The following is a 56,264-nucleotide window of genomic DNA, read 5'->3' on the forward strand; positions in this document are numbered from 1 at the left end:
GTCCGCGGACCGCGGAGGTCAGCGTCTTCGCCCCGGGCTTGCGGATGCCGCGCATCGACATGCACATGTGCTCGCACTCGATGACGACGATGACGCCGCGCGGCTCCAGGATCTCCATCAGGGACTCGGCGACCTGGGTGGTCAGCCGCTCCTGCACCTGCGGCCGGCGGGCGTAGACGTCGACCAGCCGGGCCAGCTTCGACAGGCCGGTGATCTTGCCGCTGGTGGCCGGGATGTACCCGACGTGCGCCACCCCGCGGAAGGGGACCAGATGGTGTTCACACGTGCTGAACACCTCGATGTCCTTGACGAGCACCATCTCGTCGTGGCCCAGGTCGAACGTGGTCGTCAGGACGTCCTCGGCCTGCTGGTACAGGCCCGCGAATATCTCCTTGTACGCCCGCGCCACCCGCCCCGGTGTCTCCTTCAGGCCCTCGCGGTCCGGGTCCTCGCCCACCGCCAGCAGCAGCTCCCGGACAGCGGCCTCGGCACGTTTCTCGTCGAACTCGCCGATCGGCCCCTGGGGGTCCAGCGTCACCGGGTCGGTCATGTGTGCCTCGTTCCTTGAGCTGTCGCTGCGGGGGCATCCGCGCAGGTGTACGGAAAAGCCGCGCCCCCAACAGGCTAGAACCTGGGGGGCGCGGCATCCATTCCGGGCCTGGTGGGAGCCCCGTGACGGGGGACACACCGGGTCGGTGACTAGCTCTCGGGACGGTCCTCCGGGAGGGTCTCCGTGCTCGGGACGGCGTCCGTGACCGAGCCGGCGGCCGCGCTCGCGCCGTTGGTGAGGGCGAGCTCCTTCGGGGAGAGGACCGGCGGACGGGTGGACGGGGTGCGCCGGGCGGAGCCGGTCCACGCGGGGCGGGCCGGGCGCTTGACGATCGGGGCGAAGATCTCGGCGATCTCCTCCTTGCCCAGGGTCTCCTTCTCCAGGAGGCGGAGAACCAGGGTGTCCAGCACGTCGCGATTCTCGACGAGGATCTCCCACGCGTCGTTGTGGGCGGTCTCGATGAGCTTCTTGACCTCTTCGTCCACCAGGGCGGCGACCTCTTCCGAGTAGTCGCGCTGGTGGCCCATCTCGCGGCCCACGAACGGTTCGGTGTTGTCGCCGCCGAACTTGATCGCGCCGAGACGCTCGGTCATGCCGTACTGCGTGACCATCGCGCGGGCCGTCGCCGTGGCCTTCTCGATGTCGTTCGCGGCGCCGGTGGTCGGGTCGTGGAAGACCAGCTCCTCGGCCGCGCGCCCGCCCAGCATGTACGCGAGCTGGTCGAGCATCTCGTTGCGCGTCGTGGAGTACTTGTCCTCCTCCGGGAGCACCATCGTGTAACCGAGGGCACGGCCGCGGGAGAGGATCGTGATCTTGTGGACCGGGTCCGACTGGGGGGAAGCCGCCGCGACCAGGGCGTGTCCGCCCTCGTGGTACGCGGTGATCTTCTTCTCCTTCTCGGACATGATCCGGGTCCGCTTCTGCGGGCCCGCCACGACGCGGTCGATGGCCTCGTCCAGCGTGGCGTTGTCGATGAGCTTCTGGTTGCTGCGCGCCGTCAGGAGCGCGGCCTCGTTCAGCACGTTCGACAGGTCGGCACCGGTGAAGCCGGGCGTGCGGCGGGCGACGGCGCCGAGGTCGACGTCCGGGGCGACCGGCTTGCCCTTCTGGTGGACCTTGAGGATCTCCAGCCGGCCCTGCATGTCCGGCCGGTCGACCGCGATCTGCCGGTCGAAGCGGCCCGGGCGCAGCAGCGCCGGGTCGAGGATGTCCGGGCGGTTCGTGGCGGCGATCAGGATGACCCCGCCCTTCACGTCGAAGCCGTCCATCTCCACGAGCAGCTGGTTGAGCGTCTGCTCGCGCTCGTCGTGACCGCCGCCCATGCCGGCGCCGCGGTGGCGGCCGACGGCGTCGATCTCGTCGACGAAGACGATCGCCGGGGCGTTCGCCTTGGCCTGCTCGAAGAGGTCGCGGACCCGGGAGGCGCCGACACCGACGAACATCTCGACGAAGTCGGAACCGGAGATCGAGTAGAACGGGACGCCCGCCTCGCCCGCGACGGCGCGTGCGAGCAGGGTCTTGCCCGTACCGGGAGGCCCGTAGAGCAGGACGCCCTTGGGGATCTTGGCGCCGACGGCCTGGAACTTGGCCGGCTCCTGGAGGAACTCCTTGATCTCCTGGAGCTCCTCGACCGCCTCGTCCGAGCCCGCCACGTCGGCGAACGTCGTCTTCGGGGTGTCCTTGGTGATCAGCTTGGCCTTGGACTTGCCGAACTGCATGACCTTGGAGCCGCCACCCTGCATCTGATTCATCAGGAACAGGAAGACGACCACGATGAGGACGAACGGCAGCAGCGAGAAGAGGATCGAGACGAACGGGGACTGCTTCGACGGCGAGACGGTGTACCCGTCCTTGATGTCGCCGCTCTCGTACTTCTTCTGGAGCATGTCGGCGAGCTGGACGCCCTGGTTGCCGATGTAGCTCGCCTGGAACTTGCTGCCGGACTCGCCGGACAGCTTCTGACCGTCCTTCAGTTCGATCTTGATGATGTGATCGTCACCGGTGGTGAGCTTGGCCTGGTCCACCTGGTTCTTGCTGATCGCCTGGATCACCTGTCCGGTGTCCACCGTCTTGTAGCCGCCGCCCGAGCCGACGACATTCATCAACACGACCACGGCGAGGACGGCCAGCACGATCCACATGACCGGCCCACGGAAGTATCGCTTCACGTCCATCCATACGAGGCGAAGACGCCCCGTCCCTCCTGCCCGTAGGTAAATGCTGCTGTGAGTAAAGACTGTTCTTCGGACGGTACCCCAGCATGGTCACCGGCGTCCGCCTCGGACGTCCGGCAATCGCGCCTCGAAGGCTCAACGGCGGGCGGCCCGTGAGGGTTCCCGGCGGGCCCTGCGGCGGGTCCGCGCGCCCTCAGCCTCCGTATACGTGCGGGGCGAGGGTCCCGACGAAGGGGAGGTTGCGGTACTTCTCGGCGTAGTCGAGGCCGTAGCCGACGACGAACTCGTTGGGAATGTCGAAGCCGACCCACTTGCAGTCGAGCGCGACCTTGGCCGCGTCCGGCTTGCGGAGCAGGGTGCAGATCTCCAGCGAGGCGGGCTCGCGCGAGCCCAGGTTCGACATCAGCCAGGACAGCGTCAGGCCGGAGTCGATGATGTCCTCGACGATCAGGACGTGCTTGCCCTTGATGTCGGTGTCCAGGTCCTTGAGGATCCGGACGACACCGGAGGACTGGGTGCCCGCGCCGTACGAGGAGACGGCCATCCAGTCCATGGTGACGGGGGTGGACAGCGCACGCGCCAGGTCCGCCATGACCATGACGGCGCCCTTGAGGACCCCGACGAGGAGCAGGTCCTTGCCGGCGTACTCCGCGTCGATCTTCGCGGCCAGCTCCACGAGCTTCGCGTCGATCTCTTCCTTGGTGAGGAGCACCGACTGGAGGTCGGTGCCCATGTCCTTCTCGTTCACCCGCGTCTCTTTCTGTGCCTGCCGGGTCCGGGGGTGGAGTCCCGGGCCTGCGCGGCGGTCGCCCTGCATGTCAGCCGCTCGTGCGTCAGCTCTGCCGGATGACCAGTCTGCCACCCTGCCGCAGGGCTTCGACGCGGCCGGGGAGGTTGATGGCCTGCTGGCCGCGCCAGCCGGTGACCAGGCGGTCCACTTCCTCGATGTGCCGGGCGAAGAGCGAACCGGCCGGAGAGCCCGCCTCTATGGCGGCCCGGCGCAGCACCCGGCGGCGTACGGCGGGGGGCAGCGCGTACAGCTTGGCGCACTCGAGGCGGCCGGCGTCGTCGCGTACGTCACGGTCGGCGGCGGCGGCCCAGGTGTCGAGGGCGTCCGCGTCGTCGCGGGAGAGCTGGGCCGTACGGGCGAGGGCTTCGACCACGCCCTTGCCGAGGGCCTTCTCCAGGGCGGGCAGGCCCTCGTGGCGCAGCCGGGAGCGGGTGTAGGCGGGGTCGATGTTGTGGGGGTCGTCCCAGACGGGCAGGGACTGGGCGAGGCAGGCGGTGCGGGCGGTCTGCCGGTCGAGCTGGAGGAAGGGGCGGCGGTAGCGGCCGGCCGGGCCGGAGGAGGCGGCCATGCCGGACAGGGAGCGGATGCCGGAGCCGCGGGCGAGGCCCAGCAGGACGGTCTCGGCCTGGTCGTCGCGGGTGTGGCCGAGGAGGACGGCGGCGGCGCCGTGGCGTTCGGCGGCGGCGTCGAGCGCGGCGTAGCGGGCGTCGCGGGCGGCGGCCTCGGGTCCGCCCTCGCGGCCGACGTGGACGGCGACGGCCTCGACGGGGCCGAGGTCCATGGCGGCGAGCCGGGCGGCGACCTCGGCGGCGCGGAGGTCGGAGCCGTCCTGGAGGCCGTGGTCGACGGTGATGCCGCCGGCCCGGACCGGGAGTTTGCGGGCCTCGAAGGCGAGGGCGGAGGCGAGCGCCATGGAGTCGGCGCCGCCGGAGCAGGCCACCAGCACCAGCGGGGTGTCGGGGCGGTCGGGGAGCGTGCCGAGGCGGCCGCCCGTGCCGGCCCGGGCGAGCTCGGGGTGCGGGGCGCGTCCGGCGCGTTCGTTCTGTTCGGCGTGTTCGGCGATGACGTCGTGGAGTACGCGGCGGACCGCCAGGCGTATCGCCGCGACCGCAGGATGGGGACCCATGTCCGGTGCCCTTCGTGAGGTTCTTCAGGGGTGTCTCGGAGTGCCGGGACGGGAAGGAGTGCCGTCACTCAGAGTGCGTCGATGGTGACAGAGCAATGCCGTTCATCGAGCATTGCACGCCTTCCCATGCCCCTGCGGTCCCTCGGATGGGTGATTACCGGCGCGTTTCCTTCGTACCGGGGACCTTGATCACGACTCTGCCTTACGGTGCACCCTCGCGATCCAGTCTGCGGGACGGGCGATCTCCGCCTTGGTGGGGAGGGTGTTGGGCGAGGTCCACACCCGGTTGAAGCCGTCCATGCCGACCTCGTCCACGACGGCGCGCACGAAGCGTTCGCCGTCCCGGTACTGGCGCAGCTTGGCGTCGAGGCCGAGCAGCTTGCGCAGGGCCTGGTCGAGGCGGCTCGCGCCGCGGGCGCGGCGCTGCTGGAACTTCTCGCGGATCTCGGCGACGGAGGAGACGACCTCGGGGCCGACGCCGTCCATCACGTAGTCGGCGTGTCCCTCCAGGAGCGACATCACGGCGGTGAGGCGGCCGAGGATCTCGCGCTGGGCGGGGGTCTGGACGAGCTCGACCAGGCTCCGGCCGCCGTCCTCGCCCTCCTCGCCCTCGGGCCGGCCGCCGGAGAGGGACTGGACGGCCTCGCGCAGCCGCTCCAGGAAGGTCATCGGGTCGACGTCGGTCTCGTCCAGGAATGACTGGATCTCGCCCTGGAGGTGGTCGCGGAGCCAGGGCACCGCGGTGAACTGGGTGCGGTGGGTCTCCTCGTGGAGGGCGACCCATAGCCGGAAGTCGTGCGGGTCGGCCTCCAGCTCGCGTTCCACGTGGACGATGTTCGGCGCGACGAGCAGGAGGCGGCCGCCGCCGTCGGCGGAGGCGGGGAGGTCGCGGGTGGCGGGGGCGAAGGTCTCGTACTGGCCGAGGACGCGGGAGGCGAGGAAGGACAGCAGCATGCCGACCTCGACGCCGGTGACCTTGGAGCCGACCGCGCCGAGCACGGCGCCGCCCGCGCCGCCGGAGCGCCGTTCCTCCATCTTCTCCAGGAGGGGCCGCAGCAGTTCGCGGAAGCCGGCGACGTTGGCCTTGATCCAGCCGGGGCGGTCCACGACGAGGACGGGGGTGTCCTCGGGCTCGGTTCCCTCGGGGATCATCCGGGTGAAGGCGCGGACGTGCTCCTCCGCCGCCTTCGCGTGCCTGCGCAGCTCCGCGACGACCTCGCGGGCCTCCTCGCGGCTGATCTCGGGGCCCGGCCGCACAAGCCGGGTCGCGGTCGCGACCGCGAGGTTCCAGTCGACCATCCCTGCACCACCGATGCTCGTCATGCGTCAACCGTACGTGCTCGCCCCTTGATGCGGTGCGGTGTTGACGGGCTCATCGCTTCCCGGCGCCCAGCGCGGTGGCGAGTTTGTCGAGGGCCTTCTGGGCTTCGGTGGGGGCGGTGGTGCCGGAGGCGAGGAAGGCGAAGGCGAGGAGCCGCCCCCGGGTGTCCACGACGGTGCCGGCGAGGCTGTTGACGCCGGTGAGGGTGCCGGTCTTGGCGCGGATGAAGCCGGTGCCGCCGGCCTCGCTGGTGTAGCGGCTGCTGAGCGTGCCGCTGAAACCGGCGACGGGGAGGCCGGTGAGGACGGGCCGCAGTTCGGGGTGGGCGGGGTCGGCGGCCCGGGCGAGGAGGCCGGCGAGCAGGGCCGCGGTCACCTTGTCCTCGCGGTCGAGACCGCTGCCGTCGGCGATGTTCACGCCCTTGAGGGGCAGGTCGAGCTTCTTCAGACCGGCGGTGACGGCCCGCCGGCCGCCCTTGAAGTCGGCGGGCTGCCCGGCGGCGATGGCGGTCTGCCGGGCCAGGGCCTCGGCGATGTCGTTGTCGCTGTTGGTGAGGGCGCGTTCGACCAGGCCGGAGAGGGGGGCGGAGAGATGGGTGGCGACGGTGCGGGACTTCTTGGCGGGGCGGCCGGGGGCGGGTGCGCCCTTGGCGGTGACGCCGGCGTCCTTCAGATATCCGGCGAAGGCGCGGGCGGCGTCGCCCGCCGGGTCCTCGGTGCGCGCGGCGGGGCCCTTGGCGGAGTCGTCCTGGCGGCCCTCGTTCAGCATCAGGGCGCTCATGGGCGCGAGGTTCTCGTTGGGGCCGATCGGGTGGTGCGCGGGCCCCGAATAGGCGGACGCGTCGTAGCGAAGCCGTACGGAGGGGGTCTCGCCTGTCTTGAGGGCGCGGGCGGTCTCGGTGGCCAGGGCGCGCAGGGCGGCCTTGTCGAGGGTGGGGTCGCCGCCGCCCACGAGGGTGACAGTGCGCCGGTCCTCGGAGGCGCTCACGGTGGTGGGGATGCGGTGGGCGGGGCCGAGGGCTCCGAGGGCGGCGACGGTGGTGGCGATCTTGACGGTGGAGGCGGGCGTCATGGGGGCGTCGGCGCCCTTGCCGTAAAGCCGTCTGCCGGTGGCGGTGTCGATGACGACGGCGGCGCGGCGGGTGCCCAGCGCGTCGTTCTTCAGCAGGGGTTCCAGGACGGCGCCCAGGTCGCGGGCGGCGCCGGCCGGGGCGTCCTTCGGGCCGGCTCCGGGGGCGGACAGGGCGGCGAGGACGGCGGGGGCGCTGGGGGCGGGAGCGGGACCCTCGGGGTCGCCGCCGTCGTGATGTGCGCCACCTGTGCGTCCGGCGGCGGTCGCCCGGTCCCGCTCGGCCTTACGCTGACCCGAGTCCCAGGGTCCGGCGGCGAGGACGGCGCCGGCCGCGAGGGCCAGTCCGACGACGGCGGACACGGCCGTGAACTGCCAGTCGTTCACTCCGCCGCGTACGCCCAGGCGGGCCGCGATACCTCCGCCGGTTGTGCCGGGCGGTTCCGTCGACGGTCTTTCCACCGGCTCGGCCACCGTTGACCAGCCCCTTTCGCGAGCACACATCTGCGTGAGGGACACTTAACCACCAGTCGTATGTGTTGATCATGGAGGAGCCACCCGTGGAGTTCGACGTCGTTATCGAGATCCCGAAGGGTTCGCGCAACAAGTACGAGGTGGATCACGAGACCGGCCGGATTCGTCTGGACCGTCGGCTCTTCACCTCGACCAGCTACCCGGCGGACTACGGTTTCATCGAGGACACCCTCGGTGAGGACGGCGACCCGCTGGACGCGCTGGTGATCCTGGACGAGCCGACGTTCCCGGGCTGCCTCATCAAGTGCCGCGCGATCGGCATGTTCCGGATGACCGACGAGGCCGGCGGCGACGACAAGCTGCTGTGCGTCCCGGCCTCCGACCCCCGGGTGGAGCACCTGCAGGACATCCAGCACGTGTCGGAGTTCGACCGCCTGGAGATCCAGCACTTCTTCGAGGTCTACAAGGACCTGGAGCCGGGCAAGTCCGTCGAGGGCGCCGACTGGGTCGGCCGCGCAGAGGCCGAGGCCGAGATCGTCGCCTCCCGCAAGCGCCTTGAGGCGCAGGGCGGCGCGCACTGACGTTCCGCTTGTGTGAGCGGCTTCGATACGGGCGGTACACCCAGGTGGGTGTGCCGCCCGTTTCGTGTGCCCTCCCTTGGGCGTGGCCATACTGGGCAGGAGTGCGGCCGAGGACGCGCAGCCGAGGAGGAACGAGGTCGAGTGGTGGCGGAACCGGGCGGTTTCGATGACGAGAAACCCCAGTCCGACGAGGCGCACAGCGCGTTCTCCTGGCCTGCCGGGACCGAACCGGCGGCACCGCCCGAGGAGGACCACCCGACTTCGGAGTTCGCCCTTCCGGAGGGGGTGACGCCCGAGTCCCCGGCCCCGGGTTCCGGTTCCGCTACGGGTTCCGCTTCCGGGTCCGAGACGACCGGTTCGGCGTTCGCCACGCCGAGCACGTACAGCTTCCGGGACTCCCCGCCCGCGTTCACCCCGGCGTACGGGGTGCCGATGGTCCGGCTGACCAAGGAGGCGCCCTGGCAGGACCGGATGCGCACGATGCTGCGGATGCCGGTCGCCGAGCGCCCGGCGCCCGAGCCGGTCCAGCGGCACGACGAGGACGCGGGGCCCCCGGTTCCGCGCGTGCTCGACCTGACGCTGCGTATCGGGGAACTGCTGCTCGCGGGCGGCGAGGGCGCCGAGGACGTCGAGGCGGCGATGTTCGCGGTGATGCGGAGCTACGGGCTCGACCGCTGCGAGCCGACCGTGACGTTCACCCTGCTGTCGATCTCGCACCAGCCGTCGCTGGTGGACGACCCGGTGACGGCGAGCCGTACGGTACGCCGCCGGGGCACCGACTACACGCGGCTCGCGGCGGTCTTCCGGCTGATCGACGACATCACCACGGCCGACGACGAGGTGTCGCTGGAGGAGGCGTACCGGCGGCTCGCGGAGATCCGGCGCAACCGGCACCCGTATCCCGGCTGGGTGCTCACGCTGGCCGCGGGCGGGCTGGCCGGGGCGGCGTCCGTGCTGGTCGGCGGTGGTCCGCTGGTGTTCGTGATCGCGGCGCTCGGGGCGATGCTCGGTGACCGGCTGGCCTGGCTGTGCGCGGGGCGCGGGCTGCCGGAGTTCTACCAGTTCGTGGTGGCGGCGATGCCGCCCGCCGCGATGGGCGTGGCGCTGACGCTGACGCACTGGTCGGACGTGCGGCCGTCGGCGGTGATCACCGGTGGACTGTTCGCGCTGCTGCCGGGGCGGGCGCTGGTGGCGGGCGTGCAGGACGGGCTGACCGGGTACTACATCACCGCCTCGGCGCGGCTCCTGGAGGTCATGTACTTCTTCATCGCGATCGTGACCGGGGTGCTGCTGGCCCTGTACGGGGGGCTTCAGCTGGGGGCGGAGCTGGACCCGGAGGCGCGGTTCATCACGCACGACCGGCCGGTGATCCAGATCTTCGCGTCGATGCTGCTGACCCTGGCCTTCGCGATCCTGCTCCAGCAGGAGCGGGCGACGGTGCTCGCGGTGACCCTGAACGGCGGTGTGGCCTGGATCGTCTACGGGGCGATGGCCCGGACGGGCAACCTGTCGGCGGTGGCCGCGACGGCCGCGGCGGCCGGGCTCGTCGGGCTGTTCGGGCAGTTGTTCTCGCGGTACCGCTACACCTCGTCGCTGCCGTACATCACGGCGGCGATCGGGCCGCTGCTGCCCGGTTCGGCGACGTACTTCGGTCTGCTGGGTGTCGCGCAGAACGAGCTGGACCGGGGCCTCGCCTCACTGTCCACGGCGGTGGCGACGGCCCTGGCCATCGCCATCGGGGTGAACCTGGGGAGCGAGATCTCCCGGCTGTTCATGCGGGTGCCGGGCGCGGTCGGCGGCGCGAACCGCCGCGCGGCCAAGCGGACGCGCGGCTTCTGACCTCAGGACCGTACGGCGCTCAGCGCTTGGCGTGGCGCCCGCGGCGGCCGGCGGACGGGTCCTGCGGGGGCACCTCGCCGGTGCCCCCGGCGGGGCCCTCCTTCTTGGCCTTGCTGCGGGCGCGCAGGAACTCGATGGCGATCGGGATCACCGAGATCAGCACGATCAGGACGAGCATCGCCTCGATGTTCTTGTGGACGAATTCGACGTTGCCGAGGGCGGCGCCGAGCAGGGTCACGCCGACGCCCCAGAGGACGCCGCCGATCACGTTGAACACGATGAACGAGCGGTAGTTCATCCGGCTGACGCCCGCGATGATCGGGGTGAACGTCCGCACGATCGGCACGAAGCGGGCCAGGATCAGCGACTTCGGGCCGTGCTTCTCGAAGAACTCGTGGGCCTTCTCGACGTTCTCCTGCTTGAAGAGGCGGGAGTCCGGCCGGCTGAAGAGCGAGGGGCCGACCTTGCGGCCGAAGAGATAGCCCACCTGGTCGCCGATGATCGCGGCCAGCGCGACCAGGACGCAGACCAGCCAGAGCGGGGTGTGCAGCTTGTCGCTCGTGACCAGCAGGCCCGTGGTGAACAGCAGGGAGTCACCGGGCAGGAAGAAGCCGATGAGCAGCCCGGACTCGGCGAAGACGATGACCAGGACGCCGGCCAGGCCGAACTGTCCGATGAGATGGTCCGGGTCCAGCCAGCTCGGTCCGAGCGCAAGCGTATTCAAGGGTCCGGGCTCCAGGATGAGGTCGATGGACGGCTGCGTGGCCGCCCCAAGCTATCAACGCCCCGGGACGGCCCCGGGTTCCACCCGCCTCCGTGACCGTTTACGCCCGGCGGCGCGCGTTCGCCCCGATCGCGTCGCGCAGGTGCTCGGCGAGGCCCGGGCGCATGGACTCGTAGAACGCCTTGAACTGGGGATCGGCGACGTACATCTCGCCGAGGCCCCGGTGGATCTCGTAGGTGCATTCGTAGTACCAGGTGCGGATGTGGAGCCGGTGCTCCTCGGCGAGGTCCATGGCGCGCTCGCCGTCGGCCGGCTCGCCGGCCTCCATCAGCGCGTCGTAGCGCTCGCCCCAGGAGGCGACCTCGGCGTTGATCCGCTGCCAGTCCTCCTTGGTGTAGCCGGCGGTGCGGCGCTGCGACTCCGCGTAGGTGTCGGTACCGCCCCAGCGGCGCTCGGCCTCCTCGGCGTACTGGCCGGGGTCCTTGTCGCCGAAGACCTCGAACTTCTCCTCGGGAGTGAGGTTGATGCCCATCCTGTGTGCCTCCATCGCTGTCTCTACGGCGGCGGCCATCCGCTGGAGCTCCGCGATCCGGTGCGACAGCAGCGCGTGCTGGCGGCGCAGGTGCTCCTGCGGGTCCGCGTCCGGGTCGTCGAGCAAGTCCGCGATCTCGTCCAGCGGGAAGCCGAGCTCCCGGTAGAAGAGGATCTGCTGCAGCCGGTCCAGATCGGCGTCGTCGTAGCGCCGGTGGCCCGCGTGGCTGCGCCCGCCCGGTGAGAGCAGGCCGATGGTGTCGTAGTGGTGCAGGGTGCGCACCGTGACCCCGGCGTAGCCGGCGACCTGTCCCACGGAGTGCTCCATGGCTCCCCGCTCCTTCCTGTGTGGGTACGGGTACGAGCCTCCGCCCTCACGCCGCGTGAGGTGCAAGTCCCGCCGGGCATCCGCCCTTTTTGAAGGGTTTTACGGCTTTCGCGTCGCTATGGTGTGCCGATGCCGACCGATTCCGCCGTCGCCGCCGAGCCCGCCCCCGCCCGCCGGCTGCTCACGCTCATCGTGCCCGCCCTGGCCGTGGGCGTGGTCTCGGCCCTGGTCCTGCTCGGGATCAGCCTGCTCGCGGAGCGGCTCCAGGACGTGCTGTGGGAGACGCTGCCCGACGCGCTGTCCGTGGGCCGGTACTCCTCGCTGTGGATGATCGTGATGCTCACGGTCAGCGGCCTGGTGGCCGGCCTGGTCATCCGCGCCGCGCCCGGCCACGCCGGCCCGGACCCGGCGACCACGGGCCTCGTCGAATCGCCGCTGCCGCCCCTGGTGGTGCCCGGCATCCTCGTGGCCGCCGTCATCACCCTGGCGGGCGGGGTCAGCCTGGGCCCGGAGAACCCGATCATCGCGGCCAACATCGCCCTGGCCGCCTGGGCCGGCCGCCGGATCGCCCCGGAGGCACCCGGCGAGCTGTGGCTCGCGCTCGCCGCCGCCGGCACCATCGGCGCCCTCTTCGGCACCCCGGTCGCCGCCGCCCTGATCCTCACCGAGACGCTGGCCGCCGCGCCGGGGCCCGGTGCGCTCTGGGACAAGCTGTTCGGGCCGCTCGCGGCCGGGGCCGCCGGATCGCTCACCATGACGCTGGCCGCCCACCCCAGCTTCGACCTGTCGCTGCCCCGCTACACGCACACCGGCTGGGGGGACCTGCTCGCCGCCCTCGTGATCGCCTCCGCCGGGGCGGTGCTCGGCCTCGCGGCGGTGTACGCGTTCCCGCTGGTCCACCGCTTCTTCCGGGCCCTGCCGCATCCGGTGCTCGCCCTGACCCTGGGCGGCCTCGCGCTCGGGCTGCTCGGGGCGCTCGGCGGGCACCTGACCCTGTTCAAGGGGCTGGACGAGGTGAAGACGATCGCCGCCGATCCGGACGGCTGGTCGGCCGCCGAGTTCGGGAAGATGGCCGTGGTGAAGACGGCGGCCCTGGTGATCGCCGCGACCTGCGGCTTCCGGGGCGGCCGGATCTTCCCGGCGGTGTTCTCGGGCGTCGCGCTCGGCCTGTGCGCCCATGCCCTCGTGGACGGGGTGCCGGTGGCGCTGGCGGTGACGTGCGGGGTGCTGGGCGTCCTGCTGGCCGTCACCCGGCAGGGCTGGCTGAGCCTGTTCACTGCGGCGGTCCTGGCCTCGGACACGGCCCTGCTGCCGGTGCTGTGCGTGGCGTCGCTGCCCGCCTGGCTGCTGGTCACCGGCCGCCCGCTGATGCAGCTGCGCGAGGACGGTGCGCCGCTGCGCTGAGCGGCGGCGGCGCACCGGGCGCGTCCACACCGGACGGGCCGCACCGGGCCGGGGGCCCGCGCACCGGACGGACCAGCATTGGGTGTCACCCGCGCAAGCGGTCCGTATCGTCAGATTTGTCCGGTCTCGCGGGCGCGAGCCGAGAAGGGCAGGTCCGTGATGCCGCTCCACCGGGGCTCCGCGCACGACGGCGAACCGTCGGCCAAGCAGCGCAAGCTGGCGCTCAACCCGTTCTACGGAGTCGCCGACCCGGTCGCCGGAATGGAGGCGGCGCCGCCCCGGCACCGGATGCCGGACGGACCGCTGCCGCCCCACACCGCGTACGGGCTCGTCCACGACGAGCTGATGCTGGACGGCAACTCGCGGCTCAACCTCGCCACCTTCGTCACCACCTGGATGGAGCCCCAGGCCGGGGTGCTGATGGGCGAGTGCCGCGACAAGAACATGATCGACAAGGACGAGTACCCGCGCACCGCCGAGCTGGAGCGGCGCTGTGTGGCGATGCTCGCCGACCTCTGGCACGCGCCCGACCCCTCGGCGACCGTCGGCTGTTCCACGACCGGGTCCAGCGAGGCGTGCATGCTCGCCGCGATGGCGCTCAAACGCCGCTGGACGGCCAAGAACGCCGACCGCTACCCGGCGAGCGCCAAGCCCAACCTCGTGATGGGGGTGAACGTGCAGGTGTGCTGGGAGAAGTTCTGCACGTTCTGGGAGGTCGAACCGCGCCTCGTCCCCATGGAGGGCGACCGCTTCCACCTCGACCCGCGGGCCGCCGTGGAACTGTGCGACGAGAACACCATCGGCGTCGTCGGCATCCTCGGCTCCACCTTCGACGGCAGCTACGAGCCCATCGCCGAGCTGTGCGCGGCCCTGGACGACCTCCAGGAGCGCACCGGTCTCGACATCCCCGTCCACGTCGACGGGGCCTCCGGCGCCATGGTCGCGCCGTTCCTCGACCCGGACCTGGTGTGGGACTTCCGGCTCCCCCGGGTCTCCTCGATCAACACCTCCGGCCACAAGTACGGCCTGGTCTACCCCGGCGTCGGCTGGGCGCTGTGGCGCTCGCCCGCCGAACTGCCCGAGGAGCTGGTCTTCCGGGTGAACTACCTGGGCGGCGACATGCCCACCTTCGCGCTGAACTTCTCCCGGCCCGGCGCCCAGGTCGTCGCGCAGTACTACACCTTCCTGAGGCTGGGCCGGGAGGGCTACCGGGCCGTGCAGCAGGCGGCCCGGGACGTGGCGACCGGGCTGGCGGAGAAGATCGAGGAGCTGGGCGACTTCCGGCTGCTCACCCGGGGCGACCAGCTCCCCGTCTTCGCGCTCACCACCAAGCCGGAGGTGACGGCGTACGACGTCTTCGACGTGTCACGGCGACTGCGCGAGCGCGGCTGGCTGGTTCCCGCGTACACCTTCCCCGCCAACCGGGAGGACCTGTCCGTGCTCCGGATCGTGTGCCGCAACGGCTTCTCCTCGGACCTGGCGGAACTGCTCCTGGAGGACCTGCGCCTCCTGATGCCCGAACTCCGCGCCCAGCCGCGCCCGCTGACCCGGGACCAGAACGCGGCGACCTCCTTCCACCACTGAGCCGGCGGCCCCTCGGCGCCTCACCGGCCGAGCGCGGCGAACCGCCGTACCGCCAGCGGGAAGAACACCGCGAGCAGCGCCAGCGGCCACACCACCGCGAGCAGTCCGGCGTGGCCGGCGGCCCAGGAACCTCCGGCGGCGCCCGGGTTGCCGAACAGGTCGCGCACCGCCGTCGCGGTGGCCGACATCGGGTTCCACTCGACGGCGGCGCCCAGCGGGCCCGGCATGGTCTCCGGCGCCGCGAACACATTGGAGAGGAAGCCGACCGGCCAGACCAGGATCTGCACCGCCTGCACCTTCTCCGGGCGCCCGGCCACCAGCGCCAGCAGGATGCCGAGCCACAGCATCGCGAACCGCAGCAGCAGGAGCAGCCCCACGGCCCCCAGCGCGGCGGCCGTCCCCTCGTGCCACCGCCAGCCGACCGCGTAACCCGCCGCCCCCATCACCAGCAGCGCGGCGGCCGACTGGAGCATGTCCGCGACGGCCCGGCCGACCAGCACCGCACCGGACGCCATCGGCATCGAGCGGAACCGGTCCACGACGCCCTTCTCCAGGTCACGGGTGACCGCGAGCATGGTCGACTCCAGGCCGAAGGCCATGGTCAGCGCCAGCATGCCGGGCACCAGATATTCGGCGGTCTCCCCCTCGACCCCGCGGCCGCCGCCGACCAGATAGGTGAACATCAGCAGCAGCATCACCGGGAACGCCAGGCCCACCACCACCTGCGCCGGCTGCCGGGCCCAGCGGGCCAGCTCGCGCCGGGTCATCGTCCAGGAGTCGGACACCGCCCACATCGCCGCGCTCACGCCGCCACCGCCCTTTCGTCGCCGCTGCCCGTCAGGGCCAGGAAGACCTCGTCCAGCGTCGGCCGACGCAGCGCGATGTCCTCCGCCTCGATGCCCGCGTCGGCGAGCGCCCGCACCGCCCCGGTGAGCACCGCCATCCGGTCCGCCGCCGGTGCTCCGACGGTGCGCCGGTCCGGATCGGTGACCGTGCCGCCGTCGAGCAGGGCGGCCGCGCGGGCCAGCTGGGCCGCGTCGCGCACGACGATGTCGATGCGGTCGCCGCCGACCCGGGCCTTCAGCTCGTCGGGCGTGCCCTCGGCGGCGACCCGGCCGCCGTCGATCAGCGAGACGCGGTCCGCGAGCCGGTCGGCCTCCTCCAGATACTGCGTGGTCAGCAGGACGGTCGTGCCGCCGCCGACCAGTGAGCGGACCGCGGCCCACACCTCGGCCCGGCCGCGCGGGTCGAGCCCCGTCGTCGGCTCGTCCAGGAAGAGCACCTCGGGGTCCGTGATCAGCGAGGCCGCCAGATCCAGCCGCCGCCGCATACCACCGCTGTAGTCGCGCACCGGCTTGCGGCCCGTGTCCGACAGGCCGAACCGGTCGAGCAGGGCGTCCGCCCGGGCAGCCGCCCGGCGTGCCCCCAGGTGGTACAGCCGGCCGAACATCTCCAGGTTCTGCCGCCCGGCCAGTTCCTCGTCCAGGGCCGGGTGCTGGCCGAGGAGCCCGATCCGGCGCCGCACCTCGGCCGGGCGCCGCCGTACGTCGTGCCCCGCGACCTCGGCCCGGCCCTCGTCGTACCGCAGCAGGGTCGACAGGATGCGGACCGCCGTGGACTTCCCGGCCCCGTTGGGACCGAGCACGGCGTGCACGGTCGAGCGGCCGACCGTCAGATCCAGTCCGTCCAGGGCATAGGTCCCTCCGTAGCACTTGCGCATTCCCTCGACCACGATCGCGTCCCGCAACGCAGCACACCCCCTAGTAGTCAAACTTGACTAGCGCAACAAAGGTAAGCGGGTCCGCGTCATTCGTCAAACTTGATTAGTGAGCGTCCCCCGGGTCCTGGACCCCGGTCGCGTACGGGTTCTCCTCACCCTCCGCGAGGACGGCGACGAACGGGTCGCCCTCGCCCGCGAAGACGTAGGCGCCGGCCTCGATCCGGGCGATCAGGCCGCGCGTCCACTCCGCGCCCGCGTCCGCCGAGTGCACCCAGAAGTTCATGACCTCGCCGATGTGGCCCAGCTGCTCCGGACCGTCCTCGGGGAGGTAGTGCTCGGTGACGGCGGCGCGCCAGGACGCGAGGTTGTTCAGGCGCTCGCGGAGCAGGGCCACCGCCTCGGCGCGTTCCAGGTCGACGATGAAGCCGATGCCCGCCGAGAGGACGTCCATCCGCTGGTCGTACGAGGTGAGCGAGGCGCGCAGCAGGGCGAAGTACTCCTCGGTGCCGCGCCCCGTGATCTCGTACTCGATGCGCGGCGGTCCGCCCGCGGTGCTCGGGGCCACCTCGTGGGCGAGGAGCAGGTCCTGCTTCGCGAGCTGCTTCAGCGCGTGGTAGACGGAGCCGGGCTTGGCGTTGGACCACTCGTGGGCGCCCCAGTACTCCAGGTCGTTGCGGACCTGGTAGCCGTGGGCCCGGCCGTGCTGGCGCACGGCGCCGAGGACCAGCAGCCGGATCGCGGACATGCCCTCCACCTCTCTGGTCAACCGGTCGACCAGCCTAGCGGGCGGTGTCCGGCCGGATCAGAAGGCGAGGTCAGAAGGGGAAGACGCTGCGGCCGTGCTGGACGGAGATCCACTTCTGGGTGGTGAACGCGTCCACCGCCGCGTCCCCGTTCATCCGGCCCAGACCGGAGTCCTTCTCGCCGCCGAACGCGATGCCCGGGTCGTCGTGCACGGTGGAGTCGTTGACGTGGAACATCCCGCTGCGGATGCGCTGGGCGAAGCGGACGCCCCGGCCGGTGCGCGCGGTGTGCACGGCGCCGCTGAGGCCGTACGGACTGTCGTTGACGATCCGGACCGCCTCGTCCTCATGGTCGAAGGGCACCAGCAGCGCGACCGGGCCGAAGATCTCCTGGTGCAGCAGCGGGGAGCCCTCGGGCAGCCCGGTGAGCACGGTCGGCTCGACCAGATTGCCGCGCACCCGTCCGCGCACCGGCGCCTCGGCGCCCTCGGCGAGCGCCTGGTCGACCAGGGCTGCCAGCGAGTCGGCGTGGAAGGTGTTGATGACGGGGCCGATGTGGGTGTCGGGCTCGCGCGGGTCGCCGGTCCTGAGGGCGGCGACGCGGGCGCAGAACTTCTCGGTGAACTCGTCGGCCACCGCGCGGTCCATCAGGATGCGGTTGGCGGCCATGCAGACCTGGCCGGAGTAGATGAACCGGCTGAAGACGGCGGCGTCGACCGCGTAGTCGATGTCGGCGTCGTCGAGCACCACCAGGGCGCTGTTGCCGCTGAGTTCGAGGACGGTCCGCTTGAAGAGGGCTCCCGCGGTGGCGGCGACATGGCGGCCGACCCGGTCCGATCCCGCGAAGGAGATCACCTGGGGCACGGGGTGCTCGATGAACGCGTCGCCTATCTCGGCTATGTCGGTGACGACCACGTTGAGCAGCCCGGCCGGCAGCCCGGCCTCCTCGAAGATCCTCGCGACGAGCCCGCCGCCGACCACGGGCGAGTTCTGGTTGGCCTTCACGACGACCGCGTTGCCGAGGGCGAGGGCCGGTGCGACCGACTTCATCGTCACCAGGAGCGGGAAGTTGAAGGGACTGATGACACCGACGACCCCGACCGGCAGCCGGTAGAGGAGGTTCTCCCGGCCGTCCGCGGCGGAGGGCAGGATGCGGCCCTCCGGCGAGAGCGCCTGCCGGGCGGCCTCGCGCAGGAACTCCTGGGTGAGGCTCAGCTCGTACGCGGCCTTGGTGCGGGTGCCGCCCAGCTCGTCGATGATCGCTTCGGTGATCTCGTCGGCCAGCTCCTCGGTGACGCGCAGCGCGCGCTCCAGGACCTCCCGGCGGCGGTACGGACTGGCCGCCGCCCATTCGCCCTGCGCGCGCTCGGCGGCGCGGTAGGCGCTGTCCACCTCGGCGGCGGTGGCGATGGTGATCGCGGCGAGCTTCTCGCCGTTGTACGGATTGAAATCGATGATGTCCCAGGAGCCGGTCCCCGTCCGCCATTCACCGTCGATGTACTGGCCGGCCAGCTCTTGGAAGAAGGACATGCGATCCCTTAACTCAGGTGCAGACTCCTGTAGGAGTGTCATCGTACTGAAAATTCAGGAGAGTTGGAGAAGTCCTCGGAGCAGGTCACGACTCTCCTCCGGGTCCGGGCTCTCCTCGTGGAGACGCGTCATCGCCTTTTCGTACTGGGCGACTTCCTCGTCCTTGTCCAGATAGAGCGCACTGGTCAGCTGCTCCAAATACACGATGTCCGACAGATCGGATTCCGGGAATCGCAGCATGGTGAACGATCCGCTCTCACCGGAGTGCCCGCCGAAACTGAACGGCATCACCTGGAGGGTGATGTTCGACTGTTCCGACATATCGATCAGATGCCGCAATTGCGCCCGCATCACTTCGCGGCCGCCGTACGGGCGACGCAGCGCCGCCTCGTCCAGTACGGCGTGGAAGTGGGGCGCCCGTTCGGAGACGAGGACCTTCTGCCGTTCGAGGCGCAGGGCGACGCGGCGCTCGATCTCGGCGGGGGGCGCGCCGCGCATGCCCCGGGAGACGACCGCGTGGGCGTAGTCCTCGGTCTGGAGCAGCCCGTGCACGAACTGGACCTCGTAGATACGGATGAGCGAGGCCGCACCCTCCAGACCGACGTACGTCTGGAACCAGCCGGGCAGTACGTCCCCGTAACTGTGCCACCAGCCCGCCACGTTGGCTTCACGGGCCAGGGCGAGAAGGGAGTCGCGCTCCGCCTCGTCCGTGACGCCGTAGAGCGTGAGCAGATCCTCGACGTCCCTGGCCTTGAAGCTCACCCGTCCCAACTCCATGCGGCTGATCTTCGATTCGGAGGCCCGGATCGAGTAGCCGGCCGCCTCGCGCGTGATGCCTCGCGAGTCACGCAGTCTCCTGAGCTGAGAGCCCAGGAGGATGCGCCGCACCACGGACCCACTCGACTCGCCTGCCGCCACTGGTCCCAACCCTCCCCATCGCTTCCTGGCACCGAGGCTCCCCCTGAACCCCAAGAGCCGGATTCTGCCATCAAAACGCTTCGCCCCGTACTCATTCGATTACGGAAATGGGAAGAGCTTGGGAAGACGCCGAAACCGTGGCGGGGAAGAAATGAGCAAGAACCGGACGGCGTCGGACAGGTCCGGCGCGTGCACGTGCATCTGCCCTTGCATCTGCTGTGCGCATTCGGAACCATGGAGCCCGCGCACCTGCGTTCTCGTTCGTGTTGTGCCGCTGTCGCCGGTACGGAGTACCGGTCCAGCCGCGATTCCCGGGAGTGCCTCGCATGGGGACGAATGGATCGACGATGCTCGAGCCGTTACGGCAGGGGCTTCCTCCCATCGACCCCTCGGCCGTCTCCGGGTCGGCCACCTGCACCCTGCCACCGCACTACGAAGCAGTCGGCGGAGCACGGCAGTTCACCCGCGCCACGCTGGGAGGATGGGGCCTGAGCGAGCGCTTCGACGACGTCGCGCTCGTCGTCTCCGAACTGGTCACCAACGCCCTGCGGCACGCCCTGCCGGCCGACACCCCGCGTGAGCCCCAGGAGCCGCCCGTACGGCTGCACCTGATGCGCTGGACCTCGCGGCTGGTGTGCGCGGTGCGCGACCCGAGCCAGGCGAGCCCGGTCGCCTCCGAGGCGGCGGACTCCGCCGAGTCGGGGCGGGGGCTGTTCCTGGTGGAATCCTTCAGCGACTGCTGGGGCTGGCACCCCTCCCCCGCACTGACCGCCGAGAGCGCGCCGGGCGCGGCTCCCCGGGGCAAGGTCGTCTGGGCACTGTTCAGACTGACCGACCCGGTGTGACGGGGGCCGTGCGACCGGCCGGCGCATCGCGCGACACACCGCCCGAGGGCCGGACACCGCTGATTCCCCGCGGAGTCCGGCCCTCCGTGGTGTACGGGAGCGCCCTGCCCGGCCGTCAGCCCACCAGGTGGTCGAACTCGCCGTCCTTCACACCGAGGAGCAGCGCCTCTATCTCGGCGGGTGTGTAGACCAGCGCCGGCCCGTCGGGGTGGCGCGAATTACGCATCGCCACATCTCCGTCGGGCAGTTTCGCGAACTCCACGCAGGAACCCTGGGAGTTGCTGTGTCTGCTCTTCTGCCAGACGACTCCGCGAAGCTCTGTGGCCGCCATGCCGTTGTACACGTGGTGCACAGGACGCTCCCCGAGTTGCAAGGTGCAAGTGTCAACTGTCCCGGATCATAGCTGTGTTCAATTTCTGGTGCATGAGCGGATGCACGGGCGGATGCACGTGCACGCGGGGTGTCGCCGTGATTACAGCCCTCGCCGACAGAGACGTATGAACGGCCTCTCCGGCTCCCGATTCCGGGAGTTGACTTCTCGGCGCCTCGCGCGACCCACTGGTAGCTTGGATGGCCATTCGTCTTCCAGGGGGAATTCCACATGCACAAAATCGCACGTACCGGCGCAGTCCTCGCCGCCGGTCTGCTGGCCGCGCTCGCGCTCACCGGTTGCGGAAGCGACGGGGACAAGGGCGACTCGGGCAAGGATTCCGGGCCCAGCGCGAGCCCCACGGCGGGCGGGAGCGACGCGTCCTCCGGGACGGACGGCGGCTCCGCCGGGGACGCGAAGGCGCTGGAGGGCGCCTGGGCGGGCCAGACCGACGGCGAGCCGGTGGTGCTGTCCGTAGCCGCCGCGAAGGCGTTCGTCGTCGCCGACGACCATGTCTGCTCGGGAACCGTCTCGGGCGAGGGCAAGCCGGCCCTGGAGCTGAAGTGCGCCGACGGCGACACCGCCCGGATCACGGGGGAGGTCGAGTCCAACGACGGCAAGACCGTCGTCATCGCGTGGGGCAGCGGGAAGAAGGACACGCTGGAGAAGACCGACGCGGACGCGCTGGAGAACATCCCCGACCTACCCGGCATGTCGGACCTGCCGACGCCGTGACGTCGTGACATCGCGGGGTCACGAGGTCAGGCCCCGCGAGAAGTCCTCCAGCACGTCGAGGACCAGGGCCACGTTGTTGCGGACGAGTCCGGCCCCGGCGGAGGGCGGCGCACCGCCCTCCGCCGCCTCCTCCTCGCGCACCCGGCACTCCGCCTCCCAGCGCTCCAGCGCCTCCCGCACCGGCGTCCAGTCCGGCACCCGCCGCTCCCGCACCGCCTTGGCGCCCCGGTCCGTGGCCCGGCGCAGCGCGTCGGCCAGCGCGGCGGCTCCCGGCACGGGCTCGGCCGCGCGGCGCGGGATGTGGGCCTCCAGGAGCATCGCGACCCGGCCGAGCTGGGCCAGGGAGTGCTGGGTGGCGTCGGCGGCGGCGTGCGAGAGGCCCCGGTGGCGCACCGGTTCGTGCCGGGCCGTCGCCACCGCCTCCTGCCAGGCGACCCGGGCCTCGCGGGTGGCGAGGAGGGCGCGCCGCACATCGCCCTGGCCGCGTTCGGCCGGGTCCGCGTACTGGTCGACGACCGCGGCCGCGTACCGGCCGTCCGCCTTCAGCCAGTCGCCGAGCCGGGTCCGCAGGCGCGGGGTCTCCCAGGCCGGGTAGACGGCGTACGAGATCATCGCGAGCAGTCCGCCGGCCAGGGTGAGGAGCACCCGCTCGAACACCGTCTGGGACAGGTCGTCGCCGGCCATGCCGAGCAGGAAGACGACATACGCGCCGACGCACGCCTGGGCGACCGCGTAGCCGGTCCGCATCAGCAGGTACATCAGCAGGGCGCAGACCACGGCGAGGGCGGCGAGCGGTCCGGTGCCCGGGTGCGCGGCCTCCACGATCGCGGAGGCGAGGAAGACGCCGACGAGCGTTCCGCCGAACCGGGCGACCGCGCGCGAGTACGTCTGGGAGAACTCCGGGCGCATCACCATCACCGCCGCCAGGGGCGCCCAGTAGCCGTGCCCGAGCGGCAGCAGGCGGCCCAGGAGGTATCCGACCGCGGCGACCGCGGAGAGCCGGATCGCGTGCCGCAGGATCGGGGAGCCGTGGTGCGCCTCGCGGCGCATGGCCCCGACGATGACCGGCACGAGGTGCAGCAGTCCGGGGCGCCGGTGGTGCTCGGCGGGCAGCCGGCTCTCCTTGATGGCGTCGGCGGCCTCCTCGGCCCCGGCCCGCTCCTCCTTGGTGCCGTCGCCCTCGGCGGCCTCGATGACGTCGGAGAGCAGGGCGGCGAGCCGGTCGGCGGCGCGCAGCGGTGGCCCGGTGAGCAGGGCCCCGGTGTCGGGAGTCCTCAGCGCGGCGACGGCCGGGGCGGGCAGCTTGACCGGGTCGCCCTTGCGAATCGCCCGGGCGGCCGCGTCGAGCAGCGATCCGGCGGCGGCCAGCAACTCGCGGACGCGGTCGCGCTCGGGGCCCTCGGCGGGCACGCCCATGGCCGGGTCCGCCAGCGAGGCCAGGACGGGCCTGATGCGTTCGGCGACCCCGCGTGAGCCGTGCAGTTCGGCGGGGCGGCGGCGGGCCTCGCGGGCGGTGACGGCGGCGGCCCGGCGCGCGAGCATCAGGGGCACCGGGTCGAAGTGGGCGACCGGGTCGTGGCGCAGCCGCCGGGCGTAGTCGGCCTCGGCGGCCAGCGCGTCGGCGAGCGCGTCGCGCTGGGCGCCCCATCTGCGGATCGGGAAGAGCACGATCAGCGCCGCCTGGACGACCCCGCCGAACATGATCATCGCGCCGTGCAGGGCCGCCTGGGCGGCGGAGGTCGGCAGGGTGATGGTCACGAGCATGATCGCGACGTTGGACGCGGCGATGATCCCGCCGGTCGGGCCCGCCGCCCAGGCCAGTCCGGCGAGGAAGGTCCAGATCACCAGGAGGACCACGAAGAGCAGGAGATGGGTGCCCGTCACATAGCCCACGAAGGTGGACAGGCCGAGGCTGACGCCGGAGACCAGGGCGAGCACGGGGCGGGGGCGCCAGCTGCGCTGGAAGGTGGCGATGGCCGCCTGGAACGCGCCGAACGCGGAGCTGGCGGCGACCACCGGTCCGAACAGGGCGAGGCTGACCCCGATGACCAGGGCGAGCCCCGCCGCGCCGCGCACCGCGATCAGCGGTTCGAGGCGGCGCCGCTCGATCTTCAGGCCGGAGCGGGCGGTCTCCTTCAGCGCCCGGAGCCAGCTCATGTGCCGAGCCTAACCGGAATAACCGTTTTGCCCGAGTTGTAGTTCTTGCGGCCGCAGAGCCCTCAGCGCCTGATGCCCCGCGGCTCCTCTCCCATCCGGGCCCGGTCCGCCGCCTCCGTGCCGTGCGTCCAGCCGTCCAGGTCCGTCGCGCCCCTGACCCGGGTGGTCGTGGTGCGCGGGAACATCTGGCCGGCGGCCTCGGTGACCGCCAGGTCGCGGGCGGCGAGCACCGGGAGCAGCGCGGCACCGGCGGCCGTGTCGCCCTCCGCCTCGGCCGTGGCGCGGGCGGTGCCGTCGGCCAGGCGGCTGCCCAGGCGCTGGGCGTACGCCAGCAGGAAGGACTGCCGGAACGTCTTGGTCCGCTTACGCCCGCCGGCCCGCTGGCCCGCCTCCGCGCGGGTCATCGCGGCCGTGCCCTGGACGAGCAGCGAGGTGTGGAGCAGTTCGACGGCCTCCAGGTCCGCCTCGAAGCCGACGACCGTGGTGAAGCCCAGGTCGCTGTTCCACACGGCCCGGCAGCGGTTCGCCGAGGCCACCGCGTCGAGCAGGATCGCCTTGGCCGTCTCGTACGGGGCGTCCACGCCGATCCGGCAGGCGCCGGGGGTGCGGTCGCCGTGGGTACGGGCGGCGAGCAGGGCCTCGTCGATGCTGTGCCGGGCCATCAGCTCCTGCGCCTTGGTGGTCAGCGCCTCGGCCTCCTCCGGATAACCGGTCGCCTCCGCCTTCGCGAGCAGGGCGCGGATACGGGTCAGCATGCGGGGTTCACCGGCGGCGGGCGGCCGGGTCAGGGCCTCGCGCGCCGCGCCCGGCGGGGGCCCGACGGGCTCGATGGCCGGGAGGGCGAGCAGCAGCCGGCAGAGGGCGAGGAACGCGGAGGCGTACGAGAACCGGTCGGGCCGGTTCGCGGGCGGCGCGGCGGGCAGCTCGTCCAGCTGGGACCGCCAGCGCGGCGGCAGCCCGTCGTAGCGGCGGACCTCGGAGGCGATCAGACCGGCGGCCAGGCCCGCCGCGTGCTCGTCCAGATCGCGGCGGACGAGGCGGACGACGTCGGCGGGGAGCCAGCCGCGCTCCCAGGCCCGGCGGACGAACTCCTCGCCCCGGCGCACCAGCTCCGCTTCGGACTCCGGGGCGGCGGCGAGCAGCGAGGCGCCTGCGTCGAGACCGGCGTCGCCCTCCGTGTAGAGGGCGGCCGCGAACGCCCGGTCGATCACCGATTCCATGAGGTCAGCGTAAGCAAGCCCCGTCCACAGCGGTCTCCACAGGCTGTGGATATCGAACGCGCGCACGAAACGCGGGCTTCCGGCCGCTGTCAGTGCCGGGTGCCAGACTCGGCCGTATGACCGAACGCTGGGCGCTGGCCGTCACGGAGGGCGGGGGCGCGCGCCTCGCCCCGCTGGACCGCTCCGGCCGGCCGGCGGGCCCGGCCCTGACCGAGCCGGACCTCGCGCGGGCGGTCCGCTCCCGGCCGGACGTGACCCGCTGGGTGTGGCGCTCGACGGCCGAGATCTACCCCCGGCTGCTGGCGGCCGGGGCGCGGGTCGAGCGGGCCTACGACGTGGAGGCCGCCGAGTCCCTGCTCCTCGGCCACGAGGGACGGCTCGGCGAGCCCCGCTCGGCCGCCGCCGCGCTCGCCCGGCTGCGCGGCGGCCCGGTGCCGCCGGATCCGCCGCCCCGGTCGGCGGAGCCCGGCTCCCAGTCCTCCCTGTTCGAGCCGCCGTCGGGCCCGGAGCTGCCGTTCGAGGCGCTGACCGAGGTGTACGCGGCACAGCTCGCGCGGCACGACGCGACGGACCGGCCGGACCGGATGCGGCTGCTGACGGCCGCCGAGTCGGCGGGGATGCTGGTGGCCGCCGAGATGAACCGGACGGGCCTGCCCTGGCGGGCCGACGTCCACCGCGAGGTGCTGCGCGAGCTGCTCGGCGAGCGGTACGCGGGCGGCGGCGAGCCTCGCCGCCTCGCGGAGCTGGCCGACGAGGTGTCCGCCGCCTTCGGGCGCCGGGTCCGCCCGGATCTGCCGGCCGATGTGGTGCGGGCGTTCGCGCGGGCAGGGATCAAGGTCCGCTCCACACGCCGCTGGGAGCTGGAGTCCCTGGACCATCCGGCGGTCGCGCCGCTCGTCCAGTACAAGAAGCTGTACCGGATCTGGACCGCGCACGGCTGGGGCTGGCTCCAGGACTGGGTGCGCGACGGCCGCTTCCGCCCCGAGTACCAGCCGGGCGGGACGGTCACCGGGCGCTGGACGACCAACGGCGGCGGGGCGCTTCAGATCCCCAAGGTGATCCGGCGGGCCGTCGTCGCGGACGAGGGGTGGCGCCTGGTCGTCGCGGACGCCGCGCAGATGGAGCCGAGGGTGCTGGCCGCGATCTCCCGCGATCCGGGCCTGATGGAGGTCGCGGGCCACGAGGGCGACCTCTACACCGCGCTGTCCGACCGCGCCTTCCACGGCGACCGCGACCACGCCAAGATCGCGCTGCTCGGTGCCGTCTACGGGCAGACGTCCGGGGACGGCCTGAAGAATCTGGCGGCCCTGCGCCGCAGGTTCCCGCGCGCGGTCGCCTATGTGGACGACGCCGCGAAGGCGGGCGAGGAGGGCCGTCTCGTACGCACCTGGCTGGGCCGGACCAGTCCGCCGGCGGCCGGGCACGGGGAGGACGAGGAGGCGGGCATCCCGCAGGAGGAGGACGGGGCGCGCGCGGACCACACGCCCGGTTACGCCTCGTCGGACGCGCGGGCGCGCGGCCGGTTCACGCGGAACTTCGTGGTCCAGGGCAGCGCGGCGGAGTGGGCGCTGCTGCTCCTGGCGGCGCTGCGCCGGGCGGTCGCCGCCGCCGGGCTCCGGGCCGAGCTGGTCTTCTTCCAGCACGACGAGGTGATCGTGCACTGCCCGCTCGCGGAGACGGACGCGGTCGTGGCGGCGCTCCGGGAGGCTTCCGGGGTCGCCGGTCTGACGGCCTTCGGCGAGACACCGGTGCGCTTCCCGTTCACCACGGCGGTGGTGGAGCGCTATTCGGACGCGAAATGACGGCGAAACGGCCCGAGCCGAACCCCCTCCGGCTCGGGCCGTGCGCCGTACGCGCCCCGGGGAGAGAGCCCGGGGCGCGTGGGCGCGGCGGTGACGGCCGCTTCAGCGGTCTGCTGTCTGCCCGCGTTCCCACAACGCGGGGACATTCGGCGGCTCCCAGCCGGTCAGGGCGGTGTGAGCCTGCAGACAGCGGTAGGCGGCCCCGCCGTAGGTGACGCGGTCTCCCGCGGTGTAGGACGTCCCGGCCGCCCAGGTGCCGCCCGGGGTGGTCGGCGGGTCGGTCGGGTCCGTGGGCGGATCGGTCGGGTCCGTGGGGTCCTGGGCGACGTCGAGGACGAAGTCGAAGGTGCCCTCCTTGCCGGAGCCGACCGCCCGGACGTTCATCAGCAGCGCCGCGTCGTACAGCATGTCGGTGCTGTTGCGCGGCTCGCCCGGGAAGTAGAGCTGGGTGGTGAGGATGCCCGAGCCGGGGGCCTGGGCCTTCACATGGATGTGCCGGGTGCGGCCGGGATAGAGGCCGGGCACGATCGTGGTGAGCGTGAACGCGCCGTTCCGGTCGGTGAACTGGTGGCCGCGGAAGTTGAATCCGCTCATGTCGTACGCGCCGTTGGTGTCGGCCTGCCAGAAGTCGAGCAGTACGCCGGGGATCGGGCGGCACTCGCGCCCGAAGACGTAACCGCTGACGGTGAGCGGGACGCCGGGCGTCGACGAGGTCACCAGGCTGGTGCGGAGCGGGGAGGCGGGCTTGAAGTACGGGCCCTCGATCTGGTCGTGCGTCGGCTCGTCGCCGTCGTCGCAGTCCGGGGTGGGGGCGAGCGGGGCGCCGCTCGCCCCGGTGTCGCGGGCCAGCGCCACCCCGCCGCCCGCGAACAGCGGCACGGCGGTGGCCACGAGTGCCGCCTTGAGGAGTGACTTGCGGCTGATGGCCGGACCGCCTGCGGCTTCGACGGCGGGCTCGTTGCTCTCGGGGGATGCGGGGGGCATGGCTGACGGACTCCTCGGGGTGGTGGGGGAAGGGGTACGTGCGCGGTGCGGGGGCCCGGGGCGGTGTCGGCCGCCCCGGACCCGTTCCTCGATCGCCGGAGGGGGTGGTGCGGGGGTGCTTACACGGCCTGCCAGAGGGCGGGGACGTTCGGCGGGGTCCAGCCGGGCTGCGCCTGGTGACCCTGGAGGCAGCGGTAGCTCGCCGAGCCGTACGTCACCACGTCACCGGCCGCGTAGGTGGTGCCGGCCGCCCAGGTGCCGCCCGGGACGGTCGGCGGGTCGGTCGGGTCCGGCGGGGTGGTGGAGCCGTTGGTGACCAGCGTCAGTCCGTACGCCTGGAGCGCCGGGTTCAGCGGCTGGAAGTAGGTCACCCCGCCCTGCGAGCAGTTGCCGGTGCCGCCGGAGGTGACGCCCTGGGCCTGGCTGCCGGAGAGGAACGAGCCGCCGGAGTCGCCGGGTTCGGCGCAGACGTTGGTCCGGGTCACCCCGGAGACGGTGCCCTCCTGGTAGGTGACGCTGCTGTTGCGCTGCTGGACGGTGCCGCAGTGCCAGCCGGTGGTGGAGCCGGAGCGGCAGACCGACGAGCCCTCGATCGCCTCGGTGGAGCCGGTGACCGTCACGTCGCCGTTGCCGTAGCCGTTGACCAGCGGGCGCGGGGTCCAGTTGGTGTTGGTGGCGACCCAGGAGTAGTCGCGTCCGGGGAAGGTGGAGCCCTGGAAGGAGCCCTGGGCCTGCTGGTTGTAGCCGCTGGTGGAGACGCCCGGCGTGCCGCAGTGCCCGGCGCTGACGAAGCCGCCCTGGGTGCCGCGCCTGACGGGGAAACCGATGGAGCAGCGGCCCGAGCCGTTCATGTAGTACGCGTCGCCGCCGCGCAGGTCCGTGAAGGTGCGGGGCCGCTCGCTGGACCGGGCGACCGTCACCAGGTCGCGGGAGACGCCGGCCTTCGCGAGGAACGCGTCGGCCGCGGACGCCTTCCCGGCCTGGACGACGACGCGGTTGCTGCGTACGTCGACGTACCAGGCGGGCACGTCCTTCGGCGCGGTGCGCAGCGCGACCGCGTCCAGGGCGGCCTTGGCGGAGTCGAGTTCGGCGAGGCTGTGCCCGACGACCTCGGCGCGGGCGCCGGCCTTCGCGATGCGGGCGGCGTCCGAGGCGTCGGTGGTGGCGACGGTCAGGGCCGCGTCGGCACCGCTGACCCGGGCGCCGGCGAACCGCTCGCCGAGCGAGTACCGCAGCCCGGCGGTGAGGGCGGCGGCCCGGGACTCGCCCGCGATACGGCCACGGGCCTCGGCGGCGGTGAGTCCGAGGTCCCGCTGCATGGCCTTCAGCAGACCGGGCGGGAGCTGGGCGGAGCCCTCGGCGGGGGTGGAGGCGGGGTCGGCGGACGCGGTGCCGGTGGGGGCGGTGGAGGCGGGGTCGGCGGACGCGGTGCCGGTGGGGGCGGTGGAGGCGGGGTCGGCGGACGCGGTGCCGGTGAGACCGGCGAGCGCGAGCGCGCCGACGGCCACGGTGGCGGTACACGCGGCCAGGGCGCGTCTGCGGAGCGGGGATCTCTCCACGGAACTCTCCTTGGGTTCGGGGGAATCGCTTCGGCGCGATCGCTGCGGGGAGCGCTCGGGGAGAAGCGTTTCGGGGGAATCGCCGCCAAGGTAGCCGCGTACACGTCAGGTTCAGCAGATCCCGTCCGCCCCATCGCGCCGCGTTATGGGGCACCGCGGCCGGGCCCGAACTCCCTTTGTATACGGGGCGCGAGTAGGTTCCCCTCATGCGAATAGGCCAACTGCTGGGCAGCGGACGCAATGCGGACGTGTACGAGCTGGACGAGGCGTGGGTGCTGCGGCGTTACCGCGACGGGATGGACGCGTCCCGGGAACTCCCCGTGATGTCCTACCTGTCTGCCTCCGGCTACCCGGTGCCCCGGCTGGGCCCGCTGCCCCCGTCGGCCGGTGCCGGCGATCTGGTCCTCCAGCGCCTGCACGGTCCGACGATGCTGGAGTCGCTGATGTCCGGGGCGGTCGGCGCCGAGGAAGGCGCGGATCTGCTGACCGGACTCCTCACCGAGCTGCACTCCGTACCGGCCAGGCTCTCGCCCCACCCGGAGGACCGGGTGCTCCACCTGGACCTGCATCCGGACAACGTGATGCTGACGGCGGACGGGCCCGTGGTAATCGACTGGAGCAACACCGAGGAGGGCCCGCCCGCCCTGGACCGGGCCATGTCGGCGCTGATCCTGGCGCAGGTGGCGGTGGACCCCGGACACCCGGCGGCGGCCGGGGCCCGGGAACTGGTCACCGCCCTGGTGCCTCGCCTGGCCTCCGACGACGGCATCCCCGCACTCCACCTCGCCGACGCGGCCGCCCGGCGCGCCCTCAACCCGACGATGAGCCCGGCCGAGAGGGGCCTGATCGACGAGGCGGCGGCCCTGGTCGCCGCCCTCTCCGGCCGCTAGGGCCTTTCGTTTGGATCAGGCTGGATCAGGTAGCGGGGCGTGGTGCGTGCGGCTGCAAGGCGGAGGAGGCCGACGACGCGGCAGACGCGCGTGCCACGCCCCGCGAGCCCAGCATGATCCAAACGAAAGGCCCTAGCCGGGCCTACTCCCGCGCCCCGGCGAGCTCCACCGGCGGAGTGCGCAGGGCCAGCCGGGCGGGCAGTACGGCGAAGGCCACCGCGAGCGCCGCGCTCACCGCCAGCACCAGGCCGACCGCCTCCCACGGCACGACGACCGCCGCCGGGACGTCGAGCCGGCCGAGCGCGGCCCGTACGCCGAGCAGGTTCAGCGCGGCCACCGCCCCGCCGAGCCCCGCGCCCACCGCGACCACGGCCAGTGCCTCGGCTCCGGCCAGCCGCAGCACCTGCGCCTTCGTCGCCCCGGCGAGGCGCAGCACGGCGAAGTCGCGGACCCGGTCCGCGGTGGCCATGACCTGGGTGTTGGCGAGGGCGATCCCCGTGTAGACCAGGGCGATGGCGAGGATCATCAGCAGCCCGGTCCGGGTGGAGCCGCCGCCCCGCACCTGGGTCGCGGCCCACTGCTCACGGGTCAGCACCTCGGTGCCGGTGGCCCGCCCGGCGGCGCGCAGCCCGCGTTCGACGGTCTGCCGGTCGGCCCCGGCGCGTACGGCGATCCCGACGCGGTCGACGGGGGCGCCGGCCGCGTTGTGCGGGGTGAGGTAGACGCCGTTGTCGCCGGTGCCGGCGGCGAGCACGGCCGCGATGCGGAGGGTGACCTCGCGGCCGTCACCGAGCCAGACCCGGACGCGCTCGCCGACTCGGTGGGTCTCCCACTCCTCGTTGACGACGATCGAGCGGTCGTCCAGCCCGGCGAGCCGGCCGGCGACCACGGGCAGCGCGGACACGGCGGCGAAGTCGGCCGGGTCCACCGCCCGGGCGTCGGAGCGGATGAGGGCGGTGCCTTCTTCGAGCACGGTGACGGAGGTGGCGCGCGAGGCGCTGACCTCGGCGCCCGGGACGCGGCGGGCGCGATCGGTGAACTCCCGCAGGACACCGGAGCGCTCCTTCAGGGCCACGAAGTCAGCTGTCACCCGGCCGCGTGCCTCGGCCGCCTTCGCCGCGTCGATCGTCGCCTTGGTGCCCATCAGCGACGCGGCCAGGGCGACGGTGACCAGCACGGGCGCGGCGACGGCCGCCGTCCGGCGCAGCCCGGCCGAGGCGTTCTCCCGGACCAGGAGGCCGGTGGCGCCCGGCAGCCGGGCGGGCAGCCAGGCCAGGAGGCGGATCGCGGGGCGCACCAGGACGGGCGCGAACAGGGCGCATCCGGTGATCAGGAGCATCGGCTGAGTGGTGTACGTCTTGCGCTTGAGGAGCCCCGCCGGATCCTGGACGAGCCCGAGCACCACGAGCACCGCCCCGGTGAGCAGGACGGCGGCGCCCAGCACCACGCGTACCGGCGGCATGGCGCCGCTGTCCACGGCGGCGTCGCGCAGGGCCTCGGCCGGGCGGACCCGTCCGGCGCGGTGCGCGGCGGCGACGGCTCCGGCGAGGGCGACGGCGAGTCCGGTCCAGAAGGCGGTGTGCAGCGGCCATTTCTGGTCCCCGATGGCGAACCAGGCCGGGGCGAGACCCTGGCCGACCATCCAGGAAGCGAGCCGGGGTGCCCCGGAGAGCCCCAGCCGGCAGCCCGCCGCCGAGGCGAGGACGCCGACGAGTGCGGCCTCCGCGTACACCAGACGGCGCACCTGGCCGGGCGTCGCGCCCGCCATCCGCAGCAGGCCGAACTCGCGGCGGCGCTGGGCCACGGCGAAGGAGAACGTCGAGGCGACGACGAACACGGAGACGAAGGCGGTGATGCCGGCGGCGGTGCCCAGCAGGGCGTTGACGGAGACCAGGGCCTCGGCGTCCCGGTCCGGGTCGGGGTCGGCCCTGCGCCGTTCGCCGCCCGTGAGGACGTCGAGGCCGGAGCCGACGGCGGCGCGCACGGCGGCCGGGCCGGCGTGCACCACGACGGCGTCGATGTCCGGGGAGAGCCGGGCGGCCTCCGCCTCGCCGAAGAACACGGCACGCTCGAAGGGGACGGGGCGCACGGTCCCGGTCACCGTCCAACGCCCCTTGCCCGTAGGCGTGGTGAGGGTGATCCGGTCCCCCACGGCGCCCTCCCCCGCCGCGACCACGACCTCGCCGGACGCGGCGGGCGGCCGACCGGACAGCAGCCGGTACGGGGTCGCGGCGGCGACCGCCCAGGGATGGCCGACCGCCCCTCCGGATCCGTTCCCCGCCGACACCGGGAACGTGCGGTCCACCGTCGTGCGCCCCAGTCCCGCGAGCCGCGCGACGACGGCGGCCGGGACCGGCCGGGGATCGGTGAGCTTCTGCGTACGGACGCCGATCGGGGTGCGTACGCGCACCTGGTCCGCGCCCCGCACCACCACCGGCGCCGCCGCGAACCGTTCCGGCGCCTGGTCCGGGCCGTCGAAGGTCGCGGCGAGGGCCAGCCCGGTCGTGGCGATGATGCCGACGCCGAGGGCCAGCGCGAGGAAGGAGCCGACGAGGGTGACCCAGCGGGTCCGTATGCCCTGGAGCACGAGCTTCAGCACGGGACGGCCCCCATCCGGGTCATCCGGGCCGCGATCTCCTCGGCCGCCGGGGCCTGCAGTTCGTCGCGCACCCTGCCGTCCGCGAGGAACAGCACCCGGTCCGCGTAGGAGGCGGCGACCGGGTCGTGCGTCACCATGATCACGGTCTGGCCGTCGTCCGCCATGGTCCGCAGCAGCGTCAGCACCTCACGGCCGGTCGCGGAGTCCAGCGCGCCGGTCGGTTCGTCGCCGAACAGCACATCGGGCCGGGTGACCAGCGCACGGGCCAGCGCCACCCGCTGCTGCTGGCCGCCGGACAGCTCGCCGGGGCGGTGCCCGGAGCGCCCGCCGAGGCCCACCCGGTCCAGCACTTCGAGGACGTCGGCGCGCTTCGGGCGGCGGCCCGCGAGTCTGAGCGGCAGGGCCACGTTCTGCTCGGCGGTGAGGGCGGGGAGCAGGTTGAACGCCTGGAAGACGAAGCCGATGCGGCTGCGGCGGAGCAGGGTCAGCCGGCGCTCGCCGAGCCCGGTCAGCTCCGTCTCGCCGAGGAACACCTGTCCGGCGGTGGGGCGGTCGAGACCGGCGGTGCACTGGAGCAGGGTGGACTTGCCGGAGCCGGAGGGGCCCATGACGGCGGTGAAGGAGCCTCGGGGGATGTCCAGGCTGACCGCGTCGAGCGCGGTGACGGCACCGGATTTCCCGGCGTAGGACCGGGTGACCGAGCGGAGTCGGACGGCTGCGTGATTCATGCCCTCAGCCAACCGCCGCCGGGCGTCCGGCACATCGCAGCGGTTTCCACTTCCGAGGTGGAGCTATCTCTACCTCAGAAGTGGAAACCGCTGGGTGGTCCGGGTCCGCGCGCCCCGCCTACGGTTTCCCCATGTCGTCCTCCTCCCGCCTCGAACAGGCCCTGTGGCAGCGGCGTTATCTGCGCGGCCCCTGGCCGTGGCGGGCGGCGCTCTATCTGCTGACGGGCGCGCTCACCGGCGTCCTGACGCTCGCCGTCGTCCTGCTGCTCGCGGTCGCCGGCGGTGCGCTCGCCGTGCTCCTCGTGGGCCTCCCGCTGCTGCTCACCCTGGCCCTCTCCGGCATCCCGCTCGCCGCCCTGGAGCGCCGCAGGGTGCGGCTGGTGGATCCCCGCCCGCTCGCCCCGGTCCACGACGAGCCGGACGGCACCGGGCTCACCGCCTGGCTGAGGACCCGGCTGCGGGAGTGGGCGACCTGGCGGGAGCTGGGGTACGCGCTGCTCACCGCGGTCGTCCTGTGGCCGGTGGAAGCGGTCGCCGTGGGGGCGGCGCTCACGGTGTGCGGCGGGCTGATCGCGACGCCCGTGGTGCTGGCCGTGAGCGGCGGCGAGGAGGTCCGGGTCCTGAAGCTGTGGCTCGTCCACTCCTATCCGGCCGCCTTCGGCACGCTGCTCGTCGGGCTGGTGCTGCTCCCGGTGTTCGCGTATCCGCTGGGGGTGCTTGCGGCCTGGCGCGCGAAGGTGGCCCGGGCACTGCTCACGGACTCCGGCGCGGGGGCGCGGCTGCGGGAACTGGACCGGTCACGCAGCCGGTTGGTGGACGCCTTCGAGGCGGAGCGGCGGCGCATCGAGCGTGATCTGCACGACGGGGCGCAGCAGCGTCTGGTGGCCCTGTCGATGACGCTCGGCCTGGCCCGCCTGGAGGCTCCGGCGGGGCCGCTGGCCGGGCTGCTGGCCAAGGCGCACGGCGAGGCGGACACCGCGCTGGTGGAGATCCGGGAGCTGATCCGGGGCATCCACCCCCAGGTCCTCACCGACCGGGGGCTCGGCGCGGCCGTGGAGGACGTCGCGGACCGCTCGGTGATACCGGTCGATGTGGAGCTGAAACTGCCGGAGCGGCTGCCGGGGGCCGTGGAGAGCGGGGTGTACTTCGCGGTGTGCGAGGCGCTGGCGAACGCGGCCAGACACAGTGAGGCGGAGAGGGTCCGGGTGTCCGGGCAGGTGGCGCGCGGGCGGCTGGTCGTGGAGGTGGCCGACGACGGGCGGGGCGGCGCCTCGGCCGGGGACGGGACGGGGCTCCAGGGGGTGGCCGACCGTCTCTCGGTGCTCGACGGCCGTTTGGTACTGTCCAGTCCGCCCGGCGGGCCCACGGTGTTCCGCCTGGAAGTCCCCGTACCGGCCGCGAGCGAGAGGCCCTGAGCGTGCGGATCGTACTGGCCGAGGACAGCGTGCTCCTGCGCGAAGGTCTCGTCGGTCTCCTCGAACGGTTCGGCCACCAGGTGGTGGCGGGTGCGGGCACGGCGGACGAGCTGATCGCGGCGGTAGCCGAGCACGGCCCGGACATCGTGGTGACCGATGTCCGCATGCCGCCCGGCTTCTCCGACGAGGGCCTGCGCGCCGCGCTCGAACTGCGCGCGAAGCAGCCAGGGTTGCCGGTGCTCGTGCTCAGCCAGTACGTGCAGCGCACCTACGCGGAGGATCTGCTCGACTCGGCGGACGGGCGGGGCGTCGGCTATCTCCTCAAGGAACGCATCGGCCACGTCGAGGAGTTCGTGGACGCCCTCGCCCGGGTCGCCGCCGGGGACACCGTGGTGGACCCGGAGGTGGTCCGGCAGCTGATCCGGCACCGCCGGGACCCGCTGTCCCGGCTGACCGCACGCGAGCTGGAAGTGCTGGCCCTGATGGCGGAGGGCAAGTCCAACGCCTCGGTAGCGGAGGCCCTTTCGGTGAGCGAGGGCACGGTGAGCAAGCACTTCGGCTCCATCCTCGGCAAGCTTGACCTGTCCGTGGACGACACCACCAATCGCCGGGTGCTCGCGGTGCTGGCGTATCTGCGGGGCTGAGACCCGTTGACCGTCGCAGCTGAGACGCGTTGACCGTCGCCTACGCACGATCGAGGGCGCCGGGCAGAGCGGGGTGCGGTAAGGGACCGCCCAGGAGTCGTGGCGGGGTACGAACCGGAAGGCGCCTCAGGAAGTCGGAGCCGCCGACGGCACGTCCGAGAGGGCCCGGCGGGCGAAGGCCACCACATGGGCGCGCAGGTCGAGACCGCCGGCCGCCTCCGCGTCGGGGCCGATGATCAGGCGGGCCAGCTGCGGCACCGCGTTGGGCCAGGCGGCGAGGCCGATCAGGCTCAGGAGGCATGCCGCGACCTGCGGTGACGCCTCGGTCCCGAAGGACTCCGCGAGAGCGTCGATCTTCTCCTCGTAACGGCCCCGGCGGCCCTCCTCGTTGGGCAGGACTCCGTCGCGGTAGTGCAGGCCCTCCCAGAAGAAGAGCCGGACGAGGACCGGGTTGTCGCGGTGGAAGTCGTACACCCGCCCCACGTACTCGGCGGGGTCGTCGCCGCCCTTGAGCGGGACGGCGGCGGCCAGCTCGTCCAGCGCACGCCCCACGACGGCGTCGAACAGCTTCTGCTTGTTGCCGAAGTAGCCGTAGATCCGTTCCTTGTTCACACCGGCCAGCTCCGCGATGCGGTCGACGCGCGCCCCGGCGATGCCGTGAGCCGCGAATTCCTCCTTCGCCGCAGCGAGGAGCCGTTCCTTGGTGGAGGTCGTGTCCGAGGTCATGCCACCAGCGTAGAGCGGGTTTCCCTTAAAGCCAACCAACTGGATGGTTGACATCCAACTGGTTGGTTGGGACAGTGGAGCACGTCACCGGGGGCGACACCGCCCCGCCCCCACACCTCCCACCGCCCGGAAGGGACCCCTCATGACCACCGCGACCACCCGCCCCGCCCCCGCCTCGCAGCCGGCCCCGCTCCCCTCCATCCACATGCGCGCACTGCTCACCTGGGTCGCGGTGTTCGCCGCCCTGACCGTCGTGCAACTGCTCGTCGGCCCGTACGTCAAGGGGTTCCCGATGCTGCTGCGCACCCTGGTGATCACCGGGATCGTCGTTCCGGCGGTCGTCTACGCGCTGGTGCCGAACCTCCTGAAGGTCCGCGCGGCCGTCCTGCGCCGCCGATGAGAGCCCGACGGCACCCCTTGTCCCGTGCGCAACCGCTTACTAGGGTCACCTCGGTCACCCGGGTATCGAAGCGCTTCGACAGACAGGAACGGATGCCATGCCAGTCCGAGACCAGACGGGCACCATCGTCAGCAACCCGGTGATCCCCGGGTTCCACCCCGACCCCAGCGTCTGCCGCGTGGGCGACGACTACTACCTGGTGTGCTCCAGCTTCGAGTACTTCCCGGGCATCCCGCTCTTCCACAGCCGCGACCTGGTTCACTGGACGCAGATCGGCAACGTCCTCGACCGCCCCGGGCAGTTGCACCTGACCCCGGGGACGCGGGCCTCCGGCGGCATCTACGCGCCGACGCTCCGGCACCACGACGGCCGGTTCTGGCTCGTCGTCACCAACGTCGAGGTGGGCAACCTGCTGTTCACCACTACCGACCCGGCCGGCCCCTGGTCCGACCCGGTCCCGCTGCCCGGCGTGCCCGGCATCGACCCGGACCTCGCCTGGGACGAGGACGGCACCTGCTGGTGCACCGTGGCCGGGGTCTCCCAGGTCCGCATCGACCCGCACACCGGCGAGACCTCCGGCGAACCGCGCCGCATCTGGTCCGGGGCGCCCGGGGCGAAGGCGCCGGAGGCCCCGCACCTCTACCGGATCGGCGACCACTGGTACCTCCTGATCGCGGAGGGCGGCACCGAGCGCGGACACGCCGTCTCCGTCGCGCGCGGCCCCTCGCCCGCCGGCCCCTTCGAGCCCTGCCCGGACAACCCGGTCCTCACCCACCGGGGCCGCGAGCACCCCGTCCAGAACACCGGCCACGGCGACCTGGTGCAGGGGCCGGACGGCTCCTGGTGGCTGGTGCTCCTCGGGGTGCGGCCGGGCGGCGGCACCCCCGGCTGGCACGTCCTCGGCCGGGAGACCTTCCTCGCCCCGGTGACCTGGGTGGACGGCTGGCCCGTGATCGGCGAGGTGACCACCGAACTCCCTGCCCCGCCCTGGCCGTTGACGCCCGCCCCGGCCACCTCGGACCGGGACGACTTCGATCTGGCCGAGCAGCGCCCGTACTGGATCTCGCCGCGCCGCTCGACCGCCGGGCGGGCCGGGACGAAGGAGCGCCCCGGCTGGCTGACCCTGCACGGGCGGGGCGGCACGCTGGACGACCCGGACGCGGTCTTCACCGGCCGCCGCCAGCAGCACCTGGCCTGCCGGACGCGCACCCTGGTGGACGCGGCGGACGGCCACGGCGGGCTCGCGGTCCGGCTCGACGAGGCGCACCACTACGCGGTCGAGGCGGGCGGCGGCCAGATCCGGCTCGTCGCCCGGATCGGCCCGCTCCGCACGGTGGTCGCGTCCCGGCCGGCGCCCGCCGGGCCGGTGGTACTCGGGATCGACATCGCCCCCACCCGCGCCCCGCTCGACCCGTGCACCGGCCCGGACACGGTGTCCCTGGGCGTCGAGGAGCCGGACGGCACGTTCACCGCCCTCGGCTCACTCGACGGGCGCTACCTCTCCACGGAGGTCACCGGCGGCTTCACGGGCCGGGTGATCGGCCTGTACGCGGCGAGCGGCACTGTGCACTTCGACTGGTTCGGGTACGAAGCGCTGGACGGCTAGGCCGCCGAGGTCGTGGCGGGTGCGGGGGTGTCGGGGAGGGCCTTCAGGATGTCGCGGAGGAGGTCGATCGTCTCGTCCTCCGCGTCGGTCCCCAGCTCCTCGTTGAGCCGGTTGAGCCGGTCCGCCGCCTCGATGACGGCGGACCGGTCGCCGCGTGCCGCATGGACCCGGAAGAGGTCCCGGGTGAGCAGTTCGCTCTCCGGGGACGCGACCAGGCCGCGCATGGCCGCCGCGACCGCGCCGGTGAGGTCACCGGCCGCCAGGCAGCGCTCCGCCAGCTCGTGGGCGACGTCCACGACCGACGACACGATGTCGTGGAACATGGTGTCCGCCCACAGGTAGTTGCGCGGGTTGGTCCCCGCGAACGGGGTGCCCCGGACCAGCGCGAGCGCCCGCGCCAGCGCGGTGTCGGCGGCGGCGCCCCGGGCGTGCATGCCCTCCTGGTACAACTCCTGGAAGTCCAGCCAGTCGCACCGCACGTACGGCGCGAAGGCGTACCGCCCGTCCGTCACGAACGGCAGATAGGACTGGCCGCCCAGCCAGGCGCGCAGCTTGCTCACATTGGAGTTGCGCAGCGAGTGCCCGACCTCACGGCCCGGCCAGATCGCCTCGTCCAGGGCCCGGTGCTCCAGGCCCGGGTGCAGGACGAGCCAGGCGGCCATCTCGGTCAGCCGGCCACGGCGGTTGGACTCGACGGGGCCCTCGGCGGACTCCATCCCGACCGGCCCGAGCACCCGGATGTACGGGTGGGCGGGCACCGGTGCCGGAGCGGTGATCGTTTCCTCCACGGGGACGGCGTGCATCGGGTTCCCGTCCTTCCCGGCGGCCTCCGGTTCCGGGGCGGCCATGACGGCGAGCGTGAGTCGTGGGTCCTGCGGCCGGGCCCAGGTGGGCGTCGGCTCGTCCATGGGCCGCTCGGTGACCGCCATCAGCTCCAGCAGCGCCGCGTACTGGGCGGGTTCGAGCCGTTGCAGCATCACTTCGAGGTCCGTCTCCGGAATCGTCACGACGACGCCGGGCGCGGCGTCAACACTCCAGGTCTCCGGCAGTCCGAGCTCGGCGTCGGCGCTCGTCACGGCGGCCAGCGAGGTGCGGGGCCGCGCCGCCGTCAGGTCGAGCAGGTCGAGCGCGCTCGGGTCCGAACCGGTCAGCGGCAGCGCGCACAGCACGATCTGCGGCGCCCAGGCGTCCGCCCCGGTCCCCAGCAGCCGCGCCTCGCGCAGGCTCTCCGCGCCGCTCTCCCGGAGCGCCCGGCGCTGCGCCTCGTCGTGGGCGCGCAGGCCGGTGACGGCGGATTCCAGGGTCGCGTGGTGCACGACACGGCCCGGGAACGCCGTCTTCAGCTCCTCGCCGAAGCCGACCAGCCGGATCGTGTGCTCGGCGTGCAGCGAGTCGGACGCCAGCTCCACGGCCAGCGCCAGCAGCACGGACCGTACGTCCTCCGCCTCGCCGTCCAGCCGGAGCATCCCGATCCGCTCCAGGTCGACCAGGACCGGGAACCCTTCGAAGCTGGTGCCGAGGCTGATCAGCGCGGGATACGGGAGTGCGGTCGCCGAGGCGCCCTCGGCGGGCAGCAGCGCCTCCGAGTCCTTCGGGCACCACCAGATCTCGTCCCCGCTCACCACGGGCACGAACGGCGTCACGGGGACGGCCGGTTCGCAGAGGTGGAGCGCGGCCCCGTCCGGGGTGACGACGACGGCGTCGAGCTGCGGCAGCGCGGTGCCCTCGTGCGCCAGCTCGGCGGAGAGGGTGCGCAGGGCGCGGTCGAGCAGGTCGAGCCCCTCGGGCACGTCCGCCGAGGCAGCCCGCATGTCCCTCTCCAGCACGGCGGCATCGCCCTCGGGCAACGCGATGCGGCGCCGGGGGCGCCGGCGACGTTGCTGCACGATGCGGCGCGTGCCGAGGACACCGAGGACCCCGGCGGCGAGCAGGGCGCCGATTCCGGCGCCGGTACGGGCGGAGAACCCGGTGTCCTCGTCGGCGGAGGCGGTGTCGGCCGGGGCGGCCGTCCCGGGCTTCTCCTGCCCGGGGGTCGGCTGCGCCGACTCGGCGGGCGCGGGCTTGGCGCTCTCGGCGGGCTTCGGCTTCGCCGTCTCGGCAGGCGCTGGCTTGGCCGACTCGGCAGGCGCTGGCTTGGCCGACTCGGCGGGCGCGGGCTTGGCCGACTCGGCAGGGTTCGGCTTGGCGCTCTCCTCCGGCTTCGGCTTCGCCGTCTCCGCCGGATTCGGCTTGGCGCTCTCGGCGGGCTTCGGCTTCGCCGACTCCGCCGGATTCGGCTTGGCGCTCTCCTCCGGCTTCGGCTTCGCCGACTCGGCCGGCTTGGCGGGCGCGGACTCTGCGGGCTTCGGCTTGGCCGTCTCCGCCGGCTTCGCGGGCGCGGGCTTCGCCGACTCGGCGGGCGCCGGCTTGGCCGGAGTGGGCTTCGCGGGGGTCGGCTTCGCCGGTGCGGGGCGGGCCGACTCGTCCGGCGCCGGCTCCGCCGGCTTCGGCTTCGCCGGGTCCGCCTCCGCCGGGCCGGAGGCCGGGAGCTTCAGTTTCTGGCCCGGGATGATCAGGTCCGGGTTCGTGAAAGTGCCGCCACCCGGCATCTCCGTACCCCGGTTGAGATCGAAGATCTCCCCGTAGCGCGCGGGGTCGCCGAGTTCGCGGTCCGCGATGGCGCCCAGCGAGTCGCCGGGGCGCACGGTCGCCGTCTCCCCGGAGGACGCCGCCGCCTCGTGGGCGGCCCCCGTTCCGGCCGGCATCCGCAGCTTCCAGCCGGGCTGGAGGAAGCCCTGGGCGTGGAAGACCGTGCCGTCCGTCATCACCCGGCCCTCGTTGAGCGTGGCGATCTCCTGCCAGCGGTTGCCGTCGCCCAGCCGGTCCTCCGCGATGCTCCACAGGCTCTCGGCCGGACGGACCTCCCGCACGGTGTACGAGTCGGCCGACGCGGTCTGCCGCGTGGTGCGGGCGTCCGAGGCGTGCGCGGTGTCCGTGGTGCCGGTGTGGGCGTACGACTGGGTGACGGAGACCGGTGCGGCGGCCGGTGCGGCGAGGGCCGAGCCGGCCGTCGGCAGGAGCACCAGGATGCCGCCGACCAGCGTCGCGGCGGCCCGCTGGCTCGCCCCGAGGCCGCTCAGCCGGCGGGCCGTACGGCCGCGCAGCTGGGCGGGGATCTCCAGCAGGACGGAGAAGGCGAAGCCCGCCCAGCCGACCCAGCCGGCGGCGGCGAGCAGGAGCAGGAAGGCGCCCCCGGTGTCCTGCCGGGAGAACAGGTGGGTCAGGTCCTCGATCCCGTTGTCGAGGACGACGCCGGTCGCCCACCAGAGCAGCACCGGCAGCCCGACGAGCAGCGCCGCGAGGACGACCAGGCTCAGCAGGGCCCGTATCAGATTGCCAACCGAACGCACCGCGATCACGACCCTTCGGGGGCGACGACACCGTGGATGAGCGTGGCGTGCCCCTCCCCGTGGACGGACATGGAGGAAATGCCGACGACCGTGAGGAAGCGTGTCTCGTACGTGTCGGTCACGGTGACCGTCACCCGCTTCCCGTCGGCCGACACCGTCGCGCTGCCGTGCGCCCCGGCCGCCGAGAGGTACGACTGCGCGGCGGCCTGCGCGGCGGCGGGCTGGGCGACGACTGCCTTGCCCGGGATGGCCTGCGCGGGGTCGATGGCCTGGCCGCCGGCCCGGGCGGCCTCCATGGCGATGGCGTCGGCCCGCTCCGTGGCGCGCAGCTTGCCGCCGCCGTCCACGGTGATCCCGATGACGGCGAGGAGCGCCACGGTGATGATGGCGCTGTAGACGGCGATGCCGCCCCGGTCGTCGTACGTACGCATCAGTCGCGCTCCCGGTACGCGTCGACCGCCGAGGTGAACGTCGACGTGAGGGTGTGGCTGCCGGGGGCGCCCGGCAGCATCAGGTCGGAGAGCGGCACGGTGCACGCGACCGTCACGCGGACCGTTCCGACGGTGCCCAGGGGGGCGTTGAGCCCCGACGCGTCCACGCTGACGCGCGTGCCGGAGCAGGTGAGGCCCTGGTCGGCCAGGGTCTCCTGCGCGGCGGCCAGGGCGTTGCTCCGCGCGGCCCCGGCGGTGCGCGAGATGGACGCCTCGCGGGCCGCGTCCTCGGCGGCGGCGTCCACCTTGTTCCCGGCGGTCACCACCCGGCCGCCCGCGAGGGCCAGGCAGAGAAAAATGATCATCAACGGCGTGACGATCGCGGCCTGGATCGCCTCGCTCCCCCGGTCGTCCCAGTTCACTTCATCCCCCGGTCGTCCAGCGCTCCACGGGCCCGGACGCGCTCTGAGTGATCGTCAGCCCCGGCACCCCGGGCAGCAGCGACGGGGCGCGTCCCGTGACCTGGACGCGGATGCGCTCCGCCGTGCTGCCGCCCGTGGAGACGGACGGGCCGAGCAGCGTGTTGCCCGCGATCCGGCCGAGCACGGCCTGCGCGCGCTCCGCGCCGGCGCCCGGGCCCGACTCGTAGACCCGGGCGGCCGCGACGCCCTCGCGCGCGGCGGTCAGGGCCACGTTGCGCGCGTAGTACCAGAGCGACACCTGCACCACGGCGATCGTCAGCAGGATGATGAACGGGAAGACGATCGCCATCTGGACCGAGGTGTCGCCGCGGTCGTCCAGCGGGCGGCGCGCGACGACCGCGGGCTTCATCAGATGCCCGCCAGCTTGCCGTTGTACCTGGCGATGACGGTCGCGATGGTGCCGGCGATGAGCAGCGCGCCCGTCACCGCGGCGACCCAGATGATCACGGTGGTGATGGAGACGTCACCGCGGTCCGGGTCCTTGGCGCCCTGCTCGACGCGGTCGGCCAGCACCGCCAGGACCATGGTCAGGGATACAGCGGCCCGGTTCGTGAGCTTGTTGATCGCGTTCATGCTGCGAGCCTCCTCGTTCCTTCTCTTCGTGTGCGTCGACTCCCTTGTGAGGAGACGCGGTTGGGCATGACGGTGGTTCGGCCCGTAGGCGGTTGTTACCGCTGTTACGTGGCCATGATGTTGATCACCGCGGGGAAGGCGACCATCAGCATCACGAGGACGGCGAGGAGCGCGCCGGGGGCGGTCATCTTCTCGCTGTTCTCGTTCGCCTCGGCCGCCTGCTTGGCGAGCAGTTCGGTCCGCAGGGACTTGGACCGGGCCCGCAGCGTCGTGTAGACGGCGGCGCCGTCGTGCGCCGACATCCGCATGATCTCGGCGACGTCCTCCAGGACCGGCAGGTCCAGTTCCTGGGTCAGCTGGACCAGCGCCTCCCACGGCGGGACCTTGTCCACGCGGGCCCGCATCATCGCCTCCTGGAGCCGGGTGAAGGCCCAGCCCCGGCCGACCGCGGCGGCCCGCTCCAGGGCCTCGGTCGGCCCGGAGTCGGCGGCCCGCTTGAGCGCGACCAGGTCCAGGTAGGCGGCGATGGCGTGCGAGAACTCCTCGCGCGCCCGCGCCGCCTGGTCCCGTACGGACAGGTCCGGGATGAACCAGAGCAGCGTGCCGAGCACCAGACCCACCACGACGGGCAGGTAGAACGGCACCCCGAGCCCCATCAGCGTCCAGGCGCCGACGACGAACGGCGGGATCAGCAGTCCGCCGCCCGCCAGCGCCGCCTTGAGCAGCAGGAACCGCTCGGGGGTCTGGCCGACCAGCGCCAGGTCCTTGCGCGGGATGGAGACCCCGGGCAGCCCCTGGAGGTGTTCAAGGAGCCAGGCGCCCCACTCGTCGTCGCGGCTGACCGGGCGCGCCTCCTGGTCCGGTTCCGGCGCGGTCGCGTTCAGGCGGCGCAGGCTGGCCGCCAAGTCGGGTTGCGGGCCGACCAGTTCGCGTATGAGCAGGGCGAGGCCGCCGCCCACGGCGAGGCCCGCGAAGATCGCGGCCGGGGGTATCACGACTGAGCCTCCTGGAGCGGTTCGGGCGGTTCCGGCAGCTTGACCCGGCTACGCGGATCGGCGATCAGGAACCGGGCCACCGGGCGGTGGTCGGCCAGCGAGCGCATCCAGATCAGCACCCCGGCGAAGGCCGCCGTGAGCAGGGCCAGGACGAGCTGTCCGAGGAGCGTGCCGTAGGGAGCGGTGTAGCTGGGGACGAGGAAGCCGGCCCCGACCACGCAGAGCGTGATGATGGTCATCCACCGCACGGTGGTGCGCGGCTTGGCCCGGTCGGCCTCGATCTGGCGGCGCTTGCCGACCTCTTCGCGTACCGCTTCGGACAGGTCCTCCAGTGCCTGGGCGAGGCCGGGCCCCCGGTCCGACGCACAGAGCATCAGCGCGGCGAGCACCTTGTCGGCGGTGACGTCGTCCAGCGCGTCGGCGAACGACTCCAGCGCGTCGGCGGGGCGCCAGCCGACCTGGAGGCGGTCGGCGAGGTCGGCGATCTCGTGCTCCAGCTCGGCGGGCGCGCCGCGCCGGCTGGCGATCATCGCCTGTTCCAGGCCCATGCCGAGCCGCAGCACGTCGGACAGCCGCTGGGTCCACTCGCCGAGCGCCTCCAGCTTATCGATGCGCACGGTGGCGTTCTTCGTGGGCGAGAGCAGCCAGGGCACCCCGACCACGGCGGCGCCGACGAGCACCCCGCCGGTGAAGACTCCGGTGATCACCCAGACGGCCAGGCCGAGGACGCCGCCGACGATCCAGCGGGTCCGGCGGCGCATGGCCGCGTCGTGCGCCACACTGCCGCCCAGGCCCTTGCGCGAGCGGCGGACCGGGCGGGGGGCCGTCGTACCGACCAGGCCCGCGACCAGGCCCACCAGCCCGCCGGCGACGGCGAGTCCGGCGAGCACCCACATCAGCATGAGGTTCATCCGGCCATCACCTGGAGGTCCAGCGGGCGCGGCCAGGCGCCGTGCGGATGGTCCAGCAGGTGTGCGGGGAAGCCGACCCGGACCAGGTCCTCCAGGCAGGAGGGGTGCATGTGCGGAACGGCTCTCGGCTCGCCGGGGCGGGGCGCGAAGATCCGGTTGGTGGCGGGGCGGCCGTTCTCGCCCATGCCGGTGACCTCCAGGACGTGCGAGACGAACCGGTGGCGCCTGCCCTCGATGCGGGTCTCGTCGCGCATCGAGACGAACACGATGAAGTCGAGCCCGTTGGCGGCCTGGCGGTAGGCCAGTTGCTCGGTCATGTTGTCCTGGGCCAGCAGGTACAGCTCGGCGATGCGGTCGAAGACGATCTCGGGGCGGCGGGCGTGGATGGTGCAGAGGTTGCCGCCCTTGCCGTTGGTCATCGCCTGCATCATGGCGACGATCTCCTGGCCGCGGACCTCGCCGACGACGACCCGGGACAGCGACATGCGCAGCGCGCGGTGGATGAGGTCGAGCAGGGTGATCTCGCCCGCGCCCCGCCCGTCGGCGCCGCGTTCGCCGTTGGACTCGCGGGACTCCATCGGCACGACCTGGCGGTGGAAGCCGTTGGTGTGCGCGAAGAGTTCGAACTCGGTCTCGATGGTGGCGAAGCGCTCGTCCGGGTCGATCTCCTTGAGCAGGGCGCGCAGCAGCGAGGTCTTCCCGACCGCCTGCTCGCCCGTGATCATGATGTTCTTCTCGGCGCGCACGGCGGCGGCCAGGAAGGCGGCCAGGGTCTCGTCGATGGCGCCGAGCTGGATCATGCCGTCGAGGTCCACGTCCTTGACGCGGTGCCTGCGGATGGTGACGAAGGTCTTCGGGGTGACCCCGGTGACGGCCTGGAGCCGGGAGCCGTCGGCGAGGCGCAGCGCGAGGAACGGGTCGGCGGTGGACAGGGTCCGCTCGCTCTGCCCGGTGCGGCGCGCCAGGTCCCGCAGCATCTCCTGGAGTTCCTCGTCGGAGTCGGCGACGGGCGCGACCCGGACCCGCCCGCTGTCCCCGTAGTCGAGCCACACCTCGTCGTAGCCGTTGATGAGGATGTTCTCGACGCGCTCGTCGTCCAGGTAGGGCTGGAGGCGCCCGGCCCGGAAGAGCATGTCGTAGACGGCGGAGGCCAGGGCGGCGTCCTCGGCCTGGGTGGTGCTCGCCCCCCGTTCGACGGCGATGGCGTCGGACCAGACGGCGACGGCCTCGTTGATCAGCGCCCGGCCGCGCTGGGCCTGGGACTCCGGGCTCATCCGGGCCGACGACTTGATCTCCTGGGCGAGCCGGTCCGCGACCCGCTTCTTGATCTCGCCGGCGACCCGGTAGTCCACGGTGGCCTGCGGCAGGCGCGCCTCGCCGATCGCCCGGATCGAGGAGACCCCGGCGGTGGGCCGCTGCTCGGTGCGGGGGTCGGTCCGGGGCGGGACGGGCGGGCCGAACTCGCCGCGCCTGAACGCGACGGTGTGCTCGGCCGCCGGGCTGGGGTGCATCACCGGGTCGGGGTGGAGCGGGTTAGCGCGCATGGGCCTTCTCCCCTTCCCCGTACGGTCCTTGCTGCTGGTAGGTGCCCTGGTTGTACGGGCCCGGGGCGCGGGGTGCGAGGCGGTCGCGGCGCAGGGCGACCCGCTCGCGCAGCGGTCCGGTGGCCGCGCGGGCGGCGCGCATCAGGTCGGAGCGGTCGAAGCGGCTGCCGCCGTCCACCCCGTCGGACAGCACCTCGGCCTGCTTGGGCCGCCACGGGATCGTGGCGAGCACCGGCACCCCGAGCGCCTTCTCGACCTCGCCCGACTTGTAGGGCCCGCCCTCGACCAGCAGGACGGCGAGCGCGTCGGCGCCGGTGCCGCCGGGCCCGGCCAGCGACTTGCGCAGCGCCTCGACGCGGACCTGGGCGCTCTGGACCCCGCGCAGGGTGTTGCGGACGACCATCACGACGACGTCCGCCCGCTTGGCGAGCACCGCGGAGGCGCCGAACGCGCCGCGCCGGCCGAGGTCGACCAGGACGTCGTGCTGGTGGTCCTCGATCCGGGCGAAGAGCTCGGCGAGGCTGCCCCAGGCGGGGTCGAGCCCGGCGGCCTGCGCGGGGTCGGTGATCCCGGGCAGCAGGAGCCGGCTGCTGCTGTTGTCCTCGGAGATGTCGACCAGCTGCCGCCAGAACGCCTCGACCAGTTCGTCCTTCCGCTGGGCCACGGCGAGGTTGCGCAGCCCGTAGCGGGCGTCCATGCGGCCCTGGAGGGCGCCCGCGAGGACGGCCCCGCCGTCGGGGTCGCACTCGGCGAGGATCAGCCGGCGCCCGGGGTCCAGGGGCCAGGCGAGCAGCAGGGCGAGCGCCGTGCTGGTCACCCCCGGCGCCCCGGCCCCGCCGGCCAGCGCGATCACGGACATCAGGAACCGCTCCCGCTCTTCACGACGATCGCCACCCGGCCGGTGGCGGCCCGTGCCGCGAGGGCCGGTCCGTCGGTCGCCGGGACGGCCACGTCGATGGTGGCGACGCCGGTGGCGTCGGCGGGGTCGCCGACCGCGACGACGGTGGCCGCGATGGTCTGCGGCGGGGCGTCGGACGTCTCGTCGTTCTCGCCCGGGGTGCTGACGATGAGGACCTTGCGCCCCGGGAAGAGGCCGGAGGTGGGCCGCTGGGACGGCTTGGTGGCGACACCGACGAGGGTGTCGCCCTGCTTGAGGAGGCTGGTGGCGGTGTACTGGTCGCGGGCGAGCAGGGCGCCCGGGGTGAGCGAGACTGCGGCCCGCTTGCCGACGACGCCGCTCCGGTCGGCCGCCTTGACGGGCTTGAGGACGGGGTCGAGGGATATGGAGACCTCGGTGAGGTCGCCGTCCTCGATGACCTCGCCGGCCGCCACCTCGTGGCTGACGGCGAGCACGTCGGTGCGCTCGCCGGTCGCCGTGAACAGCAGGGCGCCGGAGAGCCCGCCGACCGCGGTCAGGGCGAGGGACAGGGCGATGAGCGCCGGGCGGCGCCGTCGCTGCTTCAGTGCCCGCGGGGGTGCCACGGGGGTGGGGCCGGGGGTGCCCGGCGCGCCGCCCTGGTGGGGCGGGGCGGCGGTCTTGGTCCTGCTCAATGGGTGCCTCCAGCAGTGCTTACGCTGCGCGCGCTCGTCATCGGGCCGTGGTGCGTCCGGGTCGTCAGCCGACGACCTGGAGTTCGCCGATGGCCACGGTGGTGGCGGACTCACGGCTCTCGGTCAGGTCGCCGCTCTCACCGCCGCCCTCCCAGTGGATGGTCCACGTGGACGTGGCGGTGACCTTGAACTTGTTTCCGGCCTCGCCGCGCGAGGTGTGGCGGTAGACGTGCCCGCAGTCGGGCGACTCCCGCTTCCCGTACGACGCCTGGTAGGGCTCGCCGGGCTCGGTGCAGGTGACGGACGAGCCGTCGCCCATGTTCCACACGACCTTCGACACCTTGGCGGTGGCGGTGACCGTGACGGCCCCGGCGGTGACGGACCTGACCTGCGGTCCGGTGGTGTTCGGGTGCTGCTTGTTCCACATCCAGACCGGCAGCCCGACCAGACCCGTGCGGCCCGGCTCCGGCGCGATGCCGATGTCGGCGCCCTTGAGGGTCATCCGGGCGACGGCGCGCTCGGCGAGCTCGGCCGGGGTGGGCCCGGCGTCCTTGCCGATCGTGCCGTTGGGGAAGAACGTGTCACGGGGTACGAAGGTCCCGGCGCCCTTGTACGGGAAGTCCGGGCAGTTCGTGGGGTGGTAGATGTCGCCCTCGTCGGGCTTGTGGTTGCCCCACATCATGTAGTCGTCGGCCGGGGGCTGCGGGTCGAGCAGGGTCCAGTAGCAGGCCTCGTTCCAGAAGCCGAGCCCCGGCACGTAGCAGGGGATCTCCTGGCCGTTCTCCCGGTGGCACTTCCGGCCGCCCCCGGAACCGCCGCCCGTGCCGCCGCCGGAGCCGCCGCCGTCCCCGGGCTCGCCCGGGTCCTCGGCGGTGATGTCGCAGACCTGCGTTCCGGGCGGGCACTTCACGTCGCCGTCGGCCAGGGCGGCCTGCGTTCCGGCCAGGGCCAGGGCCCCGGCGGCGAGAGCGACGAGCACGCCGCGCGCGTAACGTCCGGGGGTCAGCATGTCCGGTCCTTGTCGATCGTGTAGTCGACAATCCGCCAGCCACCCTGGCCGTCCTTGGCCGTGCTGGCCTTCGCGGTCCAGGGCCGGCGGTCGTCGTCCTTCACACCTGCAATCGGTTTGCCCGTCGCCCGGCGCACCACGATGCCCGTCACGTCGACACAGTCGGTGATCGTGGCGGTGTGCACCGAGGAGTCCACATCGACGGCCGTGACCTTCGGCGAGATGACCGGCGGGCCCGTGAAGGCAATGCCGGTCTTCTGGTAGTACGTGAACCCTTCGATGATGTTCGCGGCGGCGTCACCGGTCGTGTACTCGCTGAGCTTCACGTCCTTCATGCTGCCCGTGGAGTACGCCTTGGTCTGCGCCTCCCACATCCCGCGGTACGCCGCCAGGGCGTCCCGCTCGGCCGCCGCGCGCTTCTTCGCCGTGCCGTCGTCCTTGGTGGCGCTCGCCTTGGGCTCGGCGGGCTTCCCGTCGTCCTTCGCACCACAGCCCGTGGCCAGTACGAGGAGGCAGGCCGCCATCCCCGAACAGGCCATCAGGCCGGTCTTCTTCCCGCGTGCCATCGGACCCCCCTGGTCATGCGCCGTGGTGCGCACCGTCGTCTGCGTCCGGAAAGTGATGTGCCGTCATTCTGCATCACGGCCCCGGGCCGAACGGGCGCCGTTCTGTCACAACTATGTCCGACTGCGGTGACAGAGGGGCCGGTTGACCGTCCGCGTGTGAGCAGAATCTGATCACCTCACCCGCCACACCGATCACTCCCCTGCCAACCAAGCAGCGGAGTGCCCACGTTGGCCGGTCAAGACCTTGACCGCTTCGCCAACCACCCTTGCCCACACGCTCTCTTGGCGCGGACAACAAGGCGGTCAAGGGGTGAGGCGCACCATCAGCCGTGTTCCACAGCGCGTCCAGGGGGAGACGATCCAATGCGCACCGACGCACCACCGCACACCCGAAGCGAAGGGCTTGTGGGCCGCCTCAACACGGAGTGGGCGGACCTGAGCCAGGACGAGGCGGCCCGGGCGCACCTGCGCCGCTGGTACGGCGACCCGGCGCTCACCGGCCCGCAGTCCGTGCTCGACGCCCTGCGCGCCTGCCGGACCTCCGGCGCCCAGGACCGCATCCTGCTCCCGCTGCTCACGGCGGCTGTGACGGGCGGCCCCGGCGCCCAGTTCGCCGCCCGCACCGTGGTGCAGACGATGCTCCCGAAGGCGATACGCATAGCCCGCAGCCAGCTGCGTCCGCAGTACGACTGGGAGGAGACGGTCTCCCTCACGGTCGGCGCGCTCTACGAGGTCGTCCGGACCTATCCCGTCCACCGCCGGCCCCGGCGCATCGCGGCCAACCTCTCCCTGGAGACACTGCGCCTGACGCACCGTCTGATCGGGCACGACACGTCCGCCGTGCCCCTGGACCCGGACAGCGCGGCCGGGATCTCCGCCGCCGGGCCCTGCCCCGCCTCCCAGGCCGAACTGACCCTGCTCCTCGCGAGGGCCGCCGACTACCGGCTGCTCGCCGAGGACGAACCGGGGGGCGCGGCGGGCTGGGACGCGCGGGCGGAACTGGTCGAACTCCTCGTCTGGGCACTGGAGTCGGGCGCCCTGGACGTGGAGGACGCGCGGCTCATCACCGGCTACTACCGGGACCGGCCGGCCGGCCATCCGGTCTCCCCGCGCCCCTCCGCGCGGGACGGCGCCCGGCAGCGTCAGCGGCGCAGCAGGGCGGTCCGCCGGCTCGCGGTCGCCGCCTCGGACCGGCTCGCGGCCCCCGACCGGTCCGCCGCTTCCGGCCACCTCGCAGCCTCTGACAGGTTCGCGACAGCGAAGTGACGAACCAGTGACACAAGTCACCCAGGATGGTGGCCTGTTGACGTCACATCCGTACGGCCGGATCCACCTGCCCCGTGCACACCCGATGCTGCGGACCGCTCAGGGAGACATGCGATGAAGCGCGGCCTCAGGCTGACGAACAAGAAGCAGAAGACCACCGAACAGGCACCGCCGAAGCCGAAGGCCACGCGCACCTCGCGCTATGCCCCGGCTCCCCAGGCGGTGCCCGCCGAGGCCACCGCCGAGGAGGAGACCGACGAGCTGGACGAGGCGGCCACCGGCTGGCAGCAGACCACCGTCAAGATGGCGGGGCTCACCAAGCTGGTCACCGTCGTCGTCTGGATCATGGTCGTCGCCGGACCGCTGCTGGGGTTCTTCGCGGTCGCCCTGGCCAGCTCCTCGCAGGCGACGAGCTCCACCGGCAAGCAGGGCCGGAGCGAGTCCGCCCCGTCGGCCACCGGGCCCGCCGGGTTCGCCGAGCTGTACGTCGCGGCGTACCTGGCGGCGGGCGAGGGCACGGAGGAGGACCTGCTTCCGTACTACTCCGAGCCCGTGACCCTCGCGAACGAGCCGGGCGCGCGCTCCGCGTCGAACATCGTCACCGTGGCGGCCCAGCAGGCCGGGAAGGGCTACTGGTCGGTGACGGTCGCGGCCCGGATCTCGGCGAAGGACAAGGCCGGCAAGATGAAGGACCGGGGCATGCACTACTACCGGGTCGGCGTCCAGGTCTCGGGCACACCGGAGGCGGGCGGCACGATCGACCCGTCGAAGGCCGCCGAGGTGCCGGCGTCACCGGCCGCCTCGGGCCCCGCCTCGTCCCCGGCGCCGTCCTCGCCCGCCGCCCAGCCGTCACCGCGGCCGAGCGGCACCGCGTCCGCCCCCGCACCCCGGGGCCCGGCCGCGCTCTACGCGGCGACCTCGCTGCCGGCCGAGGTCAACGCACCGGCCTCCGCCGAGCACGGCGACCTGGCCTACGGATCGGACCGGGGCGTCAGCGCCGACAACCCCGTGACCGACACCGTGAGCCGGTTCCTCGCCGCCTACCTGACCGGGCAGGGCGAGCTCAACCGCTACGTGTCCCCCGGCCTCCAGGTCGCGGCGATCACGCCCGCCCCGTACGAGTCCACGCTCCTCACCGGTGTCCGGGACGACCAGCCGGCCGACAGCGGCGACGACACGGACGCGGTCCCCGAGGACGGCACACAGCGGCACGTACTGGTCTCCGTGAGCGCGACGAGCGGCGGCCAGGACTACCTGCTCAGCTACGCACTCACCCTGACCACCCGGGACGGGCGCTGGGAGGTGGCGTCGTTCGACACCGCCCCGGCGCTGTCCCCGGACCAGACCGGACCGGTCGCCGACAAGGCCGGGCCCGCACCGGACGCCTCGTCGGACGAGTCCTGAGACGCCCCGGCGGACGCCGCCGGGGAGCGACGCACCACCCAGCTGATCACACGAGGGGAAATGACAGTGAGTTACGCAGAGCACACCGACATGGTGCAACTGGCCGTCGACGGCAGCGTCTTCGACTGGGTCAAGGGCACCCTCCGCAACATCAAGACCCTGGCCGTCACGGCCGCGACGGTCATGGCGATCGTCGGCACGGTCATGGCGTACGTGAAGACGAAGTCGTGGGCGGGCACCCTGACCGCCGCCATCCTGGGGGCCGTCGTGGTCTTCGCCGTCGGCAACATGGACGCGCTCAGCAACATGGTCGACAGCGAGGTGCCGGACGCCCCGAAGGACGCCATCTCCGTGGTCCAGCCCTATGAGCCGCCGGCCACCGCGGTGGGCCAGGCCGACCTGCTGTGAGCGGCGGGCAGCCGTCCGACGGGAAGCCGCTGATCGGGCGTTCGTACACCCGGGCACGGAAGCACCCTCTCGTCATCGGCAAGCTCCCCGGCGGCGGGCGGATCCCCGGCGGCCCGTACACGATCACCCAGATCGTGACCATGGTGGGGGTCTTCGTACTCCTGCTGGGCCTGCGGGATCTGTGGGCGTTCTTCGGACTCGGGAACGCCCTGGTCCTGGTCGTCGTCCCGTGGGGACTCGCGTGGCTGATGCGGTACGCCCGGATGGACGGCCGTGACCCCGCGCGGGCCCTGCTCGGACTGCTGACCTACGGCACCTCGCCGCCGGGGGGCCGGCTGGCCGGCCGCCCGCAACGGACCTTCAAGACCAAGCTGGTGACGGGACGGGTGACCGTCAACGTGCGGCTCCCCGCGGAGCTCGCACCGTCCCCCGCCCCCGAGGCCCGCCCGGTACGGCTCGTCACCACGACGGGCCGTACCGGAGGGCCCCCTGCCGAGGCGGCACAGCCCGCGACCGGCACCGCGCCGGCCCGGCCCCGTACCCGCCTCCAGGAACTGCTCGACGAAGCAGAGCGGCGGCACTGAACCGAAGGATGGATGAACTGCCATGCGTCTTCCCGTGCGCCACATCAGCGGCCATCTGATCTGGACCACCAACGCGACGGTGTGGGCCGTGTGGCGGGTCGATTCCGACAACTACAGCCACGCCTCCAAAGCGGCCAAGCACGAACGGCTCAACGCCCTGGAGTCCCTGTTCAAGGCGATCAAGGGCGAGGCCCTGCTGCTCAGCCTCTGCCCGCAGGTGGACGCGGCCAGCGTGGTCACCCGCATGACGGCGGGCATCGACCTGGACGCGTCCCCGGAGTACGTGGACCTGTCCCTGCGGGTCCTGGACGAGCTGGAGGAGATGGAGCTCTCGGGGCGGGTCGACTTCCTGGCCGTCCCGATGAAGCACACCGACTTCAAGCAGGGTGCGTTCGCGGTCCTGTCCTCCGCCCACTACGAGATCATGAACACCCTCGGGCTGCCGACCACCCCGGTCAGCAAGGCCGAGGAGGAGCGCCGCATCGAGCAGGCCCGGCACCTCGCGGCGACCTGGCCGGCCGCCATCCGGCTCCGGCCCGCCACCGAGGGCGAGATCCTGTGGATCTACGGCCACTGCGCGCGCCGGGGCCTGGCCGAGCCGCTGCTCCCGGAGCACGACGAGCCGCGCTCGGTGGTGGGGCGCGGGCGTCCGGTGGCCGCGTACAGCGAGGTGATCCTGGACGAGGGCGGGCGCGGCGACGGCATCCAGGAGCGGCGCGGTGTGCCGCTCAACCCCTTCCGGCACCGCTATGTGAAGTCCAGCACCGAATTCGGCGACAGCTACCAGTCGTTCTCGATCCTGGCCGAGATGCCGGACTCCTTCGCCTTCCCGGGCAGCGAATACCTGGCCGCCCTGGACGACTTCGGGTTCCCGGTGGACTGGGCGGTCCGGCTGCACATCGAGCAGGGCGCCAAGGCCGAGCCCAAGTCGCGCCGGCAGGCCCGCGAACTCGCGCACCAGCGCGGTGAGTACGAGGGTGAGACGGCGGGCGTCCCGGCCAGCCTGGACAAGGCGAGCACCGCGCTCAACGAATACCGCTCCCGGCTCACCTCGTCCTCGACGGAGGTCGAGATCAGGGCGAGCGTGGTGACCTGTGTGTGGGGCCAGACCCCGGAGGAGACCGAGGAGAAGGCCGCCGCGCTGATCAACCACTTCGGCGGCAACGACTACACGCTCGTCCGCCCGATCGGCGAGCAGACGGCCCTCTTCCACAGCATGCTCCCGGGCACACCGACGCCCCGGGTGATGAACGACTACGCCCAGTTCCTGCTGGCCAAGGACTTCGCGATGTCCCTGCCGTTCTGCGGACAGGCCCTCGGCGACGACGGCGGCTCGCTCTTCGGCCTCCAGCTCAACGGCGGCGGCGCCCGCCCGGTCCTGGTCGACTTCAGCCTGGGCCCGCGCCTGAACGCCTCGGCGTCCGCCGTGTTCATCGGCGAGCTGGGCTCCGGCAAGTCGGTCGCCATGAAGACCGCGATGTACTCGATCCTGACGACCGGCCGGCGCGTCGGGCGCTCCCGCAGCCGCGGCCGGGCGCTGGCCATCGACCGTACGCCCCAGCAGGAGTGGGCCCGGTTCGCCCGCGCCTGCCCGGGAGAGACCCAGGTGATCACCGTCGACGAGGACGCCTCGGTGTCGCTGGACCCGCTGCGCGTCTTCAAGGGCCCGCGCGCCGCCCGTTACACCGAGTCCTTCCTGACCCCGCTGCTGGACATCGCCTCGATGTCCACCGAGGGCGTGACGCTCGCGGACGCCATCGACGCCACGCACAAGGCGCCCGACCCCAGCATGCGGCTGCTCCTGGAGACCCTGACGGAGCGCGCGCAGACGCCCGATCCGCTGGACCCGGACGACCACAACGTGCGGGCGGCGGCGAGCGAACTGGCCCGGAAGCTGCGGTCGCTGGCCAAGAAGGACCTGGGCCGGGTGATCTTCGACCCGACCCTGCCGATCGTGGAGATCACCGACGCCGACACGATCATCTTCTCCGCCGCCAACATCGGTCTGCCCAAGAAGACCGAGCTGGAGGGCCACCGGCTGTCCAGCCTGGAGGTCGAGAAGAAGTTCGGCTGGCGCCTGATGTATCTGGTGGCCGCCCTCTGCCGCGAGATCGCCTTCGCCGACCCGGAGGAGTTCGTCGGCGTCTTCCTGGACGAGTGCTGGTGGCTGACCTCGTCCGCCGAGGGTACGGAACTGCTCCTGGAGATCATCAACGACGGCCGTAAGCACGGCTGCGGCGCCTTCGCCGGCTCCCACGACCCGTACGACGTCGGCCCGGCCAACTCCGAGTACGGCGAGAAGATCCGGGGCCTGGTCTCGCACCGGTTCCTCTTCCGGCACCGCAACCGCCAGCTGGCCGCGCGCGGGCTGGAGTTCCTCGGCCTGGACGGCACCGACCCGGAGCTGCTGAAGCTGGTCACCGAGAACCTGTCGCCGATCAACGTCTCCGACGACGAACGGCTGCTGCGCTCCGGCGAGTGCCTCTACTACGACCTGAAGAAGCGGATCGGCGGCATGAAGGTCCTGATCCCGGCGGACGAGCACGCGGCCGAGGCCATCCACACGACCCCGGGCCGGGCCACGCTGGACGAGCCCGCCGAGGCCATCGAGGCGGCCGAGGCCATGGAAGCGGTGGAGGCGCAGCGCATATGACCGCACTCACGGGGGTGATCCAGCAGCGCCGTACCTGGCTGCGGCTGCTGGTGCTGGTCGGCGTGCCGATCCTGCTCACGCTGCTGTTCTCGCACCACGCCTGGGCCGACAACTGCAGCCCCAAGGACGACGTCCCGAACCTCTTCTGCGAGCCGCCGAAGCCCAAGGACAACGGCAAGGTCCTCGGCATCTTCGACGTGGTGGACAAGAACGGCGTCCCGATCAGCGCCTACGGTCTCAACGTCGACCAGGGCGGCATGCTCGACGTCATCAGCAAGATCATCGCGTTTCTGATCGGCGTCGGCTTCAGCGTCCTGCGGACCGTCATCGGCTTCGCGTGCTGGCTGGTCGACTGGGCCCTGGACTTCGGCCTGGCCAAGCAGCTGCTCAACCCGGTGTCCGACGTCGCCGCG

The 56,264-nt window shown here is 72.8% G+C and carries 51 protein-coding genes (2 of these 51 cut by a window edge); 18 read left to right on the top strand and 33 right to left on the bottom strand.

Translation table 11 applies throughout. The features are described 5' to 3' along the window. The 6 genes from folE to dacB form a co-directional block, all read right to left on the bottom strand. A protein-coding gene (gene folE, locus ACFZAT_RS15075) for a GTP cyclohydrolase I FolE (protein WP_330312569.1) crosses the window boundary here: on the bottom strand, positions 1 to 550 show its 5' portion. It extends 56 nt beyond the left edge of the window; 550 of the gene's 606 nt are visible here — the first part of the coding sequence; its start codon is at positions 548 to 550; the stop codon falls past the left edge of the window. A 149-nt stretch (positions 551 to 699) separates the two neighbouring features. Then, positions 700 to 2,724: an ATP-dependent zinc metalloprotease FtsH gene (gene ftsH, locus ACFZAT_RS15080; RefSeq protein WP_391264394.1), complete on the bottom strand. Its 2,025-nt coding sequence runs from the start codon at positions 2,722 to 2,724 to the stop codon at positions 700 to 702. Between the two features lie 193 nt (positions 2,725 to 2,917). After that, the gene (hpt, locus tag ACFZAT_RS15085; RefSeq protein WP_037777945.1) at positions 2,918 to 3,457 is read right to left on the bottom strand and encodes a hypoxanthine phosphoribosyltransferase; all 540 of its coding nucleotides are present in this window, start codon (positions 3,455 to 3,457) and stop codon (positions 2,918 to 2,920) included. A 100-nt stretch (positions 3,458 to 3,557) separates the two neighbouring features. Next, positions 3,558 to 4,640 carry a tRNA lysidine(34) synthetase TilS gene (gene tilS, locus ACFZAT_RS15090; protein ID WP_391264397.1) on the bottom strand — a complete coding sequence of 361 codons (1,083 nt, stop codon included), beginning with the start codon at positions 4,638 to 4,640 and terminating at the stop codon, positions 3,558 to 3,560. A 189-nt stretch (positions 4,641 to 4,829) separates the two neighbouring features. Next, positions 4,830 to 5,963, bottom strand: coding sequence for a zinc-dependent metalloprotease (locus ACFZAT_RS15095; RefSeq protein WP_391264399.1), 1,134 nt, complete (start codon positions 5,961 to 5,963; stop codon positions 4,830 to 4,832). 49 nt (positions 5,964 to 6,012) lie between these two features. Continuing rightward, on the bottom strand, positions 6,013 to 7,503 hold the full coding sequence (dacB, locus tag ACFZAT_RS15100) for a D-alanyl-D-alanine carboxypeptidase/D-alanyl-D-alanine-endopeptidase (RefSeq protein ID WP_391264402.1): 1,491 nt from the start codon (positions 7,501 to 7,503) through the stop codon (positions 6,013 to 6,015). An 86-nt stretch (positions 7,504 to 7,589) separates the two neighbouring features. On the opposite strand from dacB, the gene ACFZAT_RS15105 reads away from it, so the two are divergent. Beyond that, complete coding sequence (locus tag ACFZAT_RS15105) at positions 7,590 to 8,084, top strand: inorganic diphosphatase (RefSeq protein ID WP_018102237.1); 495 nt, start codon at positions 7,590 to 7,592, stop codon at positions 8,082 to 8,084. Positions 8,085 to 8,225: 141 nt separating this feature from the next. Next, entirely contained in the window at positions 8,226 to 9,923 is a 1,698-nt protein-coding gene (locus ACFZAT_RS15110; protein WP_391264404.1) for a threonine/serine exporter family protein, read from the top strand. 19 nt (positions 9,924 to 9,942) lie between these two features. Here the strand turns inward: ACFZAT_RS15110 and ACFZAT_RS15115 are convergent, their stop codons facing one another. Both ACFZAT_RS15115 and ACFZAT_RS15120 read right to left on the bottom strand, forming a co-directional pair. Then, positions 9,943 to 10,647, bottom strand: coding sequence for a VTT domain-containing protein (locus ACFZAT_RS15115; RefSeq protein WP_391264406.1), 705 nt, complete (start codon positions 10,645 to 10,647; stop codon positions 9,943 to 9,945). Positions 10,648 to 10,747: 100 nt separating this feature from the next. Further along, the gene (locus tag ACFZAT_RS15120; protein ID WP_391264408.1) at positions 10,748 to 11,506 is read right to left on the bottom strand and encodes a TipAS antibiotic-recognition domain-containing protein; all 759 of its coding nucleotides are present in this window, start codon (positions 11,504 to 11,506) and stop codon (positions 10,748 to 10,750) included. A 129-nt stretch (positions 11,507 to 11,635) separates the two neighbouring features. Here ACFZAT_RS15120 and ACFZAT_RS15125 point away from each other — a divergent pair, with 129 nt between their 5' ends. Both ACFZAT_RS15125 and ACFZAT_RS15130 read left to right on the top strand, forming a co-directional pair. Continuing rightward, the gene (locus ACFZAT_RS15125; RefSeq protein WP_391264410.1) at positions 11,636 to 12,910 is read left to right on the top strand and encodes an ion channel protein; all 1,275 of its coding nucleotides are present in this window, start codon (positions 11,636 to 11,638) and stop codon (positions 12,908 to 12,910) included. Positions 12,911 to 13,069: 159 nt separating this feature from the next. Continuing rightward, a complete protein-coding gene (locus ACFZAT_RS15130) occupies positions 13,070 to 14,494 on the top strand; it encodes a glutamate decarboxylase (RefSeq protein WP_391265013.1) in 1,425 nt (474 codons plus the stop codon). Between the two features lie 20 nt (positions 14,495 to 14,514). Here the strand turns inward: ACFZAT_RS15130 and ACFZAT_RS15135 are convergent, their stop codons facing one another. From ACFZAT_RS15135 to ACFZAT_RS15155, 5 genes are all read right to left on the bottom strand, one after another. Further along, positions 14,515 to 15,288, bottom strand: a complete 774-nt coding sequence (locus ACFZAT_RS15135) for an ABC transporter permease (RefSeq protein ID WP_391265014.1) — start codon at positions 15,286 to 15,288, stop codon at positions 14,515 to 14,517. Positions 15,289 to 15,296: 8 nt separating this feature from the next. Beyond that, a complete protein-coding gene (locus tag ACFZAT_RS15140; RefSeq protein ID WP_391264412.1) occupies positions 15,297 to 16,241 on the bottom strand; it encodes an ATP-binding cassette domain-containing protein in 945 nt (314 codons plus the stop codon). A gap of 76 nt (positions 16,242 to 16,317) precedes the next feature. Beyond that, positions 16,318 to 16,959: a helix-turn-helix transcriptional regulator gene (locus ACFZAT_RS15145; RefSeq protein ID WP_391264415.1), complete on the bottom strand. Its 642-nt coding sequence runs from the start codon at positions 16,957 to 16,959 to the stop codon at positions 16,318 to 16,320. A gap of 70 nt (positions 16,960 to 17,029) precedes the next feature. After that, positions 17,030 to 18,487, bottom strand: coding sequence for an aldehyde dehydrogenase family protein (locus tag ACFZAT_RS15150; RefSeq protein ID WP_391264417.1), 1,458 nt, complete (start codon positions 18,485 to 18,487; stop codon positions 17,030 to 17,032). A 54-nt stretch (positions 18,488 to 18,541) separates the two neighbouring features. Further along, positions 18,542 to 19,405, bottom strand: a complete 864-nt coding sequence (locus tag ACFZAT_RS15155) for a Scr1 family TA system antitoxin-like transcriptional regulator (protein WP_391264419.1) — start codon at positions 19,403 to 19,405, stop codon at positions 18,542 to 18,544. Positions 19,406 to 19,752: 347 nt separating this feature from the next. On the opposite strand from ACFZAT_RS15155, the gene ACFZAT_RS15160 reads away from it, so the two are divergent. Beyond that, positions 19,753 to 20,250 carry an ATP-binding protein gene (locus ACFZAT_RS15160; protein ID WP_391265015.1) on the top strand — a complete coding sequence of 166 codons (498 nt, stop codon included), beginning with the start codon at positions 19,753 to 19,755 and terminating at the stop codon, positions 20,248 to 20,250. 115 nt (positions 20,251 to 20,365) lie between these two features. Here the strand turns inward: ACFZAT_RS15160 and ACFZAT_RS15165 are convergent, their stop codons facing one another. Further along, positions 20,366 to 20,602, bottom strand: coding sequence for a DUF397 domain-containing protein (locus ACFZAT_RS15165; protein WP_018102227.1), 237 nt, complete (start codon positions 20,600 to 20,602; stop codon positions 20,366 to 20,368). Between the two features lie 249 nt (positions 20,603 to 20,851). Between ACFZAT_RS15165 and ACFZAT_RS15170 the strand changes: the two genes are divergently transcribed. Beyond that, positions 20,852 to 21,355, top strand: a complete 504-nt coding sequence (locus ACFZAT_RS15170) for a hypothetical protein (RefSeq protein ID WP_391264422.1) — start codon at positions 20,852 to 20,854, stop codon at positions 21,353 to 21,355. Positions 21,356 to 21,373: 18 nt separating this feature from the next. Here ACFZAT_RS15170 and ACFZAT_RS15175 read toward each other — a convergent pair whose 3' ends face one another. Further along, positions 21,374 to 23,512, bottom strand: a complete 2,139-nt coding sequence (locus tag ACFZAT_RS15175; RefSeq protein WP_391264424.1) for an FUSC family protein — start codon at positions 23,510 to 23,512, stop codon at positions 21,374 to 21,376. Between the two features lie 62 nt (positions 23,513 to 23,574). Then, on the bottom strand, positions 23,575 to 24,732 hold the full coding sequence (locus ACFZAT_RS15180; protein WP_391264426.1) for a DUF2786 domain-containing protein: 1,158 nt from the start codon (positions 24,730 to 24,732) through the stop codon (positions 23,575 to 23,577). 116 nt (positions 24,733 to 24,848) lie between these two features. Between ACFZAT_RS15180 and ACFZAT_RS15185 the strand changes: the two genes are divergently transcribed. Then, positions 24,849 to 26,534 (top strand): bifunctional 3'-5' exonuclease/DNA polymerase, encoded by a 1,686-nt coding sequence (locus tag ACFZAT_RS15185; RefSeq protein WP_391264428.1) that lies wholly within the window; start codon positions 24,849 to 24,851, stop codon positions 26,532 to 26,534. 102 nt (positions 26,535 to 26,636) lie between these two features. Here ACFZAT_RS15185 and ACFZAT_RS15190 read toward each other — a convergent pair whose 3' ends face one another. Further along, a complete protein-coding gene (locus ACFZAT_RS15190) occupies positions 26,637 to 27,518 on the bottom strand; it encodes a carbohydrate-binding protein (protein WP_391264431.1) in 882 nt (293 codons plus the stop codon). Between the two features lie 119 nt (positions 27,519 to 27,637). Beyond that, positions 27,638 to 29,077, bottom strand: a complete 1,440-nt coding sequence (locus ACFZAT_RS15195; protein ID WP_391264433.1) for an alpha-lytic protease prodomain-containing protein — start codon at positions 29,075 to 29,077, stop codon at positions 27,638 to 27,640. A 206-nt stretch (positions 29,078 to 29,283) separates the two neighbouring features. Here ACFZAT_RS15195 and ACFZAT_RS15200 point away from each other — a divergent pair, with 206 nt between their 5' ends. Further along, complete coding sequence (locus ACFZAT_RS15200) at positions 29,284 to 29,967, top strand: phosphotransferase (RefSeq protein WP_391264435.1); 684 nt, start codon at positions 29,284 to 29,286, stop codon at positions 29,965 to 29,967. Between the two features lie 142 nt (positions 29,968 to 30,109). On the opposite strand, the gene ACFZAT_RS15205 is transcribed toward ACFZAT_RS15200, so the two are convergent. Further along, complete coding sequence (locus tag ACFZAT_RS15205; RefSeq protein ID WP_391264438.1) at positions 30,110 to 32,566, bottom strand: FtsX-like permease family protein; 2,457 nt, start codon at positions 32,564 to 32,566, stop codon at positions 30,110 to 30,112. After that, a complete protein-coding gene (locus ACFZAT_RS15210) occupies positions 32,560 to 33,294 on the bottom strand; it encodes an ATP-binding cassette domain-containing protein (protein ID WP_391264440.1) in 735 nt (244 codons plus the stop codon). The genes ACFZAT_RS15205 and ACFZAT_RS15210 overlap by 7 nt, the downstream gene beginning before the upstream one ends. Before the next feature lie 131 nt (positions 33,295 to 33,425). Between ACFZAT_RS15210 and ACFZAT_RS15215 the strand changes: the two genes are divergently transcribed. Next, a complete protein-coding gene (locus tag ACFZAT_RS15215; RefSeq protein ID WP_391264442.1) occupies positions 33,426 to 34,709 on the top strand; it encodes a sensor domain-containing protein in 1,284 nt (427 codons plus the stop codon). A gap of 2 nt (positions 34,710 to 34,711) precedes the next feature. After that, entirely contained in the window at positions 34,712 to 35,353 is a 642-nt protein-coding gene (locus ACFZAT_RS15220) for a response regulator (RefSeq protein WP_391264444.1), read from the top strand. A 126-nt stretch (positions 35,354 to 35,479) separates the two neighbouring features. Here ACFZAT_RS15220 and ACFZAT_RS15225 read toward each other — a convergent pair whose 3' ends face one another. Beyond that, complete coding sequence (locus tag ACFZAT_RS15225; protein ID WP_391264447.1) at positions 35,480 to 36,079, bottom strand: TetR family transcriptional regulator; 600 nt, start codon at positions 36,077 to 36,079, stop codon at positions 35,480 to 35,482. Between the two features lie 142 nt (positions 36,080 to 36,221). Between ACFZAT_RS15225 and ACFZAT_RS15230 the strand changes: the two genes are divergently transcribed. Together ACFZAT_RS15230 and ACFZAT_RS15235 are read left to right on the top strand one after the other, a co-directional pair. Then, the gene (locus ACFZAT_RS15230; protein WP_391264449.1) at positions 36,222 to 36,479 is read left to right on the top strand and encodes a hypothetical protein; all 258 of its coding nucleotides are present in this window, start codon (positions 36,222 to 36,224) and stop codon (positions 36,477 to 36,479) included. Positions 36,480 to 36,576: 97 nt separating this feature from the next. After that, positions 36,577 to 38,085 carry a family 43 glycosylhydrolase gene (locus ACFZAT_RS15235; protein WP_391264451.1) on the top strand — a complete coding sequence of 503 codons (1,509 nt, stop codon included), beginning with the start codon at positions 36,577 to 36,579 and terminating at the stop codon, positions 38,083 to 38,085. Here the strand turns inward: ACFZAT_RS15235 and ACFZAT_RS15240 are convergent. From ACFZAT_RS15240 to ACFZAT_RS15295, 12 genes are all read right to left on the bottom strand, one after another. Then, on the bottom strand, positions 38,082 to 41,474 hold the full coding sequence (locus tag ACFZAT_RS15240; protein ID WP_391264453.1) for a LysM peptidoglycan-binding domain-containing protein: 3,393 nt from the start codon (positions 41,472 to 41,474) through the stop codon (positions 38,082 to 38,084). The two genes, ACFZAT_RS15235 and ACFZAT_RS15240, sit on opposite strands and share 4 nt — an antisense overlap. Before the next feature lie 5 nt (positions 41,475 to 41,479). After that, the gene (locus ACFZAT_RS15245) at positions 41,480 to 41,905 is read right to left on the bottom strand and encodes a hypothetical protein (RefSeq protein ID WP_391264455.1); all 426 of its coding nucleotides are present in this window, start codon (positions 41,903 to 41,905) and stop codon (positions 41,480 to 41,482) included. Continuing rightward, the gene (locus tag ACFZAT_RS15250) at positions 41,905 to 42,327 is read right to left on the bottom strand and encodes a TadE/TadG family type IV pilus assembly protein (protein ID WP_073966377.1); all 423 of its coding nucleotides are present in this window, start codon (positions 42,325 to 42,327) and stop codon (positions 41,905 to 41,907) included. Before ACFZAT_RS15250 ends, ACFZAT_RS15245 begins: the two co-directional genes overlap by 1 nt. A gap of 1 nt (position 42,328) precedes the next feature. Then, positions 42,329 to 42,736, bottom strand: coding sequence for a TadE family protein (locus ACFZAT_RS15255; RefSeq protein ID WP_018102193.1), 408 nt, complete (start codon positions 42,734 to 42,736; stop codon positions 42,329 to 42,331). Beyond that, a complete protein-coding gene (locus tag ACFZAT_RS15260) occupies positions 42,736 to 42,960 on the bottom strand; it encodes a hypothetical protein (protein ID WP_018102192.1) in 225 nt (74 codons plus the stop codon). The genes ACFZAT_RS15255 and ACFZAT_RS15260 overlap by 1 nt, the downstream gene beginning before the upstream one ends. Positions 42,961 to 43,064: 104 nt before the next feature. Beyond that, entirely contained in the window at positions 43,065 to 43,955 is an 891-nt protein-coding gene (locus ACFZAT_RS15265) for a hypothetical protein (protein WP_391264459.1), read from the bottom strand. Further along, positions 43,952 to 44,866: a type II secretion system F family protein gene (locus tag ACFZAT_RS15270; RefSeq protein WP_391264461.1), complete on the bottom strand. Its 915-nt coding sequence runs from the start codon at positions 44,864 to 44,866 to the stop codon at positions 43,952 to 43,954. Before ACFZAT_RS15270 ends, ACFZAT_RS15265 begins: the two co-directional genes overlap by 4 nt. After that, the gene (locus tag ACFZAT_RS15275; RefSeq protein WP_391264463.1) at positions 44,863 to 46,410 is read right to left on the bottom strand and encodes an ATPase, T2SS/T4P/T4SS family; all 1,548 of its coding nucleotides are present in this window, start codon (positions 46,408 to 46,410) and stop codon (positions 44,863 to 44,865) included. Before ACFZAT_RS15275 ends, ACFZAT_RS15270 begins: the two co-directional genes overlap by 4 nt. Next, positions 46,400 to 47,269, bottom strand: a complete 870-nt coding sequence (locus ACFZAT_RS15280; RefSeq protein ID WP_391264465.1) for a hypothetical protein — start codon at positions 47,267 to 47,269, stop codon at positions 46,400 to 46,402. The genes ACFZAT_RS15275 and ACFZAT_RS15280 overlap by 11 nt, the downstream gene beginning before the upstream one ends. Further along, entirely contained in the window at positions 47,269 to 47,961 is a 693-nt protein-coding gene (locus ACFZAT_RS15285; protein WP_391264468.1) for an SAF domain-containing protein, read from the bottom strand. The genes ACFZAT_RS15280 and ACFZAT_RS15285 overlap by 1 nt, the downstream gene beginning before the upstream one ends. A 64-nt stretch (positions 47,962 to 48,025) precedes the next feature. Further along, the gene (locus ACFZAT_RS15290; protein ID WP_391264470.1) at positions 48,026 to 48,970 is read right to left on the bottom strand and encodes a hypothetical protein; all 945 of its coding nucleotides are present in this window, start codon (positions 48,968 to 48,970) and stop codon (positions 48,026 to 48,028) included. Beyond that, positions 48,964 to 49,536, bottom strand: coding sequence for a hypothetical protein (locus tag ACFZAT_RS15295; RefSeq protein ID WP_391264472.1), 573 nt, complete (start codon positions 49,534 to 49,536; stop codon positions 48,964 to 48,966). Before ACFZAT_RS15295 ends, ACFZAT_RS15290 begins: the two co-directional genes overlap by 7 nt. Positions 49,537 to 49,899: 363 nt before the next feature. Between ACFZAT_RS15295 and ACFZAT_RS15300 the strand changes: the two genes are divergently transcribed. From ACFZAT_RS15300 to ACFZAT_RS15325, 6 genes are all read left to right on the top strand, one after another. Beyond that, positions 49,900 to 50,802: a hypothetical protein gene (locus ACFZAT_RS15300; protein WP_391264474.1), complete on the top strand. Its 903-nt coding sequence runs from the start codon at positions 49,900 to 49,902 to the stop codon at positions 50,800 to 50,802. 114 nt (positions 50,803 to 50,916) lie between these two features. After that, positions 50,917 to 52,206 (top strand): conjugal transfer protein, encoded by a 1,290-nt coding sequence (locus tag ACFZAT_RS15305; RefSeq protein WP_391264476.1) that lies wholly within the window; start codon positions 50,917 to 50,919, stop codon positions 52,204 to 52,206. 66 nt (positions 52,207 to 52,272) lie between these two features. After that, positions 52,273 to 52,614 (top strand): hypothetical protein, encoded by a 342-nt coding sequence (locus tag ACFZAT_RS15310; RefSeq protein WP_343239440.1) that lies wholly within the window; start codon positions 52,273 to 52,275, stop codon positions 52,612 to 52,614. Further along, complete coding sequence (locus ACFZAT_RS15315) at positions 52,611 to 53,198, top strand: TcpE family conjugal transfer membrane protein (RefSeq protein WP_391264479.1); 588 nt, start codon at positions 52,611 to 52,613, stop codon at positions 53,196 to 53,198. Before ACFZAT_RS15310 ends, ACFZAT_RS15315 begins: the two co-directional genes overlap by 4 nt. A 22-nt stretch (positions 53,199 to 53,220) precedes the next feature. Beyond that, positions 53,221 to 55,851, top strand: a complete 2,631-nt coding sequence (locus ACFZAT_RS15320) for an ATP-binding protein (protein WP_391264481.1) — start codon at positions 53,221 to 53,223, stop codon at positions 55,849 to 55,851. Continuing rightward, positions 55,848 to 56,264, top strand: the start of a protein-coding gene (locus ACFZAT_RS15325) for a hypothetical protein (protein WP_391264483.1). It continues 1,953 nt past the right edge of the window; only the first 417 of its 2,370 coding nucleotides appear in the window; the start codon lies at positions 55,848 to 55,850; its stop codon lies beyond the right edge, outside the window. Before ACFZAT_RS15320 ends, ACFZAT_RS15325 begins: the two co-directional genes overlap by 4 nt.

Source organism: Streptomyces sp. NPDC008163 (genome assembly GCF_042956885.1).
GTDB lineage: Bacteria > Actinomycetota > Actinomycetes > Streptomycetales > Streptomycetaceae > Streptomyces > Streptomyces drozdowiczii_A.

Coding starts and splice junctions, on each gene's coding strand:
- ftsH (WP_391264394.1), bottom strand. CDS start 2,724: ATGGACGTGAAGCGATACTTCCGTGGGCCGGTCATGTGGATCGTGCTG.
- hpt (WP_037777945.1), bottom strand. CDS start 3,457: ATGGGCACCGACCTCCAGTCGGTGCTCCTCACCAAGGAAGAGATCGAC.
- tilS (WP_391264397.1), bottom strand. CDS start 4,640: ATGGGTCCCCATCCTGCGGTCGCGGCGATACGCCTGGCGGTCCGCCGC.
- ACFZAT_RS15095 (WP_391264399.1), bottom strand. CDS start 5,963: ATGACGAGCATCGGTGGTGCAGGGATGGTCGACTGGAACCTCGCGGTC.
- ACFZAT_RS15120 (WP_391264408.1), bottom strand. CDS start 11,506: ATGGAGCACTCCGTGGGACAGGTCGCCGGCTACGCCGGGGTCACGGTG.
- ACFZAT_RS15125 (WP_391264410.1), top strand. CDS start 11,636: ATGCCGACCGATTCCGCCGTCGCCGCCGAGCCCGCCCCCGCCCGCCGG.
- ACFZAT_RS15130 (WP_391265013.1), top strand. CDS start 13,070: ATGCCGCTCCACCGGGGCTCCGCGCACGACGGCGAACCGTCGGCCAAG.
- ACFZAT_RS15135 (WP_391265014.1), bottom strand. CDS start 15,288: ATGTGGGCGGTGTCCGACTCCTGGACGATGACCCGGCGCGAGCTGGCC.
- ACFZAT_RS15145 (WP_391264415.1), bottom strand. CDS start 16,959: ATGTCCGCGATCCGGCTGCTGGTCCTCGGCGCCGTGCGCCAGCACGGC.
- ACFZAT_RS15150 (WP_391264417.1), bottom strand. CDS start 18,487: ATGTCCTTCTTCCAAGAGCTGGCCGGCCAGTACATCGACGGTGAATGG.
- ACFZAT_RS15160 (WP_391265015.1), top strand. CDS start 19,753: ATGCTCGAGCCGTTACGGCAGGGGCTTCCTCCCATCGACCCCTCGGCC.
- ACFZAT_RS15170 (WP_391264422.1), top strand. CDS start 20,852: ATGCACAAAATCGCACGTACCGGCGCAGTCCTCGCCGCCGGTCTGCTG.
- ACFZAT_RS15175 (WP_391264424.1), bottom strand. CDS start 23,512: ATGAGCTGGCTCCGGGCGCTGAAGGAGACCGCCCGCTCCGGCCTGAAG.
- ACFZAT_RS15180 (WP_391264426.1), bottom strand. CDS start 24,732: ATGGAATCGGTGATCGACCGGGCGTTCGCGGCCGCCCTCTACACGGAG.
- ACFZAT_RS15185 (WP_391264428.1), top strand. CDS start 24,849: ATGACCGAACGCTGGGCGCTGGCCGTCACGGAGGGCGGGGGCGCGCGC.
- ACFZAT_RS15190 (WP_391264431.1), bottom strand. CDS start 27,518: ATGCCCCCCGCATCCCCCGAGAGCAACGAGCCCGCCGTCGAAGCCGCA.
- ACFZAT_RS15200 (WP_391264435.1), top strand. CDS start 29,284: ATGCGAATAGGCCAACTGCTGGGCAGCGGACGCAATGCGGACGTGTAC.
- ACFZAT_RS15210 (WP_391264440.1), bottom strand. CDS start 33,294: ATGAATCACGCAGCCGTCCGACTCCGCTCGGTCACCCGGTCCTACGCC.
- ACFZAT_RS15215 (WP_391264442.1), top strand. CDS start 33,426: ATGTCGTCCTCCTCCCGCCTCGAACAGGCCCTGTGGCAGCGGCGTTAT.
- ACFZAT_RS15225 (WP_391264447.1), bottom strand. CDS start 36,079: ATGACCTCGGACACGACCTCCACCAAGGAACGGCTCCTCGCTGCGGCG.
- ACFZAT_RS15230 (WP_391264449.1), top strand. CDS start 36,222: ATGACCACCGCGACCACCCGCCCCGCCCCCGCCTCGCAGCCGGCCCCG.
- ACFZAT_RS15235 (WP_391264451.1), top strand. CDS start 36,577: ATGCCAGTCCGAGACCAGACGGGCACCATCGTCAGCAACCCGGTGATC.
- ACFZAT_RS15245 (WP_391264455.1), bottom strand. CDS start 41,905: ATGCGTACGTACGACGACCGGGGCGGCATCGCCGTCTACAGCGCCATC.
- ACFZAT_RS15255 (WP_018102193.1), bottom strand. CDS start 42,736: ATGAAGCCCGCGGTCGTCGCGCGCCGCCCGCTGGACGACCGCGGCGAC.
- ACFZAT_RS15260 (WP_018102192.1), bottom strand. CDS start 42,960: ATGAACGCGATCAACAAGCTCACGAACCGGGCCGCTGTATCCCTGACC.
- ACFZAT_RS15270 (WP_391264461.1), bottom strand. CDS start 44,866: ATGAACCTCATGCTGATGTGGGTGCTCGCCGGACTCGCCGTCGCCGGC.
- ACFZAT_RS15275 (WP_391264463.1), bottom strand. CDS start 46,410: ATGCGCGCTAACCCGCTCCACCCCGACCCGGTGATGCACCCCAGCCCG.
- ACFZAT_RS15280 (WP_391264465.1), bottom strand. CDS start 47,269: ATGTCCGTGATCGCGCTGGCCGGCGGGGCCGGGGCGCCGGGGGTGACC.
- ACFZAT_RS15290 (WP_391264470.1), bottom strand. CDS start 48,970: ATGCTGACCCCCGGACGTTACGCGCGCGGCGTGCTCGTCGCTCTCGCC.
- ACFZAT_RS15295 (WP_391264472.1), bottom strand. CDS start 49,536: ATGGCACGCGGGAAGAAGACCGGCCTGATGGCCTGTTCGGGGATGGCG.
- ACFZAT_RS15300 (WP_391264474.1), top strand. CDS start 49,900: ATGCGCACCGACGCACCACCGCACACCCGAAGCGAAGGGCTTGTGGGC.
- ACFZAT_RS15305 (WP_391264476.1), top strand. CDS start 50,917: ATGAAGCGCGGCCTCAGGCTGACGAACAAGAAGCAGAAGACCACCGAA.
- ACFZAT_RS15320 (WP_391264481.1), top strand. CDS start 53,221: ATGCGTCTTCCCGTGCGCCACATCAGCGGCCATCTGATCTGGACCACC.